Below are 57,671 nucleotides of genomic sequence, written 5' to 3' on the forward strand. Positions count from 1 at the left end.
CTCCTTTTTATTTTTAGGTAGTAATTTTCACTAAATCCTGAATTTCTCCCCAAGGTTTTTGCATCCTTGCCATGGTAAAGACATTTGCATCTTTGTCTATGGCAATGGCATTCACATAGGTAGGAATACTTCCATCTTCATAAAATGCCGGACCATGGTCTGTATAAGTTCCAGTTGGCAAGTGATAGGTTACCAAATGCAGATTCTCCAGATTTTTGGCCGCTCCTTTGGCTATCTTCTTGGTCTCATCATTTGAAGGCCTATCAGATAAAGGTCCACCTGTAAGGTAAAATAAAGTCTCTTTATCTGGCCCTAAATCAAAACCTAAATAGCCATAGCTAAATTGGTCATACATGCCACTTCGTTTGGATGGAAGGGATGATAGCCTTTCAATTAGCTCAATTTTTGCGTTTTTAGGATCAAATTTAAAAAGGTAATTGGAATTTCCATGGATGCCATAAGCAACATTCTCCTCAGCATGCCAGAATATCCTTCGCCAGTTATACCCCATATTCCCAGGTACTTTAGGATCATAGTCCCCGAAGAAATCCCTTCTCATATGAACATCTTCTAATTTAGCAGGCCCATCCTCGCTATTTGGGCTGTAAGAATAGATATTGCCATTAGAAGTCGTATAATAAACATTGCCATTTTCAGGGTTTACCAATAAAGACCTGCACAAAACCCTATAGTCTTCACCAACTACTCCTGCTTCACCTTTTTCAGATATAGGACCAAAGTCCTTTAATTCACTGGTATTCAAATCCAGGTGCAAAAAATTACCACTAGGCCAGGTGAGGGCATAAATTTGATTCCTTTCAGTATCCATGGTCATGGTCAGTACTCCCTCTCCATCAGGCACGATACCAAGATCGTCCATCACCTTATTTTTTATATCCCAGCTCAAAAAGTGACCCCCTAGATAATTTTCGACACCCTCCATAGGGTTGACAGGAAGCCTCTCCATGTCATCAATCATTTCATACACGCCAATATGCGTCCCGAAATACAATTTGCCTTCTTTTTCAAAAAAGGGAACATGGCTTTTTCCTTGTGGTATGGTATTGCTATCAATTTCACCACAAGCCTCGGAAAGATCTGCTAGCCATTCAATTTTATCGGTCTCCGGATCAAGACAATAAAGTTGACCAGCCTTGGTAAGCGACTCAGAAGACAAAACATAATAAATTTTCCCATCCGAAGCACTGCTTAATGCCTGGTAGGTATCATGGGCTATTTCAAAACCTGAATAATAAGGCTGGGCCAGCAGTCCTTTGTTTTAGTTTCCAATTTCAATTCTTAAGTTGGTTTAATTTATCCTTTATAGTTAAGTAATTCTTCTGCATTTTCATGGATTTTATAGATGGCATTGGCTATATCATCCATGTCGGATTGGGTACCCAAAAGCATGCTCTGTGAGAGCCAAATAGCCTCTTCATTGCATAATTTATCCGTTATAGGACATTGATTGTTGGCTACAAATTTATCGAAATCCAATTCGTCAGCCTGGTACATCCTCTTATAATTTTTGGAGGTAAAGGCATCTTTTAAGTACAATTTATCATTTAATGGAATATATCCACTTGAACACGGTATGCCTTCAGCCTTTAAGGCTTTTATGAAAACCTCCCTGGACAAGCCTTTAAAGCCCTCACTATGGAATCTAAATGGGAAAAGATGAAAAACTGCCCGAGTTACATTAGGGGTTAAAACATAAGTGCTAAGCCCTGGAATCCCTTCTAATTTCCCCTTGAGGTAAGTTGCATTGGTTTCTCGCAATTGCGTCTCCCCATCCAACCGTTCCAATTGACTCAAGCCTATTGCTGCCTGGTATTCGGTAAGTCGAATCTTTGTACCTGCCATAACAGCTCCCTGATTGACAGCGCCAACCAACGAACCATAGGCATAGCCATAATTATGGTAGGAATAGCACTTGTCCATAAAATCATCATCATCACTGACGATGGCTCCTCCCTCACCCATTGGTAGGTTTTTGGAGTTTTGAAAACTAAAACACCCTGCAAGTCCAAATGTCCCTACTTTCTTATGGTTTATCTCAGCCAACCAACCCTGACAAGCATCCTCAATTACCACAAGGTTATTTGCTTTGGCTATGGCCATAATGCTTTCCATATCTGCGGGTAATCCCAAAATATGAACCGGCAGGATGGCTCTGGTTCTACTGGTTATTTTCTTTTTATTTCTTCTGGATCAATCTGAAAGGTTTCCGGATCAGAGTCCACAAATACCGGCATGGCTCCCGTCTGTAAAATGGCTGCCACACTTGCAATAAAAGTATAAGAAGACACCAAAACTTCATCCCCTCCACCAATATCTGCTTGTACTAATGCTGCAATTAACGCATTGGTACCGTTAACGACAGTTAGACATCGTTTAGATCCAATGGTGTCTGCCCATTTATTTTCAAACTCTTTTACTACTCCTGACCTGGACCAAACTCCACTTCTCAAGACTTCCAATACCCTGGGTTCATCTGTATCCGGGTTCCACCTGGGCCATGAAGGCCAAGAGGAAGTCCTAACAGGCTTGCCTCCCATAAGTGCTGGTTTTACATCAGGTGATACGAAATTAAATCCCATCATTGCTCCTGTACCTATGATGGCATTGGTTTTGACAAAATCTCTTCTTGTATATTTCATGACTAGATAGCTTTATAAGTGGAAATTATACAAAATCATGGAGAAAACCTTACCGGAATTGGTAAAGGTTTTAAAAAGATGGTAAACTTAATGCCTAATATTGAGAAAATCAGTACACTGCAGCCTTCTTTACTTTTCAACAAAGATTTCGGTTAAGGGAATCAAAAAAAGCCTATTTAGAGATCGCTTGAAGCCTTGTCATAGCGGTACAATACAGGATTAACACGTAATTTTTTCTCACTTAAGGTGAAATACGCATTTCCTTCCGGTTCAAAGGCGATTGCTTCCCCTTGTGGCTCTGGCTCATAGGGAAGTAAAACAGCTTTTCGGGACAAGGTCTCCTCAAGTGATTCGCCTTCAATTCTTGCCCAATAGTAAATCACCCAATAATTTTTTATCAAGACCTGAGAGCCATCGGCGGATATATCACCACCTACAGATAGGGTTATAGGCAATTGCATTACTTTCTCCAAGGTAATATTACTTCCATCTGTCAATAAATCTCTTGAGGCTTTGTAAAGCGTATTCTTAGCTTCTCTTTTAGTTATCACAAAAAGATCGCCACTGATAGGGTCAACCAATAAAGTTTCTGCGTCTTTAGGTCCATCCGGGTAGTTAAGCTTAATAATCTCTGGTGTGGCTGTCATTGCAATGCCGAGACTATCTGGCTCAGGAATTCTATAAATAATCAACTCCTCAGCTTTACCGAAATTGTCACCGATATCTCCGATATACAAATAGGATTGATCTGCTATAGGCCCAGGGCCCATGGCCAAATCTTCCCAATCTCGATTCTTTACTCCCTCCAACCTAATGGAGCCCAAATAGGCTCCTAAGGTATCCAAAATATAAACCTCAGGTTCTCCACCACTATCATTGTGGACATAGATCCATGAAGGATTTTTTCTGGAAACAGCCATTCCACTTGTTTCTTCTATGAATTCTTCGCCAATTAACGCTACTTTTTTTGGCCCCGTAAATAGTGTGTATTCTATTTGGGAATTGATTTTCATATCATACTTTTTCTGAAGCTTTTCAGAAACCAAAAATGGTATGATAGATAGTATAAAAAACAGCTTTAAAAGCATTTCAATAAAAAAACTCATGCTGGCATTTTTTTAATCACATTATACAAAACAATTTTGTCATTTTCAATCTGTTCACATTAGGAGCGATTACTACAGATTGGGCGAGAACTGTAATAAACAGTAACCCAAGGCGCAATAAAAAGGTTCAGGTTCAAACCACTTAGATTCCTATTCCTTAAACGCTTAACATAAAAAAGGACAGTGATAATCACTGTCCTTTAATTAGCTATTCTACTTCAAAACTGACCTTAATCAGCTTTTTCCTTTTTATTTACTTTTATATCAAGCTCATCGCCTTCACCAGAATAATCTGCAAGGATAACATCCCCTTCAGACAATTCTCCTTTAAGGATTTCTTCCGCCAGCGCATCTTCAAGGTATTTCTGAATTGCTCTGTTCAAAGGTCTGGCTCCATATTGCTTGTCATACCCCTTTTCAGAAAGGAAATCTTTTGCTTTCTCAGAAAGTTCGATGGAATAACCCAAATCAGTAATTCTGGCAAACAACTTCTTTAAACTGATGTCTATGATTTTATGGATATGCTCTTTATTCAAAGAATTAAAGATAACCACATCATCCAATCTGTTCAAAAACTCAGGGCTAAATGCCTTCTTAAGGGCATTTTGAATAGTGGACTTCATTACTTCGTCCATATTCTCTTCCTTGGCCTTCGAAGCAAAACCTATTCCAGCACCGAAATCTTTAAGATCCCGCACACCTATATTAGATGTCATGATGATAATGGTATTTCTGAAATCCACTCTTCTACCAAGTCCATCGGTCAACACACCATCATCCAGCACCTGCAAGAGGATATTGAATACATCTGGGTGTGCTTTTTCGATTTCATCTAATAAAACAACAGAATAAGGCTTTCTTCTGACTTTTTCTGTCAATTGTCCACCCTCTTCATATCCTACATAGCCTGGAGGCGCTCCCACCAAACGAGAAACACTGAATTTCTCCATGTATTCAGACATGTCAATTCTTACCAGTGCATCGTCTTTGTCGAACAAGTAAGTAGCCAACATTTTGGCAAGCTCCGTTTTCCCAACACCTGTAGGCCCAAGGAATACAAAAGAGCCAATAGGCTTTTTAGGATCCTTCAATCCTACCCTGGTCCTTTGAATGGCCTTGGTAAGCTTTTTGATCGCCTCATCCTGACCAACCACTTTCCCTTTCAGTTCTTCACCCATATTAAGCAGCTTGGCTCCTTCATTCTGTGCGATTCTTCTTGCAGGAATGCCTGTCATCATTGCAATTACCTCAGCTACATTGTCTTCCTCAACAGCATAACGTTTGGTTTTGCTTTCTTCTTCCCACTTGGCTTTTGCATTTTCCAATTGTTCAAGAAGTTTTTTCTCCTTGTCTCTAAGCTGGGCAGCCTCTTCGTACTTTTGACTTTTGACCACCCTATTTTTCTCAACCTTGATTTTTTCTACCTCGTCTTCGAGTTCTAGAATATTTTCAGGAACGTGAATGTTCTTAATGTGCACCCTTGCTCCAGCTTCATCTAAAATATCGATGGCTTTGTCTGGAAGAAAACGATCAGAGATATACCTATCCGAAAGATTAACACAAGCATTAATGGCCTCTGGCGTATAAGTTACATTGTGATGGTCTTCGTATTTGTCTTTGATGTTCTCCAGAATTTGTATTGTTTCTTCAGTAGAGGTAGCATCCACCATTACCATCTGAAACCTTCTGGCCAAAGCACCATCTTTTTCAATATACTGTCTGTATTCGTCCAAAGTAGTGGCACCTATACATTGAATTTCTCCCCTTGCAAGCGCAGGCTTGAACATGTTAGATGCATCCAGGGAACCACTTGCTCCACCAGCTCCAACGATAGTATGTAACTCATCAATAAATAAGATGACACTTGGGGATTTTTCCAGCTCGTTCATCACGGCTTTCATTCGTTCCTCAAATTGACCTCTGTATTTAGTCCCAGCAACAAGAGAGGCAAGATCAAGTGTAACCACCCTTTTGTTGAACAATACCCGAGATACTTTCTTCTGGATAATCCTCAGGGCTAAGCCTTCAGCAATGGCCGTTTTACCGACACCTGGTTCTCCAATAAGGATAGGGTTATTTTTCTTTCTTCTGGAAAGAATTTGAGCTACCCTTTCTATTTCTTTTTCTCTACCTATGATGGGATCAAGTTTATCCTCTTCGGCCATACGGGTAAGGTCTCTACCAAAATTATCCAAAACTGGTGTTCGGGATTTTTCTGAAGTTCCTTTTGCGCTGCCAGAAGAGCTGCCTGATGCTCCAAATAATTTTGATCCTTCTTCGTCCGGATCATCCGCCTCAGTACCTGATCTTGGGGTTTGATCGGTTTGAAATTCTAACATTTCTTTAACCGTATCGTATGTTGCGTCAAACTTCTGAAGGATTTGCGTTGCTATATTGTCTTCGTCCCTTAATATTGACAGCAATAAATGCTCCGTCCCTATAAGTTGGCTTTTGAAAATTTTAGCTTCCAAATAGGTGATTTTGAGCACCTTCTCAGACTGCCTGGTCAAGGGTATATTGGCTAAATTTTTGACATTATGATTTGCTGTACCCTTAACAGCTCGCTCCACCGCATTTCTCAACTCGTCCAACGGAACACCCAACTTCTTTAGAATGGAAACAGCCACACCTTCACCCTCACGAATCATTCCTAACAAGAGGTGTTCTGTACCGATGTAATCATGACCCAAGCGCAAAGCTTCTTCGCGGCTAAGAGAGATCACCTCTTTTACTCTGTTTGAAAATTTTGCTTCCATTATATCTATCTCTTATGGTAATGTTTCAAATCTCAATTTAATACAAATGAATTTGTTTTTAAACACAACTTTTTCACTAATTGTTCAATTACTTTCGGGAAAGGTTCAAAACTTCGTTAGCTGCTGGCCCCTCACAAAACAACAAATCCACGATAGACAAGTTAGAAACAAAGTCTGGGCCAAAAATTTGCATGTACGGATGTGGTTTATAAACCATATCACTGCTCGTCAATGACTTAGGGTGAAAAAAGCCTCTAAAGTCATTGTCTTGGTCGCCTTCCTCTTTCTTCTCCTTGACTACCAAACTGACATTCCATCGTAAAAATTCAAGACAAAGTGTCAGTAAATCCAAATTTAAATCTATCAAAAACTGGGGCTTGCGCAAATAGATTTGCTCTAAGTCATCATAAAAATACTCAAAAAATGGGGATTTCCCATAAGCACTCTTTATTCCTCTAAGGTGAACATTCAACCATTTTTGATGGTAATCAATTTTCACCTCTTTTATTGCAAGCTTTTTCCTTAATCCATGCACTGGTACTATCAAGGTTTCCCTTTTATTTGCCAGTAGGACCTCAGCCTTATTTACATAGGATTGCCTGCTAAGTTTAGCGTCGGCATATACTTGGATTTTATCGGCACCATTTACTGCGGTGAAGTATGCCAACGGTGGCAAATACAGCAAATCGGTTGTCAATACCTTACTTTCCTTGGTCATCTTTCTCTGTTTTTCGAAAGTTAGTCCCAAGAAAGGCTACAGGCAAAGGAAACGAAGAAATTATCAAATTATTTCAGAAATCTCTCCTAGTCCTTCCCTTAAAACTTCAATTTGATCCCCTGAACAATCAATAACGGTTGAGGCAACATTATTACCATACCCGCCATCAATTACTACATCTACGAGGTCTTTGTATTTCTCATAAATAAGCTCAGGATCAGTACTGTACTCAATCACATCATCCTCGTCCCGGATAGAGGTGGTTAAAATTGGTTGCCCAAGCTCTTTTACAAGAAGCCTTGGAATACTGTGATCAGGCACTCTTATCCCTACTGTTTTTTTCTTACTATTAAGTAATTTAGGCACTTTATTATTGGCTGCCAAAATAAAGGTAAAAGGTCCGGGAAGTGCCTTTTTCATCAATTTAAAAACAGGGGTACTCAAAGACCTGGTATACTCAGAAATATTACTGAGGTCATAACATATAAACGAGAAATGTTCCTTCTGGGGTTTCACTCCTTTGATCAGGCCTATTCTTTCTATGGCCTTTTGGTTAAATATATCACAGCCCATTCCATACACAGTATCTGTTGGGTATATGATTACGCCCCCTTTGCGCAGGACATCTATTACCTGACTGATTTTTCTAGGGTCAGGGTTTTCAGGATACAACTTTATGAATACAGCCGCCATATTTACTTTATCAATTTAGCTTTGGACAGGCCAATATGCTGTTTATAATTACCGTTAAATTAAGGTAATTATAGTGCAAAATGAAAGCCAACTTTCATTTTTAAGCTTATTTTATTTTCCATTAAAAACAAGTGGCTGAATTATATAGTATATTTGTACCATTAAATAAACCTCAGATTAGGTCACTTTATGGCCTTTCAATGTCGGATAGTCAATAATCACAATGCTTACAGACAAAAAAAGAAATACATTTTGGTAGGGGTAGTAGCTTTCTCGGTGCTACTGACTTCCCTTAGCTTTTATTTTTACCAGGCCTTCTTCTCTCCCAATATATTGATCTACAGTGAAGAACCTGCCGTATTAAACATACCAAAAGGCAGCACTTTCTCTCAAGTTCGTGACAAATTGCTTGACCAAGACATTATCAACGAGGTAGTTACCTTCAGCTTCGTCGCCAAAGTCATGAATTATACCGATGGAGGCGTTAAACCGGGCCATTACATCATTCAACCCAACCTTACCAACAGGCAATTGGTCGTTCTATTGCGTTCAGGTAGACAAACACCCGTAAATATCACCTTTAACAATATCAGGCTAAAGGAAGAATTGGCGGAGAAAATCACCAACAACCTGGAAATGGATAAAGAATCCTTTCTTGCCTTAATCGAGGATGACAGCCTTATAGCGAAATATGGTTTTGACAGCCAAACCATCATGGCCATGTTTATTCCCAATACCTACGAAGTTTATTGGACACTCAGCCCACCTGAGTTGTTTGAGCGCATGTACAAAGAATATGAAAGGTATTGGACAGATGAAAGACTGGCCAAAGCAAAGGCCATACAGATGACCCCACTTGAAGTGGCAACCCTGGCATCCATCGTCCAATCTGAAACCAATAAAGCAGACGAACGACCCATAGTAGCCGGCGTTTATATCAATAGATTAGAGAGAGGTATTCCCTTGCAGGCCGATCCAACCTTGCTATTTGCTTTAAAAGACTTTACCATCAAAAGAGTACTCAACATACATAAAGAGGTGGAAAGCCCCTACAACACCTACAAATACGCAGGCTTGCCTCCGGGACCAATCACGCTACCAGAAATAAGTTCTCTAAACGCTGTATTGAATTATCAAACACACAACTATTTGTATTTCTGTGCCAAAGAGGATTTTTCAGGCTATCATTCCTTTGCCACCAATCTTAGGGCCCATATGGTCAATGCCCGACGTTATCAAAATGCATTAAACGCAGCAAAAATTTTCAAATAAATGTTTACAAAAGAACATCAGATCAGGGTAAGGTATGCGGAAACTGACCAAATGGGTTATGTTTATTATGGTAACTATGCTGCTTATTATGAAGTAGGGCGAGTGGAAGCACTTCGTAGTGTTGGCTATTCCTACCGGGAAATGGAAGAAAGTGGTGTAATGATGCCAGTGTTAGAAAACCACAGCAAGTTTCTTTTGCCAGGCAGGTACGATGAAAATTTGACCATTAAAACCAGCATAAAGGAAATGCCAGGTGTACGCATACGCTTTCATTATGAGATATTCAATGAGAGTCAGGTACTGATACACCAAGGCGAGACTTTGCTAACCTTTTTAAAAACAACATCACACAGACCCTGTAGGCCTCCTGCAAGGTTTATGGAGTTATTGCAACCCTATTTCCAAACGAAAGATTGAAAGCAAGACTCGACATACTTTTAAAGAGGTTAAGCAATAAGGCACTCCTTCTTAAGCCTATTCACTTTGGAAATCCTGAGCAAAACCTATATGATGTAGGGAAAATTTTCCTGCACCACCTTCAAAAAGATGATGTTTTTGAAAGGGCTAGTGCTATGGCATTCAGTTTTACTGTAGCCCTATTTCCAATGCTACTTTTTCTACTGAACATGATTCCCTTTATTCAGTTTTTTTTGCATGATGTAACTACTGCAAACATCCTTATTTTTGTTAGTGACGTTTTACCTGAAAGCATTTACAACGAAGCAGCTCCTACCATCATGGACATTATAAGCAAGCCAAGGCAGGGCATGCTTTCTCTGGGCTTTGTCTTTGCCTTGTACCTATCCACCAATGGGGTCATTTCTATGATGAATGCCTTTAATGCGGTCTACCGCACAAGAGAGAACAGGGGCTTTTTTCAAACGCGCCTGATTTCGGTAAGCATTGTGCTGGTATTGATCCTTAGTGTCTGCGGGGCTGTATTGATCATGATTCTAGGAAGCGAATTGCTTTATAAAATCTCAGAGTTTGAGTTTATCTCCAGCAATATCAGTTATTATCTTTTGGCATTTTTCAGGTTTTTTGTTTTGCTGATGCTCTTTACCATCACCAATGCCTATATCTTTAGATTTGCCCCTGCAGTAAGCAAGAAATGGAAGTTTTTCTCTACGGGATCTGTGGTGTCAGGTTTATTGATTACGTTGGGCTTTTTCATTTTCTCCTATTACCTAACCAATTTTGCCAGTTACAATAAATTGTATGGCTCCATAGGTACGATGTTGGCATTGATGCTATGGCTTTGGATCACTTCGATTATCGTTTTGGTAGGCTATGAAATCAATGTAAGCCTACAAAAAGCATTGAATAATAAGGCACATAAAAAATCAAGTCCTTCACTTTCAAAAATTTAGCCCTTCGAGTTGAAATTTTCACCCATTTGAATTTGCATTCATTAAAAATAGGGCTACATTTGCCTTCCGATTCACCTCAAAAGAGAGGTGGTCAACAATTAAAGATTAAAAGACTTGCAAAAATTCACTGAGTTAGCAAGTTTTATTTAAGCATCAGACCCAACTAGAGGAGTGGCAGAGTGGTCGAATGCGGCGGTCTTGAAAACCGTTGTACCGCGAGGTACCGGGGGTTCGAATCCCTCCTCCTCTGCACAAAATAGCCAGGCAAATTGCCTGGCTATTTTTTTTGAGTCGTCGGGAGCTACCCTACAAGCCGGCCCCTCGCTAAAACAGTCCACTGGACTGTTTTTTAACGCTCGGTCCTCTCCTCTTCTGCACAAAAATTAACTAGAAAATTTGCCAGAGCATTTTTTTTCGAGGCATCGGGTACGACCCTGCGATCTTGCCCCTCGCTAAATCAGACTAACAAAACTGATTCTTTACGCTCAGTCCTACTGGAGCATTTATTAATGATTGGTTCTCTCTTCCTCTGCATTTAAAATCCCCATCCATCTAGAATATTTACCTTTTGTTTTTAGATCAGTAGCGGTTTTGATTAGTTTTTAGGATCAATCTGAAAATTGTTGAAGTTTCTACTTCTTTATGAATTCCAACGATTTCAAAATCTACAAAAAACGCTCATTCCTAAACGAATTCACAAGAGCAAGAAAAGGATAATTTCAAACTGTCAATTTAAATTTCCGCCTCATTTTTCCCGAACAGTACGAGCTGTATGATTGGCACGAATTTTCATTTCCCTTATTGCTCCTTTAGGTATTTTTTCTAAACCATATTATTCTATATCCACCAGCTATTGATTACTTAATGGCTACGAATGATAGAAGATCAAATTCTAGCTGAGCCGATCTTTTACCCTATTCCTTTTTATGTGAATACAGCATCGAACTAAAGGATAAACCCCTAAGAAGAGGACTTAAAATAAATTTAATTGCTGTAATATTTTAGAGCAATTAAATCAAAATCCACCATAGGATCGGCTGAAGCCAAACTGTTTACAAGCTTGTAAAGATTTAATAGTACCATGCTTATGTCGGAACTTTCGGAAGAAATAAATATTAAGCAATGAAAAAACAAACTTATTATCATCTCGTCCTAGACCGTAGCGGAAGTATGGATTCTTGCTGGAAAGAAGCAAGACAAAGTTTTCATTCTCAATTGCAGGGGTTCAAAGAAAACAAATTGAATATGCCGATCAGGACTTATTCTTTTCGTATTGCGCCTTTAATCAGGCGTTGAAATTTTCTCCTGGCATAGTTCCGATTTCAGAAGCCGAGATAGACTGGAGAGAAATTTATCCTAACGGAATGACATCCCTGTACGATGCAATCGGAAGCAGCATCCAATATCTAAAATCAAAACTTAGAATAGCACTCGAAAATGACAAAACGGATGTGGTCATGCTAATCCTAACGGATGGCTTTGAAAACTCTTCAAAAATTTTCAACGCACATGAAGTCAAATATCTTATTGAAGAGTTGGAATTGAACGAAAAATGGACCTTCCTGTTTTTGGGAGCAGGACTAAACGTAGAAGAAGCAACGAAGGAATTGAATAGAAAAGGAAAGAACTCTTTCAGCTTTGAGAAAAATTCAATCGAGAACTCCATTGATTTTGTAAGTGAGGAGATTAATGACTTTTTGGCTCTGAAATCAAGAGGAGTAAAAAGAGTGCCTTTTTTAAAACTAATTCAATCAAAAAACCGCGCTAGCAGCTATGAGAAAATTCAGGTTTTACAAGGAAAATGATAATCGTTGGTATGCGGATTTGCCAGATTGGCCGGGTTCCTAGTCCGATTTAGAAATGGTCAATGGGGCTGACATCCTTTCGGATAAGCTTAGCAATCAAGGAGCTGAGGTGTTTTGCATCATTTCGGATACACGAGTGTAAGGCTTTGACATACTCAAATTTACCCAAGAATCAGAGGAATGGCAAAATGATACCTATTATCAATTCGATAGACTGTCGGGAGAAAATTTCAGTTTAAAGGTTTGGTTGTGCGATGTTACTCGATTTATATTTGGGTGTTTCCCAAGTCAACTCTATTTAAGTACTGCTACTTATCAATGATTGGTTGGATTAATCACCTGGAATTGATCTACGGTCAATTCCAGGTTTTATTTATTTTTAAATTCAGTATTATCTATTCATTTAACCCAGAAAAATGCACACAGTTTGGTTGGTCCGCTCTCAAGAATATGCGCTTGACAAATTCTGGGAGGTACTAGAATTGCTAAAAACTTTTAAAGGCCCTCTTCAATTTAAGACGCAAGAAAAACCTCTAGAAATTCCAGCGGACCGATTGGAAGAAATCCCCTTTTCCGCCATTGATTTAGAGACACAGGAATTTGAACCATTAACTTTATATTCTCTTAATCATTGGAACCAAGATTTAGAAAGCCTCATTTTCAAAAAAGCAACTTGGAATACTATTTTTGATCAGTGTCAAGAATACCGAACCGAACAGAGAATCCCGGAAAACGATTTTATCGTGTTACTGACAGAGCATAACAATGAATATAGCTGGTTTACAGCGGCAGATCCAAAAGGTCAGCGCAACCTATTTGTGCATACCGCTTTTTGGGATCAATATACTGGAACTGACCATCGTTACCCGGTAGCATATCATGTAGCAACTGCAATACTTCAGCTGATGACTTTTGCCAACTACAATGACTTAAATATGCACCTACATAAAACGTCAAGGGGCTGTATAAATGATTTTTGTGCAGATAAAAAGAAAATCTCTCTAAAACTACGGACAGCAGATATCTGCCCTTCTTGTATAGAATTATTAGATAAAAGAAAGGTAGATAGAGAAGTAATACGGCAAGTCCTAGCAATAATAGAAGGGATAAGGGAACAGATGCTTTTCAAAAGCAGATGGAAACTGGACCCCAAACCTTTGAAACTCCAAATCAAAGGAGAAAGCAAACAAATCATTTTTCCCGAACTGGGAAATTTGGAAGTGAAATTAACACCTTTGGAAAAAACGCTATACCTCTTATTTATAAACCATCCAGAAGGCATCCGACTAGTTGAGCTTAGTGATTTCAGACCGGAACTTAAAGGGATTTACTCGAGTCTCTATAATGGAAGCGAACCAGCTTCTATAGAGTCCAACACCGCATCTTTAAGCAATCCACTCAGCAATTCCGCAAGTGAAAAGCTCTCAAGAATTAAGTCCAAATTCAACCATACTTTAGGCACAGACCTGGCCAAGTTCTATTATCCGGTAGGTGAGAACACCCAAGTCAAAAAAATTGAATTGGAAAGAAATCTAATTGAATATATCAATTGATTGGTTTTTCAAAATCACTATATTATTTTTCTATTACCGTTAAAACCGAATATAGAATTTGAATGAAAATGAGTATTTTCGATTTTCCCAGCTTAATAGGTTATAATTGTAAAATTAGTTTGAAATTCAGATAGATTTTGTACTTTGTGCCGTTTTAAATATTGATTTGAACTTTTGTAGACTTTTTTATGGTAAATAATACAGCACAAGGGGGAGGGATCCTTTACGCCTTTCGTATTATCAGTCTTATTGTTGGATTGTTTCTCTCCTTTCCCAGCCTTTGTCAGTGGCAAAGAGTTTCGATTGGCACGGATAAAACTTTAACCCATATTTCTCCCGTAAATGGGGATACAATATACATAGCTGGTTTTGATGGGCTTTTTAAAACCTATGACTTTGGGAAGACCTGGCATTCGAAAACAATTGATGAACTGCCGGGCAGTTATTTTTATAAGACCCATTTTTTTAACTCAAAGGTCGGGTTGGGTGTAGGTCCAATTGTTATGGCAAATAGTGAAGCAATCGCAAAGACATATGATGGAGGTGACAACTGGAACTTGGTTCATGCCTTTAATGGTGGATCCTGGCCACGAGAATTTAATGATGTTGAGTTCCTTGATTCCAAAAATGGAATTGCATTCGGCACTAACGGGCGGGTTCTTTATACTGAAGATGCTGGAGAGACTTGGAATGTATTAATCTCTGATAGGTCCACTAATTACATAGGCGGTTCTTTTTATTCTGCAAAGGAGGGATATTTATTGTCGGGCCCCCACTTACAAGAGATCAATAATTTGGGACAACTTAATGGTGTTTTAACAAATAACAATTTGGATTTTGTGGCTGTAGAAGCGCTAAGTAAAAATGAAATTATTATTTCCTCGAGAACAAAAATCTATAGAACATATGATGGTGCCAGTACATGGTTTATATATGATTTGCCGTTCAGTAAAGTTACCACTATGTTTGTTAAGTCATCTGAAATTATTTATTTGGGTACAGAGAATGGCGTATATGTAACATATGACGGTGGATCAAAATGGGAATGGTTTAAAGAAACAAAAACACAACATGTGGAAAACATTTACCTGAGGAATGATGGAAAAGGTTTTATAGTTGGCAAAGATGGCATGATATTTCAAACCTCCAACTCCGGGGGGCCGTCTGTTCCACTAATTAACTTTTCCTATTCCGTAAAGGGAAGGTGTGGTTATTCTTATGTTCAATTTGAGAATGGAAGCCATGAATCCTATAATTACAAATGGTTTATTGACGATCAGCTGGTTTCTACAGAGTTTGAAGATGCCATCCGAATCACCGAAACGTTTAGAGGAGAAATATCCCTAATCGCATCAAACGGAGTAGCGTCTGACACCCTTACAAAATTTATCGAAGTATATGTAGAAACTGTTTCAGCGGATGCTGGGGAGGATGTTTTCGCTTGTTATGGTGAAGCTGTAACTTTAAATCCAAAAATCGGCCATTATAATTATTCTTGGCACCCTACAACAGGGCTGTCTAACCCCAAAATTGCCAACCCTATATCAACCCATCCTACTACTATTGAATATGTACTCACTGTCACCTCTGGATTTGGATGTTCTGAAAGCGATACAGTTACGATCTATCGGGAAGAACCAATACCAGAGGTAGTTTGGGAGAGGATGAACGTTAACACCAAATGGAAAATTATTGACATGCAGATGGTAAATGACACTCTAGGTTTTGCTAGAACGATAAACAGAGTATTGAAGAGTACTGATGGTGGTAAAAACTGGCATGAAATGGGCAGCCCATCAAGCCACGAAGATGTGGGGAAAATTCATTTTTTTTCAGCTGATACAGGCTTTGTAGCTTCAGAATATCTTTATAAAACAACAGATGGTGGGAAGAGCTATTCTAGAACTATAGGAGGTATTCGTGATATAGAATTCTTAAATTCAAAGATAGGTTATGCTGTTTCGTATTCGATTAACGATAAATCATCCATTTATAAGACATTAGACGGAGGTAATAGTTGGGAGAAACAGTATGAGAGAAAAGGGGTCATTAGAAGAATTGAATGTATTGATGAAAACAATTGCACCGCTGTTGGAGAAGGCGATCATTATAATTCAGAAATGTTCCTTAGAACTACCGACGGAAAAACCTGGGAAAAGCCCACCTTTATTTCTACTGGTAACGATTACTTTGGTATTTACGACATTGATTTCATAGATGACAAATTGGGATTTGCCAAAGGAGGAATTAGTAAAGTATGGAAAACAGTGGATGGGGGTGCATCTTGGGCAATTGATTATCACCTTCCAACTTCTAATATGATCGAATTTTTTGACAGGAATAGAGGCTTAAGTGGTACTGGTTTTGGCCAGATTTATCAAACTATCAATGGCGGAAAGTGCTGGCAATACATTGGCGATACGCCACCTATGAGTACTCGTGGTATTTATATATACAAAAACAATGCTTTTGCTTTTGGTAGTCCACCTTTTAATAGCAATGGCGATGGCTATAGCTACGCTGAAATTTATCGTGCAAAATTTTTAAAAACACAAGAAATTCGTTTTAACTCTATTGCGGAAATGGAATTTGGAGACCAAAATTTTCATATACAGGCACTAGCAAGTTCAAATCTTCCTGTGCAATTCACCAGTAGCAATAATTCAGTAGCCATAGTAAATGGAAATTCTATTTCAATTAAAGGAGCTGGCACTGCAGTAATAACAGCTTCCCAAGCTGGTGATGAAGAATATATGTCTGCTAAAAGTGTAAGTCAAAATTTAGTGGTAAAAAAGGCAGATCAAACCATTACTTTTGAGATTATTGTTGATAAAATGTACGGAGACAATCCATTTGATTTAATCTCTTCGGCTTCTTCCGGATTGAATGTGACCTACTCTGTGGTCAGCGGACATGCCACATTATCTGGTAATACACTTAGTTTAACAGAAAGCGGTAATGTGACAGTAAAAGCTATACAGGAAGGAAATATAAACTTTGAGTCAGCAGAAGCAACGCAAAGTTTTTGTGTTTTGCCTCCTACCCCTGATATCACAGCTTCCGGAATTACGCTGAGTTCTAGCAGTCCTGAATCGAATCAATGGTTCTTAAATGGCGAATTAATCCAAGGCGCGACTAATAGTACATTTGAAGCAGTAAGCTCAGGGGACTATACAGTTAAAGTCCAAGGGTCTTGTGGATCCTCTTTTTACTCAACTATCTACCAATATACCATTACTTCTTTTGAACTGGACCTATTAAAGGAAGTTATGCTTTATCCAAATCCTGCTACAGATCATATAACCCTAGATTTACCAGAGGGATTTGATCTTATATCTACAAGGGTCATAAACTCCTTAGGAGTGCCTATTAAACATTTTACCTTAGAAGAAAATGGCGTTTATATCAAAGTTGGAGAATTAGTGAAAGGAGTATATTTTCTAGAGTTAAAAACTTCTAATGTGATGCATGTCAAAAAGTTCATTGTTCAATGATGGTAGTGATTTTTTCGGTTGCCCCCCCCTCATTCATTACTATTATGGGATTCTCTCCGGCAAATTTAGCCAGTTTTTAGGTTATTTAACCGCATATTATTAGCTTTTAAAGCTAGCCTTTTATTTTACTTACAGGTTTTACAGTCTAATTAAGTACCACTTCTACGACTTTTGTGCCAGCAAAAAACTTACTATATTTTCACTTTTTCATTTTAATAAATATCTTTTTCGAACAAAACTGTCCGTCAACAGACAAACTTAAAAAACCAAATAAAAAGCCCAGAAGGGCTTTTTCCTTAGATTTGAACTTTCTGGTCTTCCCAGTTTTTGGTACATCTACCTTTTTGCTGATATAGGCCGTATGGGTTTTGCCATATTGGTCCGGCTCTTTCAGTGAAGCGACTTCAAATACTAGGTATTCTTTGCCGTCGTAGTCGACCATCTGGTCTTTGAGGATTTCCTCCAGTCTTTCTTTAGAGATGGATACCCTGATAATGTCTAGATCTTTAACTTGTGTTCCTTTTCCGATGTAAGTTTTTTCAAATTGAGATATGACTTTATCTGTTTAAAGTTTTAAAATTGATTATGCCTAAGAATTCGGGGTCTGCCAGGGACACCCAACCAAGCCAAGGGTTGAGCAAAAAAATTGGAAGGCTTCCTTTGGAAAACCCTATTTTTTAATCTGGCTAAGTGTACCCTTGGCTGGTGGACCGCTGCCCCCATCTTTGCATTTATCGTAATTCACAACTGTAAACAGGATAGCCCATGGCATTGGAAAACTACTATCAAAAGGAATAAAGAAATAGGTTCTTTACAGTAAAAGGGTTTAACCAGCAACAAAAACAGGAAAATTTAAAGGACCTAAGAGAACGGCACTAAAGGCCCTTACATTTGATCTCACCGGTTAAGGTAAAATAGGATTAACCAATCCAGTCAATATTGACAAGCTGACCGAAAAACTCAAAGTGGCCAGTTGCTTGATAATGCAGTTTTCTATTCGGTCTGCCGGGCCTTGTAAAGAAAAGCCATTCATTAAACGGGATGATTTAAGACCTTTGGTAGACGGGTCGTCGATATATTAATCATTAAAAAAAGTGTCAATTGAGAATCAGGATGGTATAATTCGGGTAAAGCCTAATTCATCATCCAAATTTAGATACATCCAAAGTGCTCCCTCTCGGATAAAATATTTAGGGATTCCTCTTTTTTTGACTTCTGAAATTTCCTGATCCACTAGATGGTTGAAATTTTCATCAAAAATTGAAATATATAGAATGCTGTGTTTAATTTCTGGGAGTAAATGCATTTCCCGTTCTTTTTCTCCATACTGAATGGACGCGGCCAGTCGCAAATAGTGGTTGTTTTTAGTGTCAAAAACAATTGGACCGTACACAACTTGGCTCAGATGGTTTCTGAGTGCATTTTTTCGATCTTCTATTGAGTTTACCAGATCTCCTTCTGTATTTGGAGTTACTTTTGATGGGAGAACAGGTGAATCGTAATAGATTGAAATCAGTGAGTCCTTTTCTGGGTACAAAACATAAAAATCATTAGCAAATTCGTGAGATACGATGACATGTTCCTTGATGCTGCTGAAGTGAACTTTTGGGTACCATTTGTTGTAAGTACTTAAATCACCCAAAGTATAAGTTTTAAAGTGTTCTTGAGGGTCTATGTTGTAGGATTTAATGGAATTGTTTGAGCTGTTGAGGTGTCGAAGGGATACTGAATTGTTATGATCATGTACGACAACGGCAAAGGCCTGATGATGGAAGTTGGGATTCACTACTTGGTAAAAGACCCGCTCTTCATTTAAAAGCCCTCCCTTTTCTTTAGTTACAGAATTCCAATCAAATCTATGCTGTAATTCCCCTTTGAGATTAAAGATCCCAGTACGTTCACCACCCAAAAAGAGCTGCTTCTCGGGCAATGCTTGAAAATCAGAAGTCCAAAAACCTGTGCCATTGGGGCCTTCCTGCTCGAATGGAATAGTTTTTTCGAGAGTTAAGTTATTGAGGTTAATTTGCTCGACATGATGAGTTTTATCGTCGAAATTATAAAGCATCCCGTCGAATTCAGAATAATCCGAAAAAAGCAATTCGCTTTGTAAAAACAAAATTTTATCCTTGGAGTCTATCTGTACTGTGTCAATAGTATAGGAGAGGTGTCTTTCATGGGAAGAATCTGGATTGCTTGTGCACGAAAAAAATAGCGCATTTCCTGTAAGGAAGACGGCGGATAGGATTTTGGAAACTTGTTTTTGTAACTGCATCCGCTAAAGTAATTAAAATTTTGAGTGAAATCAGGGAGCTTTAACTAAGATTAACGATTTACAAATTCGGAATCAGTAAGGGTACTAAAGCTTCCTGTTTCCAGACGCTTGATTACAAGGTCAATTTTATCCAACTCGAATTTGAATCCTTATTCAAAAAAATCATCGAATTGGTATGTGAAAAAGATTTAACTAGCTTCAGTTTTATGTGATTATAATTATTCTTCAATTGGCATATGGAATCTCATATGATTTATAAAAATCCCAGTATGTATCGTTTTTGTTATACTCGATTTCAATTGAAAAATCATAATAAGTATCCTACCCTATTGGTGGTGTTCGGAAGGCTGCTTTGCACATAATTGATTTTATGTAAAATTTAAAAAAATAGGAAACCACCAACCGTAGTTTGATAAATTCCTGTTATTAAAACCTATGAATAAAGACCAATAACAGCCCTTCATCCTCAAAAATTAGGTAAGTACCATCTGTAAATATCAAATGATTCAGTACTGGCATTTCCAAACTGTTTCCAGCTTCGGTCAACCTTTTGGTTAGCCTTTTATCAGCATCGGAAGGTCTAAGGTTTCCGGAAGGGTGATTGTGTACAAGGATGATTCCTGAGGCCAGTTGGTCGAGTTCTTTTTTGAAAATTAGTTTGGGATCGGCTAGGGTAGCGTTGGTACTTCTGGAGATGATTTTATAGAGTTTGAGTACTTGATTGTTTCGGTTTAACAATACAATGTAAAAGTGTTCCACCACTTCGTCATAAAGGAAAGGCTTCATACAATTGTAAACATCTTGAGAACAATTGATCTTGATTTTTTTATCTGGTTGTTCAAACATCCTTCTTCTACCCAATTCAAATGAAGTTACCATAGCTGTGGCCTTGGCATATCCGATTCCTTCTATTTTCAGCCATCTCTCCATGTCCCACTTGGCCAATTCCGATAGTTTATTATTTGCCAGGGCAAGAATCTCCCGAGCTTTGTCTATAAGAATATTCGCTATAGCAGCGATGATATGGTAGTCTGTCATGGCAGATTTCCCCTGGTTATAAAGCATCTCTGTGGGTTCTGACAATAAATTAAAACGTTTCATAATGTGCTTACCGATTTTAAATCTCCTGGTACTGGAGGGCTAAATGAAGGATAAGCCCATTCCATGGGGAGTTTTTCACTAAGCACAAGGAGGAACGGAATAAAAAAATCTCTGTCGGTCACCTCCTATTATGCCGTAGTTCCTTGGTATACCTCTGAAAATCATCTCGGATGCATGTGAAAAAATAGCCCATAGCTTTGGTGATTCATTGATTTGGCCAAATTGGTTAACGTCTAATTATGATCCTGTTTAACATTAATTGTGCGGTACGATAGAAAAGTGTCCTAAAAATAGTTAAATGTGTCCTAATCCCTGATTATATGCTTGACCACCTTTCACCAAAATGGTTAAACCAACGATAGAATTGTTTTGTACGAAAATTAGAAATGAGAATTTACGAAAGAATTTAAAAATAGTTGGAGGTTTCTTTCAACGAGGTACAACCTTAGAGTGTGCCGAAGGATTTTCAAAAAAAAATCGAAAAAGAGGTAAATAAAAGGCTTTACCCAAAAAAACCTTTGAGGTTTCATAAACCCCAAAGGTCGGCATTCGAAACCTTTGAGGTTTTCCATACCTCAAAGGTCTATTGTTCCCTACTTCTCAAATTGCTCCTGCATGTCTTTTTTCAACGTGATGATTAACACGCCGTTTTTTCCTTTTTCACCATATTTATCGGTCGCCCATTTGTTTTTTATGACCGACATGCCTGAAATGTCCTCTGAATTAATTTTCTCAATATCTTCAATCTCAACCATTCCATCTTTTGTTGAAAGTAACATTAATGGACTGTTTTCCGAATCTCCCGAAACACTCATTTTTACGTTCGGGTTTTTACCATCCACGATAGTCAATGGCCCAACAACTAATGGCTTGTTGGAAAAATCATATTTATCAATATCACTGACACCTTTCAGTTCCGAAAGCTCTTTTTGCTGGGTTTCGCTGAGTTCATTTTTAATGGCAACCAAAGTTGATAACTTTTTTTCTTCAATGAATTTTCCAGGTTTAATACTATATCCAATTGCCTGAAAACTGCCTCAGGGTTGGGTTTGGTTGCGCTCAGCATTTTCTCTAACTTGGCAGAAGCTTCATCCAGATCCAATTTGCCCGTAAAGAATTCTTTGGAACTTTGGCTGTGTATCTTTTTGATTTTTTCTAACTGTTGTTCAGAAAGGGAAATGGCAAAACTGTTTTGAAATACCAGGTTGGCAGAATACAGGTTTTCCTGAAATATATCCTGTGCATTGAGGACACCTGAGCACAGAATTATTCCAATTATAAATAGCTTTTTCATGTGTTTATAGTTTTATTTTTAGCGGTCACATGGAATCTCACATGGCTAATAATCATCCCAGTGTGTAACGAGTATTGTCATGATCGATTTCATATAGATTAATTTTTGTTAGAAATCAGTTAAAAGAGAAGAGGTCGGGGAATCCCAAGATTCCAATTCGGTAGTGGATTCAATTTTGAATTGGAGCTCGTTGTTTTGTCCTGCTTCCAGGGTAATAATGATTACGTCGTGATTTAAGGTTCGGATAGCTTTATCTCCACTGAAAAACCAAGCCAATAAAGCCAAAGAAGCCGCAATTCCTAAAGGAATCAACCTCCATGATTTAGATTCCCTAATTTTTGGAAATTGGGGAGCCACCATTGCGGAATCCTCAGCTTTCATTTCGCTGAAGAAATTTTGCAGCTCTTGGTCTTCGGAATTATTTATTGTTTTCATGCAACGTCTTCTTTAAGATAAGCTCTTTGAGGTTTCTTTTTCCTCTGTCATAATGTTTCCTGACTGAACCAATACTGGTTTCCATGATTTCAGCGGATTTTTCCAAAGTAAGGTTATGATAGAACACCAATAGTAAAACCTCCTTTTGTCTTTCCGGCAGCATTTCAATCAATTCTTTATGGGAGGCAGCAGTGACTTCATCTTCTGTTTCTGCTACATCAAATTCCGCTTCAAGTGGATAGGTGTTTTTACGTTCTTTTTCCATTCCTCAGCGGTAAACCTAATAACAGAAAACAGCCATGTTTTAATTTGAGACTTTTCTTTATAGATAGCTTTCCCCTCAAGAATTTTCAAATAAACCTGCTGCAACACATCCTTGGCCAAATCCTCATCAAATGAGCAGCACTGCCTTGACCAGTGGTAAGTTGCTTGGTGAAGTTCTTTAAGGAGATTTTCCAGTTGAGGTTTTTTCATTCTTAACCATTAGTGTCTAAAAGTTATTATTATATGACAGGGATACCAGATTATTTTAAAAGTTTTTCTATTCTCTATATATTATTTAAACAGTGATTCTGTTTTAGAAAAGAATAGCGGTTTAAAATTGGTGAATATGTTCCAAAAACCTCCGATCATAATGATGACCAACTTTCTTCTATGTGGTTAATCTTGTTATATATTATTCTGACAAGCCAGCTCCCATTTTGAGTGTATGAGCCTGATGCAAGGGTTCCTTGATTATACAGAAATAAAGGAGTATTTAGTAACCGTGGATCTACCATGTTCCGGCTCGAACCCTGTATATAGAGCCCTCTGATATATGGATCGCCATAAGGCTTAACACCCTGACACCGACAAAACGATATATCCACTGCGACAGGGTGAATTTTGATAAAGTTCTCAACTTTGTAAATACCATGAGGCAAAAAACGCTCCTATCATAAACGAAGGGATTGTGTGTAGTTTGTTATTGTTTCTTTTATTAAATTTAACTTTTCTTTATTCACTCCATATTGTACTTCATAGTCAAATTCTATTCCGCTAGTTATATCATTTTTTAATTTATCCAAATATTTATCGCCTTCAAAATTTATTGCCACTTCAAGGGAAGTAATTATATTCTCTTTCGTAAAGTCTGTGGAGTTCATATCCATCATTGCAATGAAATGTTCAAGAGTATCCCCAACTTCGAATGATCTTTCTTCATAATTTGATTCATTTAAATCAATCTTAAATGTTGGTACTTTTTGTCCAATTAGGTTTAATATACAATCTAAGACTAATTCGGATTCAGAGGATTTGGTTGTAATATAGGCGTTTTGTTCATCAGAAAAGGGTAATCCAAATTTGCAATTAATATTTTCAAAAACTGCCTTTGCTACCAAAGCATTTTTCTTAATCCCCTTACCATTAAATGATGATGAAAATACCTTTTTTCTCTCAACTATTCTTTCAACATCTGGACAGAATATTATACTAATTGATTTTAATCCATCTTCAATTTGATGAAGTTCAATTTCAATAGAGGTTCTATTTTCACTATCCCACCAGTCCAAAGGATTTGAGGCATATTCATAAACAGCATCATCAACGCAGTCTATTCCAAATTTTAATAATAATTCGTTCATATCCATTTTCAAATAATTATCCTAAGCGAGTGATTTTTATTCAAATTACACACAACAATGGGAATTATGCAACTCCCATTTCAGATCTCTCAGGGTAAGGTCATTCGTTTTCTATTCTTGTAGCCTCCATTTAGGATTATGTGTTCTGAGCAGTATTGGGCTTTTGTTTCTTTTGCAATTACCCACACATATCCGCATTATATGAAGTTTCTGTTCATAGGCTCGAAAATTTATCTCCAGCTTCTTTCAGATTCGCAGTCACAAACGAGGTGGGTTCTGATAATAGATTAAAACGTTTCATAATGTGCTTACAGAGGGAGCTGGAGGGCTAAATGAATGATGCGCGGGGGAGTTTTAACTAAGCACAAGGAGGAACGGAATATAAACTCTCTTTCTCTCCCCTCCTATTATGACATAGTTCCTAGGAACATCTCAGACAGTCAATTGGGATGCATGTGAAAAAATAGCCCATAAATTGGTGAGTCATTGATTGGCTACATCTCCTAAAGACAAATTTTCTGTTGTATTTTAAATTATACCGATTGTCAACGACCTTAATAGAAGTAATTAATTTATCTACACTATAAAAATAATTCCATTAATAGATTTAACAAACATAAAAATGTGGAATAATGTAATTAAATTGTAGTTAATGTAATATTTATTTTAACTAATATTTATTAAAACCGATCGGACGTTTTTTAAATTCGTGCCCCAGATTTTGCTCATTGTAGGGCTTCTAGGTATTGGTAGCTGGTGGTTGTTAAACCAGCGAGGGGGAATGAATATTATTACCATTAAATCTCCTGTGATGGTAAAACAAATCTTTCAATTTTCTGATGCCAACGCTCTATATTCCCTTCCAGATATCCTTGCGTTACCCAAAGCGGAATGGAAAGAAGTTTCTGCTATCAACTTTGACAAAAACAGCGGTTCCGGATGGGTTTATATCAAGGTAAAAAGTAACACAACCCAACCCTTACTTATGGAGTTACAGACTCCTTTTATTGATACTTTAAAAATATGGCTAATTGACAATGCCGGTAAGATACATGAGTTTCCGTCCACTGGATTCTCTCATTTGTCTAAAGCAAATTATAATCCGCTGAAACACCGCTATTTTCTGACTGAGCTTCCTATAAAGAATTATCAAACCTTTGATGTGATTATCCATGGAAATAATTCTGCAGGTTATCCTATGAAATACTTTGTGAAATTTTGGAATCAACCAGAATTTATCCATTATTCAAACGAATCCAATTGGAGGTGGGCGCTTTTTATTGGAATGATTTTAACAGTTATTTTTGTCTCCCTAGCTGCCTATTTTATCCAACAAAAGCGCATCTATTATTATTTTGCAGCCTATATTACTTGCTTTTCGTTATATGCTTTGCTAATAGATGGATGGGGAATATACCTTGCACCATCTTTGTACAAGTATTATAATCCCATACAAAACCCACATCTTCTTAATCTGGGCATTTGTTTTTTCTTATTGTTTAGTCGAAAATTTCTGGTCATTCCCAGCCTATCGCCGAAATGGTGGCTTCGGATCAGCCCCTGGTGGTTTTTCGCTGCCCTTGCCGGTTGTATTTTTCTAACCAATTACGGCTACATTAATTCCAATGACATTCTCTACAAAACTGGTTATTGGTTCGGAATACTCATGCTAATTTCCATTACCGTTCTTTGGGGTAGTTGTTTACGAGATTCATTTCAGCGCAAATTCCAACCTGTTTGGCTTTTACTAGCTTCACAAGCCTTTGTAATTATTTTTCTCGTGGCCAATATTATATTGGTCAACTTAAATGCGGTATACCTTACTGTTCCGGATATACTACTTTTAAGGATAGCACTTACAGCCCAAGTTCTGCTTATTTCGATTGGATGGATCTTTCGTCAAAAGGAAATAAGGGACACTCAGGATAAACAAACCTTGCTGTATTTAGAGCAGCAAAAAGCTTTTTGGGATGCCGAGCGTGAATTGCAAGAATTAAAAATTTCCTCGTTACGTATAAGCAACGAACTCCATGTACAACGCGAACATCTCGCTAGAGACCTGCATGATGGCATTGGTTCTCAACTTACCCATATCATTTCACGGTTAGACATCCTTTCCATATCAGACAATTCACAGCAGAAACAGCTTAAACAGTTAAGGGATTTTACCCGTGATATAAACCAAAACCTTCGGGAAACTATCTGGATTTTAAATAAGAAAGAAGTTACATGTTCCCAATTCGCATTGAGGCTTCATGGTTATCTACAGAACCTATGGGAGGGTCAGCAATATCCCCAATTGACATGGCACTGTTCAAATCCATCTGAAAATATCATCCTTTCACCAGAAGTAGCCGTGCACCTGATGCGACTAACTCAGGAAGCAATTGCGAATATAATTAAACATGCTCAAGCCGATGAAATAGTGGTTGAATTGAGAATTAATCCACCTCAACTAAACCTGGTGATTAAAGACAATGGCATCGGTTTCGATCCAGAGAAATCCTCATATGGATTCGGACTTGAAAATATGCGTAAGAGGGCTGCAGAAATGGGGGGTGGTATGGATTTAAAATCCGGAAATTCAGGAACGGAAATACAAGTTATCATACCTGTAACCACTTAATAATTACGCCATTTGACGTATTGACAGCTATTATCTTATACTTTATATTTGATAATATCAATTTATCTCTACCCTCTTCAAAAAAATGATAAAAATCGGACTCGTTGAAGACAATGCCCAACTTGGTCAGGATATCCGGGACAAGTTAGCATTGGGTGGAGAGGTAACCATAGTTTGGGAAGAGCGCGATGGATCTTCGGCATTAAAAGCCATGCAACTGGAGGCTTTACCTGATGTGGTATTAATGGATATCTCAATGCCCGGAATGGACGGTATTGAGGCCACAAGATTGGCAAAGGAAAAATATCCTAGCTTGAAAATTCTGATGCTGACGGTAATGGATGATGAAAAAAAGCTTTTTGAAGCTTTAAAAGCTGGAGCATCCGGTTATTTGCTCAAAGAAATAAGGCCACATCTATTAAAAAACGCTATCGATGAGGTGCTTGAGGGTAGTCTACCGCTTTCCCCTTCATTAGCAAGCATGGCATTGAATTATTTAAAAGGGAAACCGAAAGCCCAAGAAAGTTTATCTCCTGAAATGGGAAAATTAAGTAAAAGGGAGCAGGAGGTGTTGCAATGGCTTAAGAAAGGGATGTCGGTGCGGCAGATTGGAGAACAGTTATTTATTTCTGATAAGACAGTAAGGAAGCATTTGGAGCATATTTATGAGAAGTTGCAGGTGCATTCGGGGAAGGAGGCGATTGCGAAGGGATTTGAGAGATGAGTGGGGATATTATTTTAAAAAATGAAGGGTTCAATAACAGCGTGTCCGGACACTTCCGCGAGGAATAACTGTCGTTGGTTTAACCTAAAAAGGAAGTGATACTTAAATAGTTTGTTCTTATGTTTTTATCAGAAATACAAAAATAAAGATATTACATAAACTAGCAAAATTGGAAACTTATAATAAATAGATTGAATTAGGCACTTGATAAAGAGGTCTTTATTAACTAATCATCAAGGTATTAGTTGCAAATGCTTGTTCGAAAAAGCCATTAATATAGCCCTTTATTCTTTTTTCAAAAATAAAACATATTTTAATTTGAATAGACTAAGATAAAATTAGTGATAAGGTGCCAAATTCAATAAATAGAAAATACTATTTAACCATATAGAAAAAACATGGAAGAGTATAAAGTAATTGAAAATATTGCGAATGAAACATGCCATATAGTAAAGGAAGATGCAAAAATAAATGAAAATTACATTGTTGTATATGGACCAGATACATATAGCAATTGTAAAGATTGGTGTGACGATAACTGTTCATAATTATATTATTTATCTGAAGATTCGACTAATGAAAACTACTAAACTATTAATTACTACGTTCCTTTTATTATGTATCTTTAACAATACAGTTTTTGCTCAAGATAAAGCTATTCCTACTGTCACACTGAACCAGGAAACTAATACATTAGACTCTGAGCTTCCATTTGATAAAATATTCTTTTTAAAAATAGAAAAAAAAGTGAACAAACCTTGGTTGATTTCAAAATCCGAAAACGGAAAAATATGGCCAAACTAGTACTTTCAATTTACTAGAGTTGAAACGCATTAACAGCGTATATGACAGCTCAAGCATTGAATGGGTTGATTCCACATCCAAAACTATGACACTCCAATTAATAATAGATGAAAATAAAATAAAGGATGAAAATAAAAGCGAATATATATTAGAAAATGAAAAAGATGTTCGTGTACTTATCTTTCCTCTAGAACCCAACCAATATTATGGAATTGAATATACTCTGAGATCAAACAATGAAGTTATAGAAACAAATATCGATAAATTATTTAAAGGATTACAAGGTGGAAATCCATCAGACAGTATTGATTTTATTATATCTACATCCAAAAACGCAGATAAATTAACTGACAATCAAGAATCTGTGCGGTTTAATTATTTATTTACTCCACTTGATAGTATACTATCTATGAATGATAGTATTCAATCAAAGATTGAATCCAAAAGAGCCTTGATTAAGAAAGAAATAATAGAAGGCAAAATAATAAAAAAAATTAAAGAGTTTGTAAAAAATGGTGAAGCTGATTCAGCAATAGTTCTTTTAATGCACTACGATATTAAATTTAACAATAATAAGTTTGGATTTAAAAATTACTTTATTAAACTTCAATTATTAATGGAATCTATCAACACAGTTAATGTTGACATAAAACAATTTCTTTCTTGCTATTCCAAAATAATGAAATTTTTAATCAGCTGTGATTTTTGCGGTGAAAGTGATTTAAATAAAGATATATTTGATGAAAAGTTATCTACCCTTTTAATTCCTGGTTCAGTTTCAGAATGGAGTAATGATATAGGGAAAGGATTATTGCCAATTAATTATATATCAATAGACATAAAAGTCGACCCAAAAGAATTTAATAGCCGAAGAATAAACCTAGTTGAAACTATAAATTTCATTGAAAGAATTACAAGGTTTAATTGGTATCAAACTAACACCTGTAATGATTCAAAAGGACTATTAACTTCTCTTAATTCCAAAAGGGAACAGATAGAGAAATATTTGAAAAGCCGAGCCGCAATAGTAAAAAAATTAAATTATTACAAGATTGGCAAAATTTATCCTTTTGCAGATTACGTCGCCCTTCAAACTGGAGGATATTCCCATGAGGATTTAACTTCAATATCAAAAGGTAAATTTACTGTCCGTCCCGATTTAGGTGTAGGATTCGCATCAAACCTTTATTATGCCAATGACACTTCTGACCCTTATGCTACTTTGATCCCATTTATTGGATTCCGATTCAATTTAAGACCTATTGACCAAAGTTACTCTTATAAGAGAATAATTCATAAAAATATATTACATCGTTCTTCTATAAATATTTCATATTCTTTCATTTCAATTACTGATAATAAGACAAGATATGACCTTCATAATAAGCTAAATTTCCTAGTTGGGTATGGATTTAGGCTTAATAATGCAATCAATTTATCAACAGGTTCATTCTTTTTTCAAAGAGAGAATCCCGATCCATTTATTAGTAGTAAAAGCCTTGCAGCCATGCCATATATTGCGGTCACTGTTGACTTTGAAATTCTTGAAACTCTTAAATCACTAGTCGATGCTTTACAAAAATAGATCAAAATATTTAGCAGGTATAACTATTCTTCTAATCATACTTGGTTGTTACGAAGAAAGTGATTACTACTATTCATCACAGGAAATTGTGAATAAATTAAAAATTGAAATATCTGATAAATTCATTTTAGCAGATGGGAAAAAAACTTCTAAGTTTACTTATCGATTTCCTCTCAATTCAGATACAAATTTAACTGGACTTAGACTCATTACTTCCAGCGGATCATTCCAAGAATCTAAGAATGATACCCTAGATACTAATTTCACGAGATTAGATGATGCTGAAAACTACAGATATATTGAAGCAACATTAGTTGCCTCAACAACAGTAACTGATTGTATAGTACGTACTCAACTATTAAATTATGAAAGACAGGATACTGTCCATTTTACAAAAGCTGAACCAACTAAAATAAAATATTCTTCGAACAACTTTTATGCAAAAAATGATACAATAAATCAGTTTAATATAATTGCAAATGTTAGCAGTGGAACCGGTATTGCTTCAACGGGCACCCCTGTTTCTTTTTCCTTTGATCCAGATGTAGGATTTTTAAATCATTTTAGTATTCCTACGGACACACAGGGTAAAGCTGAAGCCATATTTGTATTTACAGACACTACTTATACAGGAGATTTGCAATTTACCGTGGAAACAAATAATACAGAAGGAGATAGTTTTACTGATATGGGTATTATAAAAATTATTGAATAAAACGTAACTTTTAAAATTCAAATGAATCAAAATATATTTTGATCTGGAAGGCTAAATATAAAATGTTTTCAAAATATAATCTACATATAATGATACTCATAATAGCAGTAAGGTATATTTAAGGATTTAATACAAAGGATGATAGTAAGGCCACTTTATCGATATAAATTTTTTTTAAGTGCCTAATTCAATAAATAAGAAAAACATGGCAAAATTACCAATAGAAGTCAAAAATGAAATGGCAAAAAGACACCACAGATTAGCTCATTATTTGTGGCATTCTCTTAGAGGGATTTGGGAAAGATTAGACCAAAATGCTCGAAACTACATTGTTTCAATTTATCCTGGTTGGGAAGTTCCTAGACCATCTAATGACAGATTAGGACGACCGATTAGAACTAATAACTCTGGAGAGGATTTTTTGTTCATGCATAGACAGATGATTGGACTTGCAAACTCAATATTGCAATCAGTTGGAAATCCTGAATATCCAAAAGTAGTAGGCTGGAAAACTCTTCCTCTACCTAACAATGCTGAATTTCCAATTATTCCAATGAAAGGAATGGAAGAATTTAAATCAGAAGATTTTTTTAATAACCGAATGAGACCATGGGAGATTCAATATACTAGCGAAAATTACCTTTCAAATGTAACACTTGGAGAAATGGGTGTCGACCTTGAAATTACAATCCATAATATGATGCATATGCGTTGGGCGACACCAATGCCAAACGATGTTGGATATAGACCAGATACTGCAATTGACCAGCCCGTAAATATAAAGTGGAATAATATAAAATATGACTATTTGGGAGATACCTACTCAAGTCACGTTCACGATACCTTTTGGAAGATTCATGGTTGGGTAGATGACAGAATAAATGATTGGAAAAGAGTAAACAATATCGATGAAATTAATTGGAATGGAAAATGGATTGGACCTATGCAGCATCATAGCCATCAAGAAATGGCAATCCTAAGCCAGCCTAAAATCTTAATTGATTTGGAAGGAATTACAGAGTCTGAATTAACAAATGATTTTGATAAAATGATAGAAGTATCTAAAGTATTATCAAAATTCGATAATATTGGTTTCATAAGTAAAGAAATTCCTCAAGAAAAAAAAATTGATGGAGTCGAGTAGGTAAAGGGTAATTCTACCCCTAAACCTCTACCATGTAGAGTCAAGTCAAATGCTATTAAGTTAAGTATTTCGGGCAACTAATTTGGTCTTCTTAAATTAATTTTTTAGTTTATTAAGTTCAGTAAATAGACTACAGAACAGATCCTTATATCATAAAAGAACGAAGTTTGGAAAGGCCACCATTTAACTTATAAATGGATTAATGAATTACCAACTAAAATTTAGTTTAACAGTTATTCATTCATAAAAATTGAAAAATATCAAATAAAAATTCATTTACCAAAAATTTAGGGAAATAATATGAGTAATTCAATACATCCATCGCTGTATAGCTTAATGGAGAAAGTATTATCAGACACTACACTAAACATCGAGGAAAAAATAAAATTAATCGATGAATTACGTAAAAACAATCCTGTTGCATCAGACAGGTGGGCTCCTCGAGTTGCAATTTGGATTCTTGGCCTAACAGTTTTAACAACTGTAATTTGTATTACCTATTTGGGTAGTGAAACAAGTGAAGGTCTAATAGCTATTGGCTCTGCAGCAGTTGGAGGACTTGGAGGATTAATATCACAACTACCGCGTCCTAATAATGATAATCAACTTTAGTTAATTTTTATAGAATTAGGAACTATAAAAGGCATTAAGAATTAGTGGATAAAAATTTTGCAATTTCCTATTATTACTAAAATAGATTAATTGAATAAGGCACTTAACAAATAAACTCTTTGTATGGATAAGGTGGCTTTGCCACCATCCTTTAATTACATCTGTATTTGGATTACCTTTTTAAAAATAAACCCCCTTTAAGTTATAAAAGGTGTTATTTGTCGTGGAGATAAAACAACTTTTCTAAAAATCGATAATTATCATCTATATAATTAGTAATATTTTAGGTAACTAGAACCTCACAGTCTCACTCAACGGCTCCGTAACCTCCCCTACTGGTCTTGCTACATACTGGTAGGTCTGGACTTCGTCATTGTCTCCGAAGACTCTGATCGTAGCACTTAAATCCTCAAATTCCTCATCTGGTATGTCCCCAGTGTGGACTACATTAAAATTAAACCCGAGAGTATGAACAGGCTCTTCTGATTCAACAACAAGCTCGGAAAAGGTGGCGGAGGTGGAAAGGTTAAAGGTATTGGCCTCATCGATAACTTGGGTCCACTCCAGAGTTTCAGGCTGAATGATGGATGCTCTGACAAAACCGCTTTGGCCTTGGTAGCGGGGGTGGACTCCGAAATTAATTAGGAACTGTTCAGCACTTCCTTCAAAGGCAATTTCAATTCTGGCTGTTTTTTCTACTAGAGGTGCCTTATTAAGCTCATTGCTGCAAGCGATTGCTAAAAAAATGCAGGTGTTAACCTAAAAACGCTTAATAAGCATCTATCAAATGTTCATAAAGATATTGATAAATTACCAATCTATCTTCAAACCCATTTTAGCTACCTTAAGCCGACCAGGGATTTTCAAGAAATTCATTAAAGTGGTCTTCTTTTTTTACGATTAATGCCATGTCTTTACCTTCTTCATTTAGCGGGCTGAAGGCATAATCGTAGCAGATGAAATAGACAAGGTTGGCCGGAGCAGGGGACCGATATACCCCTGACAAAAACCGGTAATTATAGCCCATGGCATCAAGTACTTCTTTACTTACAGTTGCCTTGCCAACAGGGCAAAGTGTTTTCAATATCCGTCGGTTTTTTCTGATAATGCTGTTTACCTCCTGGATCTGCTTGTCATCTGCACGTTTGGTCTGGTTGTTATAACTATTGCGACAATAGTCATTACAATACTTTTTGTCCAATCTTCCAGTAATTGGCTTGGCACAGTGCAAACAGTTTTTGGTTTCGGGTTTTTCTATTTCCATTTTGCTCAAAATCACTTGTCTGTAAATTTAATCATTATTATCCATTTATTTAAACGCTTATAAACGACTAAATCTAATTTTAAAATGATTTAGAGCAATAATAGTATATTTATTGCCATTTTATATTTTAGACTTTTCAGCTCTTATTTCGAGGTAGGCATACAGGTTTACACCTAAGTTTCAAATAAAATTAAGTAGAATTCGATTGGATTTTTCTCCGAAACACTTAATTTAACAATGCGTAACAAAAGAAACTTTTACTTTATTCTTAATACCACATGATGCCGATAATAGGAGTCTCCAGCCTTGAGGAAATTTGAACAAAATGAGCCCTAAAGGACAATAGACAATCTATTGCCTGATGGGAAAACTTCCCCGAAAAAAATCAGGGCAGGCTAAGAAAATTCAGGAAAAGCTATTGAAATACTGGGTTAAAATAAAATGACAGGATCAAATAAACGTTCGAAGGGTTGATTTTTATACAAGCTATAACTATAAATATTTCATAAATGCATTTATCAAAAATAATACTTTGGTGTTTTTTATTACTTTTTAGTCCAGTGCTTTTTGCTCAAGAGTCAATAGACGAGGTAAAAAGTATTAATGGTCTTGAACTTGGCGCTACACTTGAAAGCCTTCAAGATCAACTTCAATTAATAACTGGAAAAGAAACAGTCTATCAAAACAACACATTTCTGGCAGAAAGTCTTAAAAGAAATTTAAAAGCAGGAATACAGGAAGGAATTTATCAAGGTCATCCCTTGAGAATTATTAATGGCGTTGAAGCCCATGACATGAGGTTGATTTATTTATCCGGTCTGTTATATAAATGTAGATGGACATTTAACAAACGTGACCTACCCAATATGGAAAATGGGTTCAAAGACTTCATCAATTTCTTCAGTAAAAAATTCGGCCCTCCTACTGAAAAAATCTTTAATGATACATTCATCTGGGATGGAGATATCAATAGGCTCACCATAAGTTTTTTAGATGGAAGCATGCAAGTTGAATGGAGGGACAATCTTTCTGAGAAAAAAGCAATGCAACTCACTCAGAATTGATCAAATACAAGATCATTTAAAAAAAATAGAGCTGATATTTGACTTTCCGTTTTTCACAAAAGCTAAAAAAGGCCCATCCATTATACCCGAAGAAGCTAAGGACGAGCTACTTTGGGTGCTTTTATTTCTTTTACACAGATAACAATCCCCTATCCAAGGGTTTTGCATTGATTGGGGAATTCATTCCTGTTATTTTACCGACTGCTTTAAGTTGCGAAGGCTCGTCCGTAAGTTTTGGACTTTCTTGGCATAAGCTGGTGAAGAAACAACATTAACTGTTTCATTGGGCTCATTCTTCAAGTCATACACTACCTCGTAATCATGTTCTGGATAATAAATGTATTTGATGTCTTTTCGGACTACGGCCTGAGATTTCAGAAGTAAGGGGCTTCCCAAGAATTCATGCTCGTAGAAAAACTCCTTTCTATCTAATCTTTTTTTGTTGGACGAAACCATCTCCAACAGATCGATGCCCTGCATGCGCTTTGGCATTTCAAGATCAGCTAATTTCAAAATGGTGGGGCCTAGATCTATATTCAATGCGATTTTCTCCGTTGTCATCCCATTAGATTCGAAGTTTCTTGGGTCATATATAATCAGCGGTACCCTAATAGATGCTTCGAAGGGATACCATTTACCCATCAGCCCATGTTCACTTAAGGAAAAACCGTGGTCACTGGTATAGATGATAATCGTATTGTCATCTATACCTAGGTCTTTTAGTTTTTGCATGATTGTACCGACTGCATCGTCCAAGCCGGTTACCATGCGGTAATAATTCTTTGCGTTTTTTTGAAAAAGCGAATCGCTTGAAAAGAAACCTTGCCATCTAGACCTGGCGATATTTTTATCGGTTCGGAAAAAATCCGGAAAATCATTCCAGTACTCGGGAGCAGCAGTCTCCGGAAAAGGGATTTCGATGTTTTCATACAAAGGAAGGTATCGTTCCTGAACATCATAAGTTGCCGGTTTATCTTTGGTAGGATCTATCTCATGTGCGGCAGAAAAACCGAGAGACAGGAAAAAAGGAACCTCCGATTGGTACTTATCGAGGTAGTCTACTGCTTTCTGTACAATGTTATCTGTTTGGTGCTGGCCTGAAGCTGTTCGCCATGGGACTTTACTTTCCCAGTGATCAAAATGAGCCACTGGAGGGTTTTTCCCTATACCCCAATTGCCAATAAGACTGATCTTATACCCTCCTTTTTTGAGTACTAGTGGATAGGTTTCCAACAAAGCCTCTTCGGAAAAATCCGTGGCAAAATCCTCAATTCCATGGCGGGACATGTATTGGCCAGTAAAGAAGCTGGCTCTGCTCCCGGTACAAATAGCCGTCGTGACATAAGCATTTTCAAACCTTACCCCCTCTTGCGCCAATTGGTTTAGATGAGGCGTCTGCACAAAAGAATTCCCCGCCACTCCTAAGGCCTCTGAGCGGTGGCTATCAGAAATAATAAAGACTATATTGGGTTGTTTCTCCTGCCCAAATCCAGACAAAGAAATTACTAGAAATAATATGCAGGATATTATAAACTTTGTTTTACTCATTGTTTCGCATCTTAATAAATAACTTACAGTACTCCATTAGCATTGAATAGATGGGTAAAGCTATATAATTACATCTTGGAATGTAAATTACCATTTTATTTTAGCTTCTATTTTGTTTACAGCTATTTGAAATTTTCTACCATCCTTACACTTCACTTTTTCTTATTCTGAAAAGCCTTCCAACTAAAGTTCAAGAGGAACTTAGGCTGAAATATTAAGGATGGAGAAATTCCACCAAATAATCACTAGTTTATTTACTTTTCATCCCAAGATTAGCGCCCACTTACATCGACAGAAACGAGCCCATTGATATTGGAAAAGCCACTCTCCGACTTGATCCTAAGGTAATTCAGTCCCATATAAGTGGCCCTGTCCGAATTAAAAGTTGCCAATTGATCCTTCCCGATAAAAACCTGGAGTTGAGCATTGGATGCAGTAAGGTTCCATTCCATTCTTAGTATTACCTCTTCTGAAACCTTCTTTTTATCCAAATACTCAGACACCGCAAAATGGAACATCGAAGCAGAAAAAGCAACAGAATCAGAAGGTGCCGAAAAATGATCCGTCATGGCAAATTCTAAATCATACAATTCACTGGCAAGCAAAGGCCCAATTTGGAGGCTTCCTTTTTTGCTTGCTGGGAAGTTTATAATGGCATCTTGCAAAGACAACGATGAAAACACCAAAGTGTCTCCAAGCGATTTAGCTATTTCTTTCCCTAGGTCTGCTGATGGGCCTTCCTGCATCGCATCAAAAGAAAGGTACTTCACCTGACTTTTCTCATTCAGCCAATCTGCCTCCAAGGTATAAACAGCCTTGGATTCTCCCTGACCTGAAACCAACAATATTTTTCCGTCTTCAATTTCTATGGCAGATGAATAGGCTGAGCCTCTATCGCCCTTTTCAGGAACTTCCGCATTCTCTATGGCTACTTCTCTATTGCCTTTCCATGTCAAGCCATCATCAGCGCTTATGGCAGCATGAAGGACTTCTCTCCCTCCCATCGCATAAGAGTTGGGATTGTCCCAACGCTGACAACTGTTATAGAACATAATCAATCTCCCATCCTTTAACCGAAGAACTGAAGAAGGAGAATCGGAGGAGATAAAGGATGTAGGACTGGCTTCTTCCCAGCTCTCTCCCCCATCCTCAGAAAAAGATTGATACAATACCCCATGTGTAGTTCTAATTAACATCCATATTTTACCGTTACGCATTTCCACTAATTCCGGTTCAATCCCTCCGTACCTGGTGGTTTTTGTATTGTCTATTTCAATTTCTATGGGATTTTTTGAAATGTCCCAGGATTCACCACCATCATCAGAATACATGGAAACAATATTGTTCCAACCGTAATCCAACTTTTCAGTTTGCGGGGCCTTTTCTCTCTCAGGAACTGCCCTCGAAAAAGCCAAAAGCAACCTCCCACTCTCAAGTCTTATCAAACCCCGTATGGCACCTACATAGCCATCATATATCTTAAACGGTTCGCCCCATTCTCCATTTACTCTTCTATTCACCCAAAGATCCAAGTGTCTACCCCTGTATCCATTGTCCCCTTTACCAAAAACATGAAAAACGGAGACCAGCTCATTATTGCTACTATTAACCATTTGTAAGGCATAATAAGCTTTACCAGGCAAAGCAAATTCTTCTCTGGCTTCACTCCATCCTTTCGCTGTCCAACCCATGGACATAATCTTATCTGCATCCCCCGGACGGTTGACATAAAAAAGCCGGGGAGCTCCATCATCATTAAGCCATACAGCTTCATTGGCAGGTGAATTTCCAATCTTTTCAGGGGGCAAATGGTCTACATAATTAAAAGCCAGGAAACTTGTTCCTACGAAAAAAAATATAATTAGAAAGGTTTTATAAAAGATAGGCATAGGATGATTGAATTAGGCAGGTATTCTTAATTTGAATTTGCACCCAATTTCTCCTACAAAAAAGAAATGCACAATTAAATTGAAAAAAATGGAAAGGAATAATCAATTTTAATCTTCTTAGATTCCCCTAAAAAGGGCCAATTATTTAAGCGCATCTGGATAATGCCGTTTTTCCCTTTAAATACTAGATGGCTTTTTTCACCTCTCTTTTTCACTTAAATACTTCCAGTATCGTTTTGGCACATGACGAACATGTAACTTTATATTTTTCCTTGAAGGGATGTTCGTGCTTTCAAAATAGTCCTGCCATAAAGTTTGAAATTCCATTTCTTCGACCGCAAAATAATCTGAAGAAGTTTTGCTTGCATCAAAATCCTCGGGTAAGGACAGGTTGATAATTTCTACCTTTTCCAAATCGTAATAAAGGCCATAATCCCGTTTGAGGTCATAAATAACCCATTTTTGGTCTGCATATCTACTTTTGAAATGTTTGGAAATGAGAGGGAGCACATCAAAGTCCGGTTCAATTGTGGCGAAATACAAGCCGTCCTTTGTCAACCTAAACCTTACAAAAGCTTCCATTCGATGTTTTTCCCGCCCTACACTTTTGGCGATCTTACTCAGCCCTAAAACCTCTGGATTGGAAAAATCAGAATCAATTGGTACAGCACTATTCAATGCATACTGTATATACCTTAACAATAAATTCTCAACCCCTTTCTTTTCACTTAAAAACCCGTAATAAATCCGTAACCTTCCCGAACTTGACGTTTTCTTTCCTAAGCCTTTCCACACCCGGTCTGCTTTTTCAGGATCTGATATCACTTCATTGTGCCTACCAAACAAGGAAGCTTGCGCATCACTATCCCTTTGAATGGTGACCTGTTTCATTTTCAAATCATAGACCTGAAATACACAGGTCAAAAACCCATCAAAGCTACCATCGTAAACGAGTATGGAATCTTGAAGATTCAGCATTTATTCAAACAAATTCATTTGTGGACTTAGTGTTTTTTGATACTTACTTGTTGTGTTTTGAAGAATAAGTGATTTCAGTTGAGGACCTGTTAAATCCCTGCGTTCAAAATCTTGTGAGGCACATACAAGAAAATATTTGGCTCTGTTTATGGCTATACCTATGCGTTGTAAATGCTCCCAATTAAGCCTTTTAAAACGTCTTGCCTGAATTATTTTATAAACAGATTTCATCCCCACTCCCGGTATACGGGCCAGCATTCTTTGGTCAGCAGTATTCACATCCACTGGAAAGTATTCCAAATTTCTCAGTGCCCAACCCAATTTGGGATCCACATCTAAGTCAAGATTTTGGTGGGCCTCATTCAAGATCTCGTGCACTTCAAACCCATAAAAGCGCATCAACCAATCTGTCTGGTACAACCTGTTTTCCCTTAACATAGGTACTTCAGTACCAATTTGTGGCAAACGCGAATCGTAACTGATAGGTATATAGCCGGAATAATAGACCCGCTTTAGATCAAACTTTTTATAAAAATAATTGGAGGTCCACATGATTTGCTGATCGCTTTCTCCACTGGCTCCAATAATCATTTGTGTGCTTTGCCCTCCGGGTGCAAATAGAGGGGTGCTTTTTATAAGCTTCTTTTCAGATTTGTACTGAATGATTTCATTTTTAACTTTTATCATTGGCTTGATAAAGTCTTCACGATTCTTTTCCGGAGCCAATAATTTCAGTCCTTCCCTGGTGGGTATCTCTATATTTACACTCAACCTATCGGCATAAAGACCTGCCTCCTTCATTAATTCATCAGAAGCTCCGGGAATGGACTTAAGGTGAATGTAGCCATTGAATTTCTCTTCTGTTCTCAACTTTTTTGCCACAGCAACCAACCGTTCCATGGTATAATCTGCGCTTTTGAAAATCCCTGAACTCAAAAACAATCCTTCAATATAATTCCGACGGTAAAAATTAATGGTCAAGTCTACTACTTCCTGAACCTGAAATGCAGCCCTTTTGATGTCGTTGCTTTTTCTTGTTACGCAATAGGCACAGTCAAAAATGCAATGGTTGGTCAGTAAAATTTTCAACAAAGATACACAGCGACCATCTTCGGTATAAGAATGGCAAATGCCCATCCCTGTTGCATCACCAAGCCCCTTACTGGCATTGCTTCGCTTGCTGCCACTGGATGAACAGGACACATCATACTTTGCAGCATCTGCTAGTATTTTTAATTTTTCTTGTGTGCGTATAAAAGCCATATTTGGTACTATAAGTAGGGTGAAATGCTTCCAAGATTTCAAAGGGATTACCCGACTATAAGAACAATTTAGCCTTGCAAACCTCCACATCGCTAACAAAAGAAATCAAGAGAATTCCTTTCAAGGCCATTTGATATGCCAGACCAAACTGTCTGAACGGTTGTTAATTCTTAAACAAAATCATTAACCAATTGTTCAATCAAAAGCCATATAGAAACGTCGAAAGTCTGGAGAATGTTACATCAAGACTTGAAAGAGTGCATAATGTAACCAACTTAATTTCATTTGCTGAGAAATTCAGCGAAGCATATTTGCCTTACAAAAAAATTGCAAAATCCCTAATTATAATCGATAGCGCTGAATAGTCATCCCTTTCGCCAAAATCCTGGAACCCCTCAAGAGTTTAGCAGGTATCATTTTCCTTAGCTTTTCTTTAAAGGTACTATTAATGAGGGAAAGTTTGTAATTAGAAAGGGTAATTAACGATTGATTTCGCCCGGTAAAAAATTTAGCACAGCCGCCGGTTTTGTAGCCCTTAATTTCACACTTTTAAATCACCACTTACTTCAGTTCAGTAACATAGACATTGTTCATGGCTTTTGTTTTTTCTGAGAGCCCCTTAACAGCCTGGTCTTGATTAATATGCTTGGCAAACCAGTTGTGGTGTATATCGCATTTGTCCTCTGGAACTCCTCTGATCACTACGGCCCTTTCAGGAGCATAAAAGGTGTTATTATATATTTCCATTGTAGTCCCTGCTATATCAGTATTGTCTTTCCTATCCCTGCCACCGTGCATATCAAAACAATGACTTAATGAAATCCCCATTTCAATATTATGCCTTGCAGTGTAACCGCATCCAGATATCCCGGTTCCTGCAATGGAATGTCGGTTTTCGTTAAATAAATTATATTCGATAAGTGAATATGCTGAAACGTGGCTTACGCCATAACCAAGCCCATTGTATTGGCAGCGATGAATGAAGTTATGATGAATATGGTGACCTGTTCCTTTTTTAAGATAAATACCACTCCCGGAAAAGGCAGAAATCTCACAGTTATCCACTTTTAATCCAGGGTACTCCGTCACTATCCCTCTCGAAACCGGGAATTTGTAATAATATTCCCGGCCCAACCCATCAGGTCCAAAAGACCGCTTGTGATGTTCAAGGTGCCGGTCAGGATTTGGTCCCTGAACTCTTAGACCCGTTATTCGTACTCCTGGGCCATTTGCACGGATCATTAAACGGGTCTCCAAAGCATTGCTTTGCAACATCCCTCCTTGAGATCCTTGATAACCGCGATTCCCTGCCAAGGTTACTCCCTCTGGTATTTCTAAAACGAGCGCTTCAATAAAAACCCTGGTGGTAAGGTCTATAGTGATTTCATTGGGAATAAAGACAACTTCCCCCGACTTCGCCTTCGCAAGAGCAGCCAATAACTCGTCCAGGTTCATCACCTCATAATCTCCTTTTAAAATTGGAAAAGCATACCCTTCCTCTCCACCAATAGGCCCTAAATCATTCGGCTTAGCGCCATATATCTCATTTTTAATCGCTAACCAACTTGGCGTTTCCGGATCTTTATGACCTATAGAATCCGTCAAGAAAGGATTGGGATCCCCTTCTTTCGAAGGGAATCCCAAAGTCCATGCAACCAGACTACTTTTAGCGGCAGTAGAAAAAAACTGCCTCCTGGAATGTTTGCTATTTTTATTTTCATTCATAATGTCTTTTTCAATGCAAAATCCTAAACCGGTTTCAATCCAGGTTCCATAAATCTAATAAAAACCGATTAATTTAGGCTAGAGGAATGACCGAATTTATCCCTCTGGTAGGAAATTTTGTATCGCTTGGATGGCTAAATTGAAAACTAATGGCACCAATAGGAATCAGCCATTGGGAATGAAAAATAAAACAACATACAATTATGACCAAGTAAACCCTTTCAAAATGCTACAGGGATTAGCCTTCTATTTTGGCCAGGTATTTATCAAGCGATTCCCGAATCATTCCTGAAGGTCTTCCAGCAGAAGGATCAATTATTTTTCCGGCTTCATCTAAAAGAATAAATCTCGGAATAGAATTTACCATGAAATGCAAGGTAAGATCGGACTTCCATGCATTTTCAGCAAACCACTGATAGCCATCCATCTTTTTGGCTTTTACCATCTTTTCCCAAGGCTCCCTGGTTTCATCAATTGAGACCGTCAAAAATGCCACCCGTTTATCTGCATATTCTAATTTCAACTCATCCCAATGTGGATGTTCATCAATACAAGGCCCACACCATGTAGCCCAAATATCAATATAAACAAGGCTCCCTTTCAAATCACTCAATTTCACGTCCTGCCCTTCCATATTGGTGAAGGTAAAATCAGGAGCATCTTTTCCAGGACCTAGAGGTTCCCATTTATCTTTTAATTTTTTAACTTCTCAGCATACTTAGGAGACTCATTTTCTTTCATGAACTTCTCATAAGCTTCTTTCACATAGACAGGTCCACGATATTCCATATTTGACTTTATCGATGTATAAACAAAATGGTCATTGACACTTTTATCTTTCAATAATGAATCTATTGCAAGGGTTCTGGCTTTATCTTCCGATGTCAATGTCTTATCACTTTTCAGAATTTCACTGGTTAGATTAGAGATCCGCGTATCGATAAGTTGGGTATAGCACCCCACATTTAGAAGCTGTTTTTGGTCTAAGGGAATGGTTGCCAATTTCGCATTTACCTCTTCCATTGGGAAATCTATTGAATCCTTTGCCATTCCGGTAAAACTAGCTTGATAAACTGGGTATAGGACATCGTACAAGAGAGGTGAATAAGTAAAATAGGCCTCTTCTTTAATAACGAACATAGGGTCAATATTGTCTTGTTTTTTAAATTCTTCAAATTTGACTTTTGAAAGTGTAAAAAGACTCTCTTTTAATTTAAAATACCCTTCTTTTGATTTTTCCATTAGCTCGACCGGATACTTTAATCCAATTTCAGTCTCAGTTTGTCTTTTTCTAACGAGATACCTGGTTTCTTTTTCATGATCTCCTTGTACCTCAAATGTACTTGAGGTGTTTTTGGCGTCTGCGGTGATAAAAATACTGTCCCCTTGGCTTAGGTAAAGTTCAAATCGAGTTCGCCCTGAAAACAAACTATAAACTAACCCCTCGTCCCCTTCGAATTTAAGTTTAAAATTACCTTCACCGTCTATTTTACCATTTGCAATTTCTCCGTCATGAAAAAGAGTAACCTCTTCTGACTCCAGATTAATGATTTTTCCAGAAACGATAACTGTTGGGTCCTGAGGTGCTTGTTTTTGGGAACAACCATACATTAAAATCAATACAATCAGGACAAAATTAATTGGGTTTCTCATTCTTAGTTTTTTTTGGGAAAGCACATTATACAGTATTGATATTTAATCTTCTGTATACTTAATTTAAAAGTACAACAGGTTTTTGAAAACTAAAAGTTAAAAAATCATAACACTTACATTGAAAGCTTTTAACCAACGCAGTTGAGAAAATTTAGGTCTGTAAACAATTGTTACCATTGTTTTAGCATCAGATTATAAAAGCAATAACAACCAATATAATAGTAGTTTTATTTTTGTAGATTGTATTTAAATCATTCTCTCTAATAGAGGAAAGTGAATTACCTAAAAATTCAATTTTACAAAATAAGCCATGACAGAATTATAAAAGCTTTCGACAGTCACAATGAATTTGAAAGAAGCTCCTATTTCACAGTCTGTTATAACCAAATAGCCTCAAAACTTCTTTTTGATACACCACTTGAAGAACAAAAAGCGAATATGGAGGCAGTTCTTGAAACAATTGATCTCAATTCACAGAAGATGGAAGTGGTTTGTAAAAACTGGAATACAGAAAACACTAAAAACGCTGACTTTTCTAAAGATTTCCCCAACCAATATCTTTTAAAAAGTGGATCAAAAAGCCTGGTAATTTGGCTGACATTGGACAATGAATATCTTTCCGCTGATTTCCTATATGACAGCTCAGATTTGGAACTTGAGCATTGGGTGATTTCAACCAACCATAAACTACGTACAAAATTTGGTCTTAATCGAACACCGGTATTCAAAGTACTATCGAAAAATGGAGGCGCTTTTTTTACTGAAGATGTAAGAACAGAAAGTTTCGAAGCTGATTTAAAGAAAATGTATAACGATGATTTTCTAGAAATAAATGAATTAGTTGAGGAATCACTAAATACTGACAAAGCAGGATTGATCTTGTTTCATGGCGTACCCGGAACAGGCAAGACCTCCTATATAAAGCACCTCATAAATACGTTTGATGAAAAAGATTTCATATTTATCCAGAATGAATTTATTAATGAATTACTCCACCCCGATTTTATATCCTTTTTACTCAAGCATAGAAATGTAGTTCTAATAATTGAAGACGCTGAGAAAGTATTAATGAACAGGGTGCAAAAAAATGAAAGCTCTGTGGTTTCTACCATACTGCAACTTACAGACGGTCTCTTCAGCGACTATTTGAACATAAAAATAATTTGTACTTTTAATACAAGCATCGATAAAATTGATACCGCGCTTTTAAGAAAAGGAAGAATGATTGCTTACTACGAGTTTCAACCCTTGGTTGCACAAAAAGCAAATGAACTCCTTAAGTCTTTGAATTTTGAATCGACTAACCAGGAATTGACCTTGGCTGATATTTATAACTACCGAAATAAAAATTTCAATCAGGTTGAAAAAGGAAAAATAGGCTTTTTTAAATAAACAGGATGAGACCGCTATTTCATCGGTTCATCTCCCCAACTGTCCGGAGGACAGGGCCCAAATAAAGGGCTAGAAATCGGATTCCTTTTCATTCGCCAACTACTGTTAGTTTATCTTTGAAAAATGTGAACTAAAAACCAATAATTCAATCCAAGCAGAGCATAAAATCTCGACCTATTCCATCTGTGGTCTCCCGAAATCTATAAAATTTACATCAACCATTATCACCCAAACCTCACTGCTTCCCCTTCAGTAAAAACCGCTCTTGGTTGCGAATGAATTCTTCGGGCTTATTGTGGTTGGCCTTCTTTTCATTGTATTTTGGTAATCCTTCCCATACTGGTCCTTCCTTTTTGATCTCTTCCAGCAGTACAAGCAATTCATTTTTCATGGCCTCCAACTTTTCCGGTTCGGTAGCTGCCAGGTCCTTCTGTTGGCCAACATCGTTTACCACATTGTACAACTCAAAAAATTCGGGCTGAATGGTTTTTATAAAAGTCATGTCCACATCCGTAACCCCGTGAGTTCTGGGGACGGGATCATTGGCTCTGGCCAGCAACATATAGTCCCCTTTCCGCATGGCTAACTCCGGGGAACTCCTGTAAAAATACCACAGCATGGGCTTTTCCCTTAGTATTGTTCCTCCTTCCAATAATGGAAGAAGGTTTATCCCATCATATTTCCTGTCCTCAGGAAGGGCCACACCACACAATTCACTAATGGTTGGCAGTAGGTCCTGAAACCAAATTGGCGTCTCAATTTCCCTATTCCCAGGAAAAGCACCGGGGTAAGAGAAAATGCCTGGAACCTTAATACCCCCATCATATACTTCACCTTTCAATCCGCGTAGTTCCCCTTGGGAACTCATTCGATAAGGCCCGTTATCAGAGGCGAAGAAAACCATTGTGTTTTTATCCAATCCTCTTGATTTTAAAGCCTGCAAGATTCGGCCAGCGGCCAAATCCATGTTTTCAATATTGGCAAAATATTCAGCGGTCTTCTTATCGTAGCCTGGATAATTGGCGATCAAATTATCCGGTGAAGCAACTTTCGCATGAGGCTCATGAAAAGCCACATAAAGGAAGAATGGTTGCTCTTTTTTATATTTTTGCTCAAACCACAGCTCCACTTCATCGGCTATCAGTTGACAGGAATACCCCTCCACCTTTCCTAATGATGAGCCGTTTCTAATAAAGTTGACAGGATTGAGATGAGAAGGTTGGGCATTGTTTTCTGTGCCAAGTGTATAATCAAATCCCTGCTGATGTGGCTGGGGCTGGTTTAGGCCCGGGTCTTGAGGAAGAACACTCAAATGCCATTTTCCAAAATGAGCGGTCTGATAGCCCACAGGTTTTAGTAGCTCGGCAATCGTTATTTCATTGTCAGGAAGATGCATGACTGAACCTGGAGGCCTATAGCTGTACATGCCCGCACGAGCAGGAATTCTACCCGTCAAAATACCAACCCTTGAAGGGGAACAATTAGGTGCACCGGCATAGCAATTGGTAAATTTCACCCCTTCAGATGCCAAAGCATCCAGATTTGGTGTGTTTGCCACACCACCGTAACCATGCAGATCTGCATAGCCCATATCATCGGCAAGAATGATTACAACATTTGGACGTAATGAAATTTCCTGAGGTTTTATAGTCTCCCCAATTCCCCTGCTTTGACAAAGTACAACATTGGTCAAAGCAAAAAAGAGAAAAGGTAAGCAGAATAGGGGTTTTGGTGTTAATATAACTTTTGACATTTTATTGCTTTGAGTTTATTCACTTGTTACTTGGGACTTGAAAGGCAGATTAGCTAATGAATAGCCCATGTTCGGTAATTTATACAAATAGCTCTTTTCTCAATGTCGACAGGATAAATTTGCCGTTTTTTCTTAAAAACAACTGCACCCTTGCTTATTCAACTAATATTCGGTGAAAAATCTCGTAAAATCAACAGGAACTTTAAACAATTACCTACCAACCATGAACTACTAACACAATTCTCAGCCCTTCCATATAATAACTTCTGACAAGTCTTAATTATTCGCTTATTTCAAGTTTATAAATGGGTATGTCTGGAAGAAAATCTTTAATATTATTCTTTTCATGTTTTTTTCTACTGTTTGGTCTTTATGCCCAACAGCCTAGAGACATTACTGCCTATCGTTTAGTAAACGGTGAACATATTAACCTCGATGGAAGGATAGACGAATCTTTTTGGGCTAAAGTCCACGCGGCAACGGCATTCCGCCAACAGGAACCACTGGAAGGACAGCTTGCCACTGAGCAAACCTCCGTACAAATCGCATTTGATGAAAAAAACCTGTACATAGGTGCAAGGTTTTATGATAGCCAGCCGGATGAAATCAAAGCCTTCCAGAAAAGACGGGACGCCTCTCTGGACACCGACGATAAGTTTGCATTTATTCTGGACACCTACAATGACCAACGCTCCGCCTTTTATTTTGAAATCAATCCCCATGGCCTTATGGGAGATGGGATTTTAAGAACAGGTCAGGGTGCTGAAGTCAATAGGGACTGGAATGGGATTTGGAGAGTCTGGGTAACACGGGATGACAAAGGATGGTCTGCCGAAATCCGCATACCTTTTATGACCTTAAACTTTGATCCCAAAAACGAAACTTGGGGCATAAATTTCCTTAGAACCATCCGAAGGAAAAATGAAATCACCCTCTGGGAAGGTTTCAAAAGAAATCAGGGAATCGAAAGACCCCAGGATGCAGGAAAACTCAGGGGCTTGTCCAATATCAATCAAGGAATTGGATTAGAAGCCATCCCCTATGCCATCACCACACAGTCAAGACTAAGGGATGACCCTGAGGGCTCGATGGAGAAACAAACCACCTTCAATGCAGGTGGCGAATTAAATTATAACATCACCCCTAATTTAAAAGCTGGCATCACTGTCAATACTGATTTTGCAGAAGCAGAAGTGGATGACCGACAAGTTAACCTCACCCGGTTTCCAATAGTATTGCCTGAAAGAAGGGATTTTTTCCTACAAGGAGCCAATGTTTTTGTATTTGCTCCCTCAAGTAACCCTACCCCTTATTTCAGTCGAAAAATAGGTCTACAGGATGGTCGTGCCATACCAATAAAACATGGCGCCAGACTTATTGGCCGCATAAAAAACACAGACATAGGCTTTCTACAAGCACGTACCGGGGAATCCGGAGGACTTCCGGGAGAAAATTTCACGGTGGGCAGGGTATTGCAAAACATCTCCGCTGAAAGTACCATTGGCGCCATTTATACCCGTAGAGACACTGATGGAGACAGCCTTCCAGTGAGAGAAACATTTGGCGCAGACATTAATTTAAGTACCTCCAAGTTTTTTGGAGATAAAAACTTTCAATTTGAAGCTTTCTTTGTAGGTCACAGCCCTTCCTTTTTTAGTGATAGCAGCAGTATTATGGATCGATCTGTCCGTGGCTTCCGATTCAACTTCCCCAACCAACCCTGGGATGCCCATATTTCTTACCGGGAATTCGGTGTCAATTACGACCCTGCTGTAGGTTTTGTCCCACGAGTTGGATTCAGAAGGCTCCAACCCACAATCACTTACAATCCACTAATAGAAAGAAGCTCCATTCTAAGAGAACTGAGCTGGCAATATGATTTTGAGTACTTAATGATGATGAACTGGAAACCAGCGACAGTAAATCACGAAGTCAGGGTGCTTGGATTAAGGTTTGAAACAGGGGATTTCATCAATTTTTCTTTCCTCCACAATTATGAATTCCTGGATTTTACCTTCGATATTTTGCGGGATGGTGCCTTTTTAATTCCGGAAGGCACTTACCAAAACAGAGGACACTCAATAGAAGCTTCTTCCGCTCCGTTTAGAAAATTTGGCGGCACGGCTACCTTCACCAATATCGGGTTTTGGACAGGCAGGCAAGTAAGCTTAGAGACAGATGTGTTTGTAAGGCCTTTTGTAGGACTAAATATGACCGCAAGTTATATTCATAGCAGTGTGCACCTGGAACAGGGAGATTTCAAAACCCATTTATTAAGGCTAAACAGCAGCTATGACTTTTCCCAATGGGTATCGATGAATTTCAATATTCAATATGACAACCTTACTGAAAGATTGGGAACAAACAGCCGCTTTATCTGGGTGATAGATCCTGGCAACACTTTTTTTATCGTGCACAACCACAACTGGCAACGTTTTACAGACCGGTTCAATGTCATGGAAATTCAATCCACTGTTAAACTGGCTTATACTTTGAGGTTTTAAAGCTATAAATCTACTTTTTTGATCAAAATAACACACCAAATATTCAATAATTTTAGTGATCGTTTTTCCATTTTTTTATTCTATGTAATCCTCATTATTTCACTCTGATTCCAGGTTTTGAAAAAACAACTTCTAAAAGCAATGCATGTCCTATCGGTAATCGCAAACCTGTTTCACCTATGGTATTTCGTACTTATTGGTCTTTAAAACCATTTTTATTAGGTTTTACTCCTCCACACTATTTATAAATTAAAACTTATAATTACATCTACACCTATCAAATATTTAGGAATAATACTTAACATGGGTTAATAAAAACTTAAAAAGAAATTATCATGTATTATTATAATATAAATTTAAAACTTTATATTATTGTCCCAATTGTGATAATATCAATTAACAATTAATTTAAAAACCCAATTTATGAAATTAAATATGCTGTATCATCAATGGCTGGTAAAGAAGCTTTTGTTTGGAACGGTGGTCATTTTATCGCTCTCCAGCTTTACTCCCCTCATCGGGGATTCCCCAACAGACCACATTTACACTAAAGGCAATCATCTCAATCAGCCTCACAATAACCTGGAAAAAACTTTGATTCAGCCCTCTGAAACAATGATGGACGTATCCGTTTCTGGTACTGTCCTGGATCAAGCAGGGGATCCAATCCCTGGAGTAACAATCTCTGTTGCTGGTGCTGGAATAGGGACGGCAACTGATCTTGATGGTAAATACACCATTTCCGTTCCCGAAGGGTCTACTTTGGTCTTTTCATTTATTGGTTTTGAATCCCAAAGGATACTAGTTGGGGACCAAAGCATCATAAATGTAACCTTGAATGAAGACATTTCTTCACTCGATGAGGTAGTGGTCGTGGGATACAGTGCCAGACGTCAGTCTGAACTGTCCTCTTCAGTCGCTATAGTTGGTGAGAAGGATTTAAAAAATGGGGTTATCTCCAATAACCTGGGAACCATGCTTCAGGGAAAAGTTGCTGGATTAACAGTTTCCAATACAGAAGGCAGGCCCGGAAGTGCTACCAATATAGTAATTAGAGGGGTAGGATCAATAGGTGCAGGCTACGGCCCTTTATACGTAGTAGATGGGGTTATTGGTGGCTCTGCTAACCCAATGGACATTGCTTCAATTACAGTTTTGAAAGACGCAGCCGCTACAGGACTTTATGGTTCCCGTGCCGCCAATGGGGTAATCATCATTACCACCAAAAAGGAAAAAGTGGCGAAACCAAAGTTAGTTACAGTGGATCGGCAGGGATTAGTCAATTCAGGAATGGCAATTTAGAAATGATGAATTCTGCTGAACTTTACGACAGGCAAGAACAAGGATTTAGAAACTTTTATGATGCGCAAGTATCAGCAGGTGTTCCGGTTTATACAAACCAGACCTTTGACCAATACCTTGGAAATGTGTTGCCTTCTTCCCTTTTGGCTTCAGATACTGACTGGCAGTCCTTGCTTACCAGAACAGGTCATGTAAATCAGCATCAGCTTTCTGTATCAGGAGGAAGTGAAAAAACAACGTTCTATATAAGTGGTAACTATTACAATGAACTTGGAACGGTGCTTGGAACGGAATACCAGAACATGGATTTGAGAGCGAACCTGAAACATCAGATTTCTGATAGGGTTACCTTACAAACCAGAATAAATGCAGGTGCAAATAGGGCCCCAAATGAACCTTTAGAAGGCCAGGAAGGAACAATGACCCAATTGTACAATAATTTACCATGGGATCCCGCATTTGAAGCTGATGGAACAACTCCCTATAATCCATTGGAAGCAGGGAATACCTGGATTGGAAATGCCAAATCAAATTATTTCTACAACAAGGATCACCAAAGTGATATCACCAAAAACATGCGATTTGGAATTGATCTTCAGCTTGACGTAGATATCACAGACTGGATGAGATTTTCCACCACAAACAGGGTTGGATTAGCAGGAACCGATTGGACACAACTTCTGGACAAGGATCACCAGTTGGCCAGCTTTGAGAATGGCAGAGTAAGCCAGACCTATACCTATGACCAATCTTTCCTTACCTCAAATCTTCTGAACCTGGAACACCGAATCGGTGACCACAGTTTTGCGGGAATATTGGGCCAGGAATACAATTATCTCACCTCTTCTTTTACCGGAGCCGTTGGAATGGATTTAGCGGGTGATTTAAGTGCCCTAAGTGCTGCTGGGAGCCCAAAGTCTGTCGCTGGAAACAGTACCGAAACAGGTTTTTCATCCTATTTTGGACAAGTAGACTATAATTATCAAGGCAAGTATTTTTTGGTCAGCTCTGTTAGAAGAGATGCCTCTTCCAGATTTGGAGCCAATAACCGATGGGCTACTTTTTATTCTGTTGGAGCATCATGGAATGTCAACAGGGAAAACTTTTTGAAAGATGCTACATGGATTGATTTATTAAAAATCAGGACAAGTTATGGTACTACAGGAAATGCCAATATCGCTCCATACCTGTCCCTTGGAACTTACAGCTTCACCTCTAACAGTACCTACAACGGGCTTTCAGGAGCGCGACCTGCACGTAGGGAAAATCCAGATTTAACCTGGGAAATGGCTTATACCACCAATTTAGGGCTGGAATTCTCCATGTTTAACCGCATTAATATTGAGGTCGACTATTACAATAGGGTAAATAAGAATTTGTTGCAAAATGTACCCCTATCTGCATCCAGCGGTTTTGCAAGCCAGCAAAGAAATGTAGGTTCTGTTAGAAACCGAGGGCTTGATGTCAGTATCACCACCGTCAATCTGGACGGAGCCATAAGGTGGGAAACCAATTTCAATGTAAACATTAATAAAAATAAGGTTTTGGCATTGAATCAGGGAGAAGACATTGCCAGTGGGCAGATGAGGATTCGGGAAGGTTTACCTATGAGGTATTTCTATATGAAAGAATGGGCTGGAGCTGACCCACAGACAGGCGATCCACTTTGGGTAAGGTGGGAAGATGCTGAAGGCAACCTAATTCATGGCGCGGATAAAACTGAGCCCGCTACTATCAGCACAACCAATACGTACAATGCGGCAAGCAACCTGTTCGTAAGTTCAGCCTACCCGGATTTTACGGGTGGTATTAGAAATGACCTTTTCTATAAGAATTTTTCTTTAAGTGTTTTGGCCAATTATGCTGTTGGACAAAGTATTTACTTTTCCCACAGAGAGCGGATAGATTCTGATAATAACAGTACCAATCAAAATCAGATGAAGCTTCAAGGGGATTGGGTACGTTGGGAAAACCCTGGTGATATCGCCACCCACCCACGATTGCTGAGTGGTGGAAGTGCCTCGAATGGGACGTCCTCCAGGTACTTGGAAGATGCTAGCTATTTCCGCATCCAGAATGTGAGATTGGATTATGCCTTTCCCGAGAAAGTTTACAAATTTTCGGGTTTGAGAATTTATCTCAGTATGGACAATTTGGCCGTTTTCACCAAATTCAGTGGTGGAGATCCAGATGTAAATATGGAAAACCCAGTTATCGCCCAATCAGCTAATAGCGCCAGGTTTTCTCCTACCAGAAAAATCCTTCTAGGTGTAAGTTTTGATCTTTAAGAATTTTAATCGCCATAAAATGAAAAAAATCTATAAATATTATATTAGTTACCGTTTTCATGGGATATATGACGGGTTGCGATGATCTTGAGTATTATCCTACCGATCAATTGTCTGACGAACAGGTTTCGAATTCGCCTGAATTACTTTCCAACATTACCGTTGGCACCTATAGCCGCCTAAGAGAAATGCGGTATGTGAGAAACAGGCAGGCCGCACAAGAGTTCCCAGGCGATGATGCCGTTTGGGTGAAGAACAGTGGAGACAACAGAATGCTGACTTACAGTTACCAGCACATTGTAAATTCTTCAGTTTCTACCCAATTCTGGCAGGAAGCCTACTATGGCATCTTTTCAGCCAACAAAGTAATTGAAGCCATTGATGACAACGCCGATGAGGAAAACCTTCAGCTTAAAGGAGAAAACTTATTCTTAAGGGCATTTATGCATTTTGATCTTGTGCGAATGTTTGGCAGACCCTATTCTCAAAGTCCTGAAACCAACCTGGGTGTAATGATCAGGGACAATACAGATGTATCTGCATTGCCTCCCAGAAGTACCGTGAAAGAAACCTTTGAATTCATTGAAAGCGACCTTTTAAAGGCAGCTAGCTTGATGAGCATAAGCAAGCCCTCTATTTTTGGCTCCAAAGAAGTGGCCTGGGGTATGCTTGCGCGTTTATATTTATACATGGAGCAGCATGACAAAGCCATTGAATATGCTGACAAGGTGATCAACTCGGGAAGGTACAACCTGCTTGAAACCTCTCAATTAGGAAGTTATTTCACTTTGCTTCCTGAAAACAATCCCGAGACACTCTTTGCCATCAAGCTTTTGGAAACAGAAAATATGGGAAAGGGATCCATTGGATCATTGTACCACTCCCAGGGAGGATGGGGGGAGATATTTGCCTCTAAAACCTATAGAGATTTAATTTATCAAAACCCCAACGATGAAAGGGTCAAATTCATTGATCCGGATTATATCTATGATGATCAAGGGAACAGGATACCTGACCCTACGGAAGACGTTGGTTTCCTCCTCCGAAAAAGAGATGGTTTGTCGCAATACTTTATAAACAAATACACTTTGGAGGGAGGCGTTCAAATGCTTTCTTCTCCGATAGTGATGCGTTTGGCAGAAATGTACCTGATCAAAGCAGAGGCTTATGCAAAAACGCCAGGTATGGAAGCCGAGGCCATTGAGATGGTCAATATCATTAGAGAACGGGCTGGCTTATCTGGAGAGCAACTGTTTTCCACCAGTGACCTAAAGGGGTATGCTACTGTCTTGGATGTGGTACTGGATGAAAGACGTTTAGAATTGGCCTGGGAAGGTCATCGTGCTATTGATGTATATAGAAATAACAGATCAATGGACAGGAGCTCCGTCCAACCTTTTGGATGGTCAGGGCCCATGTTGGTACTGCCGACCTCCAATAGCATTGTTCATTTAATTCCAGAAACAGAATTGGCGTTAAATACTAACCTCGTCCAAAACCCCACGGAATGAGCAATAGACTGATGAAACATGGCCTCTTAAATCTGATTTTGGTTGGCTTGATTCTGGGAGCAATTGGCTTTGTCGGATGCAGTTCCAAAACGGAAAACCAAAGAAAAGACCTAATATTCTTCTTTTGATGTCAGATAACCATTCTTGGAACCATTTGGGATGTTATGGCGACCCTGTAGTAAAAACACCTACTATAGATAGCTTGGCCATGCAGGGAATTAGGTTTACAAACGCTTATTGTGCAGCACCTTCCTGCACACCTGCAAGAGCATCCATGCTTACTGGAATGGATATATGGAAATTAGAAGAGGGGGCAAATCTTTGGGGAACCATCTCTTCTAAATTCCAGGTATTTACAGACATGCTTGAGGAATCAGGGTATTTGGTAGGCTTTCAAGGGAAGGGATGGGGACCAGGAAATTATGAAGCCGGTGGTTGGGAGCGTAATCCCGCAGGTGATCAGTATGAAACTTTCCAGGCATTTTTAAGTCAACGTGAAAAGGGACAGCCTTTTACCTATTGGTTCAGCTCCCGAAATCCACATCGGCCCTATTCTGACAATGCGACTAAAGTGGACATTGACATGGATGCTATTAAAGTCCCCTCCTATTTACCAGACAATGATTCGGTTAGAATGGACATGGCTGATTACTATGCTGAAATCCAAAGCTTTGACAGTGAAGTCGGGGCCTTCCTTAAGTTATTGGAAGAATCCGGTGAAATGGAGAACACCCTAATCATTGTTTGCAGCGACAACGGATGGCAAATGCCCCGTGGCTTGGCCAATCTTTATACCTTTGGAACAAAGATACCTCTGATTGTTTCCATGCCTGACAGGTTTAAAGGAGGTCGGGTGATAGCTGATTTTGTAGGCCTTAGCGATTTGGCACCTACCTTTCTTGAATTGGCGGATATTGCAGTCCCCAATGAAATGACAACCAAAAGTTTGGTAAATATTCTGGAATCAAAAGGTGATGGAACAATAGAACCGGACCGCGACTTCATGGTGACGGCAAGGGAAAGACATGCCTTTGTTCGGGCAGGTGGTGCTGGCTATGGAGGACGATCTATCGTTACCAAAGATTATCTTTATATCCGGAATTACGAGCCAGAACAATGGCCGGCAGGCGATCCTCCTTTGTATGGGGATGTCGATGCCCATATGCTCCATTATCCTTCTCCAACCAAAGAGTACATGCTTCGGTATCGGGAAAAAGAAGGGGTAAAAGAACTCTTCAATCTGGCCTTTGATAAAAGACCTGTAGAGGAGTTATTTGACCTTCGAGCGGATCCATACCAATTGAACAATGTAGCGGAGCAAGCTGAATATCATAATACAAAAGAAATGCTTTCCAAAAAACTCGATGCCTACCTTACTGAAACAGGTGACCCAAGAGTGATTGGAGGTGAAATGAAATGGATAGGGGCTCAATACTTCGCTGAGAGAGATAAGCGACCTACTCCGAGTAAAAATTCTCAGGAAGTTTTCGGGCTTAAAAAGGAATACAATTATGAGAACTGAAGGCAGGCATATACGGGACCAAAATTGACCACAAAAGGGTTATTAAAATGATGAAAAAAATAGGCTTCCTATTGATTATTATTGTTGGGGGACACATTCTTAGTGTAAGAGCAGTTTCTACAAAACCCAATATATTATGGATTGTTGCCAATGACTTGAGTACAGACCTGGGATGCTACGGCAATACTCAGGTCCATACTCCTCACCTGGACCAATTGGCTAAAGAAGGGATTATTTATGAAAATTTTTTTACTGTAGGAGATGTTTGTTCCCCTAGTCGTTCTGCGCTTATTACAGGAATGTATTCAGTAAGTATAAATTCTCACAACCAATTTACCAAATTCAAGAAACCATTGCCTACACCAGTAGTTCCATTTACAAATTATTTAAAAAAAGCAGGCTATTATGTGACCAACAGCAAGGGAATTCAATTGGAAAATACCGGGTTTTATACTGGATACAACTTTTCCTATGATGCTGAAGAGTTGTTTGATGGAACTGATTGGAGAAACAGAGCACCGGAGCAACCTTTCTTTGCACAAGTTCACCTCACTTATGCCCATCGGCCCTTTAAAGCGGATCCGGAGCATCCTGTGGATCCTAACAAAGTGGCTTTGCCACCCTATTATCCTGATCATCCCCTTGCCAGAAAAGACTGGGCACTTTATTTAGAAACAGTCCAACTATTGGACAAACAAGTTGGAGAAATTCTCGAAAGGTTAAAAAAAGATGGGCTTGCCGAAAATACGGTTGTATTCTTTTTTGCAGACCATGGAAGGCCACATGTCCGTGGGAAACAGTTTCTGTATGATGGAGGTATCCATTCTCCTTTAATTATTAAGTGGCCAGGACAACTAACAGCCGGAGAAAAGAGTGATCGCATGATCAGCAATATTGATTTAGCTGCCACTGTAATGAACCTGGCAAAGCTCGACATACCTGATTACATGCAGGGTCAGGATTTCTTGGATGAAAAGACCGAAAAGAGGAAGTACATCTTTGCCATGCGAGATCGCTGTGATGGTACCCTCGACCGTATCCGTGCGGTAAGATCCAAAGATTTTAAATACATAAGGAATTTTCACCCTGAGAGACCCTATACACAGTTCAATGGCTATAAAAAATGGGAGTACCCGGTTTTGACCCTGATGCAGGTGATGTACAAAAATGGAGAGCTTACCCCTGAACAAGCGCATTTTATGGGCACTTACCGTCCTGAAGAAGAGTTGTACGACCTTCGTGTTGACCCTTTTGAAATGAAAAATCTGGCGGACCAACAAGAATACCAGAAAACCTTATTGGATTTTAGAGGGGAATTGGACAGGTGGTTATTGGCAGTGGATATTGGGGAATATCCTGAAGATTCAGTCGAAATTCTAGAAGCAAAAAAAATTATGCAAGAGGAGTTCATCACCAATATGAAGAAAAAAGGCCTTGCTCCTACTGTTTCTGATGAGGAATTTTTAGAATATTGGAAAAATGAGTTTTTAAAAAACCCTTAAATTCTTCTGCTAATCTCTATTAAATCACTAATGGAACAAAGACAAGTCTTGGTAAGGATAAAAGAATTAAACAAAAATTAATGATAAAATTGGTGATACATCTTAGGTCCTATTGGTTCAGAGTGAACCTGCATTATTTACTCTTAGTA

45 protein-coding genes, 1 tRNA gene and 2 pseudogenes (1 of these 48 running past the window's edge) are annotated in these 57,671 nt (G+C 38.2%); 24 read left to right on the plus strand and 24 right to left on the minus strand.

Translation table 11 applies throughout. The features are described 5' to 3' along the window. Positions 1-13 precede the first annotated feature (13 nt). Positions 14-1,177 carry a hypothetical protein gene (locus ADICYQ_RS00015; protein ID WP_020891343.1) on the minus strand — a complete coding sequence of 388 codons (1,164 nt, stop codon included), beginning with the start codon at positions 1,175-1,177 and terminating at the stop codon, positions 14-16. A 137-nt stretch (positions 1,178-1,314) separates the two neighbouring features. Beyond that, positions 1,315-2,660, minus strand: a pseudogene (locus tag ADICYQ_RS29930) (DegT/DnrJ/EryC1/StrS family aminotransferase). A gap of 18 nt (positions 2,661-2,678) precedes the next feature. Here ADICYQ_RS29930 and ADICYQ_RS27280 point away from each other — a divergent pair. Continuing rightward, positions 2,679-2,816, plus strand: a complete 138-nt coding sequence (locus ADICYQ_RS27280; RefSeq protein WP_020891346.1) for a hypothetical protein — start codon at positions 2,679-2,681, stop codon at positions 2,814-2,816. A 20-nt stretch (positions 2,817-2,836) separates the two neighbouring features. Here ADICYQ_RS27280 and ADICYQ_RS00025 read toward each other — a convergent pair whose 3' ends face one another. The 4 genes from ADICYQ_RS00025 to ADICYQ_RS00040 all read right to left on the minus strand — a co-directional run bounded on the left by ADICYQ_RS00025 (position 2,837) and on the right by ADICYQ_RS00040 (position 7,933). After that, positions 2,837-3,766 (minus strand): hypothetical protein, encoded by a 930-nt coding sequence (locus ADICYQ_RS00025; protein ID WP_020891347.1) that lies wholly within the window; start codon positions 3,764-3,766, stop codon positions 2,837-2,839. Positions 3,767-3,996: 230 nt separating this feature from the next. Continuing rightward, positions 3,997-6,522 carry an ATP-dependent Clp protease ATP-binding subunit gene (locus tag ADICYQ_RS00030; protein ID WP_020891348.1) on the minus strand — a complete coding sequence of 842 codons (2,526 nt, stop codon included), beginning with the start codon at positions 6,520-6,522 and terminating at the stop codon, positions 3,997-3,999. Between the two features lie 88 nt (positions 6,523-6,610). After that, positions 6,611-7,240, minus strand: coding sequence for a WbqC family protein (locus ADICYQ_RS00035; RefSeq protein WP_020891349.1), 630 nt, complete (start codon positions 7,238-7,240; stop codon positions 6,611-6,613). A gap of 63 nt (positions 7,241-7,303) precedes the next feature. Next, complete coding sequence (locus ADICYQ_RS00040; RefSeq protein ID WP_020891350.1) at positions 7,304-7,933, minus strand: L-threonylcarbamoyladenylate synthase; 630 nt, start codon at positions 7,931-7,933, stop codon at positions 7,304-7,306. A 189-nt stretch (positions 7,934-8,122) separates the two neighbouring features. Between ADICYQ_RS00040 and mltG the strand changes: the two genes are divergently transcribed. From mltG to ADICYQ_RS00075, 8 genes and pseudogenes are all read left to right on the plus strand, one after another. Next, complete coding sequence (gene mltG / locus ADICYQ_RS00045; protein ID WP_020891351.1) at positions 8,123-9,205, plus strand: endolytic transglycosylase MltG; 1,083 nt, start codon at positions 8,123-8,125, stop codon at positions 9,203-9,205. Continuing rightward, positions 9,206-9,622: an acyl-CoA thioesterase gene (locus ADICYQ_RS00050; RefSeq protein ID WP_020891352.1), complete on the plus strand. Its 417-nt coding sequence runs from the start codon at positions 9,206-9,208 to the stop codon at positions 9,620-9,622. After that, positions 9,619-10,575: a YihY/virulence factor BrkB family protein gene (locus ADICYQ_RS00055; RefSeq protein WP_020891353.1), complete on the plus strand. Its 957-nt coding sequence runs from the start codon at positions 9,619-9,621 to the stop codon at positions 10,573-10,575. Before ADICYQ_RS00050 ends, ADICYQ_RS00055 begins: the two co-directional genes overlap by 4 nt. A 165-nt stretch (positions 10,576-10,740) precedes the next feature. Further along, a tRNA-Ser gene (locus ADICYQ_RS00060) sits at positions 10,741-10,825 on the plus strand. A gap of 1,042 nt (positions 10,826-11,867) precedes the next feature. Beyond that, entirely contained in the window at positions 11,868-12,380 is a 513-nt protein-coding gene (locus ADICYQ_RS00065; RefSeq protein ID WP_152520439.1) for a hypothetical protein, read from the plus strand. After that, a pseudogene (locus tag ADICYQ_RS29935) lies at positions 12,349-12,702 on the plus strand (DUF6717 family protein). The gene ADICYQ_RS00065 and the pseudogene ADICYQ_RS29935 overlap by 32 nt, the downstream one beginning before the upstream one ends. 94 nt (positions 12,703-12,796) lie before the next feature. Further along, positions 12,797-13,933: a hypothetical protein gene (locus tag ADICYQ_RS25555; protein ID WP_020891356.1), complete on the plus strand. Its 1,137-nt coding sequence runs from the start codon at positions 12,797-12,799 to the stop codon at positions 13,931-13,933. Positions 13,934-14,121: 188 nt separating this feature from the next. Next, entirely contained in the window at positions 14,122-17,427 is a 3,306-nt protein-coding gene (locus tag ADICYQ_RS00075; RefSeq protein WP_020891357.1) for a YCF48-related protein, read from the plus strand. A gap of 199 nt (positions 17,428-17,626) precedes the next feature. Here the strand turns inward: ADICYQ_RS00075 and ADICYQ_RS27940 are convergent, their stop codons facing one another. The 9 genes from ADICYQ_RS27940 to ADICYQ_RS00115 all read right to left on the minus strand — a co-directional run bounded on the left by ADICYQ_RS27940 (position 17,627) and on the right by ADICYQ_RS00115 (position 24,160). Next, positions 17,627-17,869 (minus strand): hypothetical protein, encoded by a 243-nt coding sequence (locus ADICYQ_RS27940; protein WP_020891358.1) that lies wholly within the window; start codon positions 17,867-17,869, stop codon positions 17,627-17,629. 666 nt (positions 17,870-18,535) lie between these two features. Next, a complete protein-coding gene (locus tag ADICYQ_RS00085) occupies positions 18,536-19,699 on the minus strand; it encodes a DUF4221 family protein (RefSeq protein ID WP_020891360.1) in 1,164 nt (387 codons plus the stop codon). Between the two features lie 426 nt (positions 19,700-20,125). Further along, positions 20,126-20,800 carry a JAB domain-containing protein gene (locus ADICYQ_RS00090; protein WP_040413632.1) on the minus strand — a complete coding sequence of 225 codons (675 nt, stop codon included), beginning with the start codon at positions 20,798-20,800 and terminating at the stop codon, positions 20,126-20,128. Between the two features lie 593 nt (positions 20,801-21,393). Further along, on the minus strand, positions 21,394-21,768 hold the full coding sequence (locus ADICYQ_RS27945; protein WP_235114178.1) for a hypothetical protein: 375 nt from the start codon (positions 21,766-21,768) through the stop codon (positions 21,394-21,396). Continuing rightward, positions 21,711-22,094, minus strand: a complete 384-nt coding sequence (locus ADICYQ_RS27950; protein ID WP_020891364.1) for a hypothetical protein — start codon at positions 22,092-22,094, stop codon at positions 21,711-21,713. The genes ADICYQ_RS27945 and ADICYQ_RS27950 overlap by 58 nt, the downstream gene beginning before the upstream one ends. Positions 22,095-22,202: 108 nt before the next feature. Then, positions 22,203-22,529, minus strand: a complete 327-nt coding sequence (locus ADICYQ_RS00105; RefSeq protein WP_020891365.1) for a hypothetical protein — start codon at positions 22,527-22,529, stop codon at positions 22,203-22,205. After that, entirely contained in the window at positions 22,513-22,794 is a 282-nt protein-coding gene (locus ADICYQ_RS27955) for an RNA polymerase sigma factor (protein WP_020891366.1), read from the minus strand. Before ADICYQ_RS27955 ends, ADICYQ_RS00105 begins: the two co-directional genes overlap by 17 nt. Next, positions 22,743-23,003, minus strand: a complete 261-nt coding sequence (locus ADICYQ_RS27960; protein WP_235114191.1) for an RNA polymerase sigma factor — start codon at positions 23,001-23,003, stop codon at positions 22,743-22,745. The genes ADICYQ_RS27955 and ADICYQ_RS27960 overlap by 52 nt, the downstream gene beginning before the upstream one ends. Before the next feature lie 461 nt (positions 23,004-23,464). Further along, entirely contained in the window at positions 23,465-24,160 is a 696-nt protein-coding gene (locus tag ADICYQ_RS00115; protein WP_020891367.1) for a hypothetical protein, read from the minus strand. A gap of 775 nt (positions 24,161-24,935) precedes the next feature. Between ADICYQ_RS00115 and ADICYQ_RS25560 the strand changes: the two genes are divergently transcribed. The 6 genes from ADICYQ_RS25560 (at position 24,936) to ADICYQ_RS00150 (ending at position 32,364) form a co-directional block, all read left to right on the plus strand. After that, positions 24,936-26,780 carry a sensor histidine kinase gene (locus ADICYQ_RS25560; RefSeq protein WP_146947961.1) on the plus strand — a complete coding sequence of 615 codons (1,845 nt, stop codon included), beginning with the start codon at positions 24,936-24,938 and terminating at the stop codon, positions 26,778-26,780. 85 nt (positions 26,781-26,865) lie between these two features. After that, positions 26,866-27,504, plus strand: coding sequence for a response regulator (locus ADICYQ_RS00125; RefSeq protein ID WP_020891369.1), 639 nt, complete (start codon positions 26,866-26,868; stop codon positions 27,502-27,504). Between the two features lie 889 nt (positions 27,505-28,393). Then, a complete protein-coding gene (locus tag ADICYQ_RS00135) occupies positions 28,394-29,893 on the plus strand; it encodes a hypothetical protein (RefSeq protein ID WP_020891371.1) in 1,500 nt (499 codons plus the stop codon). Beyond that, a complete protein-coding gene (locus tag ADICYQ_RS00140) occupies positions 29,877-30,608 on the plus strand; it encodes a hypothetical protein (RefSeq protein WP_020891372.1) in 732 nt (243 codons plus the stop codon). The genes ADICYQ_RS00135 and ADICYQ_RS00140 overlap by 17 nt, the downstream gene beginning before the upstream one ends. Positions 30,609-30,813: 205 nt before the next feature. Then, on the plus strand, positions 30,814-31,752 hold the full coding sequence (locus ADICYQ_RS00145) for a hypothetical protein (protein WP_051160062.1): 939 nt from the start codon (positions 30,814-30,816) through the stop codon (positions 31,750-31,752). A gap of 336 nt (positions 31,753-32,088) precedes the next feature. Beyond that, complete coding sequence (locus ADICYQ_RS00150; RefSeq protein WP_020891374.1) at positions 32,089-32,364, plus strand: hypothetical protein; 276 nt, start codon at positions 32,089-32,091, stop codon at positions 32,362-32,364. Positions 32,365-33,208: 844 nt separating this feature from the next. On the opposite strand, the gene ADICYQ_RS00155 is transcribed toward ADICYQ_RS00150, so the two are convergent. Then, positions 33,209-33,628 (minus strand): hypothetical protein, encoded by a 420-nt coding sequence (locus ADICYQ_RS00155; protein WP_020891375.1) that lies wholly within the window; start codon positions 33,626-33,628, stop codon positions 33,209-33,211. A 509-nt stretch (positions 33,629-34,137) separates the two neighbouring features. Between ADICYQ_RS00155 and ADICYQ_RS00160 the strand changes: the two genes are divergently transcribed. Beyond that, complete coding sequence (locus ADICYQ_RS00160) at positions 34,138-34,692, plus strand: hypothetical protein (RefSeq protein WP_020891376.1); 555 nt, start codon at positions 34,138-34,140, stop codon at positions 34,690-34,692. Positions 34,693-34,881: 189 nt separating this feature from the next. Here the strand turns inward: ADICYQ_RS00160 and ADICYQ_RS00165 are convergent, their stop codons facing one another. From ADICYQ_RS00165 to ADICYQ_RS00190, 7 genes are all read right to left on the minus strand, one after another. Further along, positions 34,882-36,240, minus strand: coding sequence for a sulfatase family protein (locus ADICYQ_RS00165; RefSeq protein WP_020891377.1), 1,359 nt, complete (start codon positions 36,238-36,240; stop codon positions 34,882-34,884). 272 nt (positions 36,241-36,512) lie between these two features. Then, positions 36,513-38,129, minus strand: coding sequence for a sialidase family protein (locus ADICYQ_RS00170; protein ID WP_020891378.1), 1,617 nt, complete (start codon positions 38,127-38,129; stop codon positions 36,513-36,515). A 198-nt stretch (positions 38,130-38,327) separates the two neighbouring features. Then, positions 38,328-39,107, minus strand: coding sequence for a TIGR03915 family putative DNA repair protein (locus tag ADICYQ_RS00175; RefSeq protein WP_020891379.1), 780 nt, complete (start codon positions 39,105-39,107; stop codon positions 38,328-38,330). Then, entirely contained in the window at positions 39,108-40,370 is a 1,263-nt protein-coding gene (locus tag ADICYQ_RS00180; protein WP_020891380.1) for a putative DNA modification/repair radical SAM protein, read from the minus strand. A 561-nt stretch (positions 40,371-40,931) separates the two neighbouring features. Continuing rightward, positions 40,932-42,095 carry a right-handed parallel beta-helix repeat-containing protein gene (locus ADICYQ_RS00185; RefSeq protein WP_020891381.1) on the minus strand — a complete coding sequence of 388 codons (1,164 nt, stop codon included), beginning with the start codon at positions 42,093-42,095 and terminating at the stop codon, positions 40,932-40,934. 238 nt (positions 42,096-42,333) lie between these two features. Further along, positions 42,334-42,729 carry a TlpA family protein disulfide reductase gene (locus ADICYQ_RS26965; protein ID WP_020891382.1) on the minus strand — a complete coding sequence of 132 codons (396 nt, stop codon included), beginning with the start codon at positions 42,727-42,729 and terminating at the stop codon, positions 42,334-42,336. Between the two features lie 59 nt (positions 42,730-42,788). Then, positions 42,789-43,748: a hypothetical protein gene (locus tag ADICYQ_RS00190; protein ID WP_020891383.1), complete on the minus strand. Its 960-nt coding sequence runs from the start codon at positions 43,746-43,748 to the stop codon at positions 42,789-42,791. A 273-nt stretch (positions 43,749-44,021) separates the two neighbouring features. Here ADICYQ_RS00190 and ADICYQ_RS00195 point away from each other — a divergent pair, with 273 nt between their 5' ends. Further along, on the plus strand, positions 44,022-45,140 hold the full coding sequence (locus ADICYQ_RS00195; RefSeq protein ID WP_020891384.1) for an AAA family ATPase: 1,119 nt from the start codon (positions 44,022-44,024) through the stop codon (positions 45,138-45,140). A gap of 235 nt (positions 45,141-45,375) precedes the next feature. Here the strand turns inward: ADICYQ_RS00195 and ADICYQ_RS00200 are convergent, their stop codons facing one another. Next, the gene (locus ADICYQ_RS00200) at positions 45,376-46,893 is read right to left on the minus strand and encodes a sulfatase-like hydrolase/transferase (RefSeq protein WP_020891385.1); all 1,518 of its coding nucleotides are present in this window, start codon (positions 46,891-46,893) and stop codon (positions 45,376-45,378) included. Positions 46,894-47,204: 311 nt separating this feature from the next. Between ADICYQ_RS00200 and ADICYQ_RS00205 the strand changes: the two genes are divergently transcribed. The 7 genes from ADICYQ_RS00205 to ADICYQ_RS00235 form a co-directional block, all read left to right on the plus strand. Further along, on the plus strand, positions 47,205-49,397 hold the full coding sequence (locus tag ADICYQ_RS00205; RefSeq protein ID WP_235114194.1) for a carbohydrate binding family 9 domain-containing protein: 2,193 nt from the start codon (positions 47,205-47,207) through the stop codon (positions 49,395-49,397). A 423-nt stretch (positions 49,398-49,820) separates the two neighbouring features. Further along, positions 49,821-50,699, plus strand: a complete 879-nt coding sequence (locus tag ADICYQ_RS00210) for a carboxypeptidase-like regulatory domain-containing protein (protein ID WP_020891387.1) — start codon at positions 49,821-49,823, stop codon at positions 50,697-50,699. Then, a complete protein-coding gene (locus tag ADICYQ_RS00215) occupies positions 50,672-52,987 on the plus strand; it encodes a SusC/RagA family TonB-linked outer membrane protein (RefSeq protein ID WP_235114205.1) in 2,316 nt (771 codons plus the stop codon). Before ADICYQ_RS00210 ends, ADICYQ_RS00215 begins: the two co-directional genes overlap by 28 nt. A 59-nt stretch (positions 52,988-53,046) precedes the next feature. Continuing rightward, positions 53,047-54,498, plus strand: a complete 1,452-nt coding sequence (locus tag ADICYQ_RS00220) for a RagB/SusD family nutrient uptake outer membrane protein (protein WP_020891389.1) — start codon at positions 53,047-53,049, stop codon at positions 54,496-54,498. Between the two features lie 127 nt (positions 54,499-54,625). Beyond that, a complete protein-coding gene (locus ADICYQ_RS00225) occupies positions 54,626-56,020 on the plus strand; it encodes a sulfatase family protein (RefSeq protein WP_200861861.1) in 1,395 nt (464 codons plus the stop codon). A 47-nt stretch (positions 56,021-56,067) separates the two neighbouring features. Beyond that, positions 56,068-57,522 (plus strand): sulfatase family protein, encoded by a 1,455-nt coding sequence (locus ADICYQ_RS00230; RefSeq protein WP_051160063.1) that lies wholly within the window; start codon positions 56,068-56,070, stop codon positions 57,520-57,522. Positions 57,523-57,602: 80 nt separating this feature from the next. After that, positions 57,603-57,671, plus strand: partial view of a CehA/McbA family metallohydrolase gene (locus ADICYQ_RS00235; protein WP_146947943.1) — the 5' portion only. 2,049 nt of this gene lie beyond the right edge of the window; 69 of the gene's 2,118 nt are visible here — the first part of the coding sequence; its start codon is at positions 57,603-57,605; the stop codon falls past the right edge of the window.

The organism is Cyclobacterium qasimii M12-11B, from assembly GCF_000427295.1.
Lineage (GTDB): Bacteria > Bacteroidota > Bacteroidia > Cytophagales > Cyclobacteriaceae > Cyclobacterium > Cyclobacterium qasimii.

Coding starts and splice junctions, on each gene's coding strand:
- ADICYQ_RS00025 (WP_020891347.1), bottom strand. CDS start 3,766: ATGAGTTTTTTTATTGAAATGCTTTTAAAGCTGTTTTTTATACTATCT.
- ADICYQ_RS00030 (WP_020891348.1), bottom strand. CDS start 6,522: ATGGAAGCAAAATTTTCAAACAGAGTAAAAGAGGTGATCTCTCTTAGC.
- ADICYQ_RS00035 (WP_020891349.1), bottom strand. CDS start 7,240: ATGACCAAGGAAAGTAAGGTATTGACAACCGATTTGCTGTATTTGCCA.
- ADICYQ_RS00040 (WP_020891350.1), bottom strand. CDS start 7,933: ATGGCGGCTGTATTCATAAAGTTGTATCCTGAAAACCCTGACCCTAGA.
- mltG (WP_020891351.1), top strand. CDS start 8,123: ATGGCCTTTCAATGTCGGATAGTCAATAATCACAATGCTTACAGACAA.
- ADICYQ_RS00050 (WP_020891352.1), top strand. CDS start 9,206: ATGTTTACAAAAGAACATCAGATCAGGGTAAGGTATGCGGAAACTGAC.
- ADICYQ_RS25555 (WP_020891356.1), top strand. CDS start 12,797: ATGCACACAGTTTGGTTGGTCCGCTCTCAAGAATATGCGCTTGACAAA.
- ADICYQ_RS00075 (WP_020891357.1), top strand. CDS start 14,122: ATGGTAAATAATACAGCACAAGGGGGAGGGATCCTTTACGCCTTTCGT.
- ADICYQ_RS27940 (WP_020891358.1), bottom strand. CDS start 17,869: ATGGTCGACTACGACGGCAAAGAATACCTAGTATTTGAAGTCGCTTCA.
- ADICYQ_RS00085 (WP_020891360.1), bottom strand. CDS start 19,699: ATGCAGTTACAAAAACAAGTTTCCAAAATCCTATCCGCCGTCTTCCTT.
- ADICYQ_RS00090 (WP_040413632.1), bottom strand. CDS start 20,800: ATGAAACGTTTTAATTTATTGTCAGAACCCACAGAGATGCTTTATAAC.
- ADICYQ_RS27950 (WP_020891364.1), bottom strand. CDS start 22,094: ATGAAAAAGCTATTTATAATTGGAATAATTCTGTGCTCAGGTGTCCTC.
- ADICYQ_RS00105 (WP_020891365.1), bottom strand. CDS start 22,529: ATGAAAACAATAAATAATTCCGAAGACCAAGAGCTGCAAAATTTCTTC.
- ADICYQ_RS27955 (WP_020891366.1), bottom strand. CDS start 22,794: ATGGAAAAAGAACGTAAAAACACCTATCCACTTGAAGCGGAATTTGAT.
- ADICYQ_RS27960 (WP_235114191.1), bottom strand. CDS start 23,003: ATGAAAAAACCTCAACTGGAAAATCTCCTTAAAGAACTTCACCAAGCA.
- ADICYQ_RS00115 (WP_020891367.1), bottom strand. CDS start 24,160: ATGGATATGAACGAATTATTATTAAAATTTGGAATAGACTGCGTTGAT.
- ADICYQ_RS25560 (WP_146947961.1), top strand. CDS start 24,936: ATGAATATTATTACCATTAAATCTCCTGTGATGGTAAAACAAATCTTT.
- ADICYQ_RS00125 (WP_020891369.1), top strand. CDS start 26,866: ATGATAAAAATCGGACTCGTTGAAGACAATGCCCAACTTGGTCAGGAT.
- ADICYQ_RS00135 (WP_020891371.1), top strand. CDS start 28,394: ATGACACTCCAATTAATAATAGATGAAAATAAAATAAAGGATGAAAAT.
- ADICYQ_RS00140 (WP_020891372.1), top strand. CDS start 29,877: ATGCTTTACAAAAATAGATCAAAATATTTAGCAGGTATAACTATTCTT.
- ADICYQ_RS00145 (WP_051160062.1), top strand. CDS start 30,814: ATGGCAAAATTACCAATAGAAGTCAAAAATGAAATGGCAAAAAGACAC.
- ADICYQ_RS00150 (WP_020891374.1), top strand. CDS start 32,089: ATGGAGAAAGTATTATCAGACACTACACTAAACATCGAGGAAAAAATA.
- ADICYQ_RS00155 (WP_020891375.1), bottom strand. CDS start 33,628: ATGGAAATAGAAAAACCCGAAACCAAAAACTGTTTGCACTGTGCCAAG.
- ADICYQ_RS00160 (WP_020891376.1), top strand. CDS start 34,138: ATGCATTTATCAAAAATAATACTTTGGTGTTTTTTATTACTTTTTAGT.
- ADICYQ_RS00165 (WP_020891377.1), bottom strand. CDS start 36,240: ATGAGTAAAACAAAGTTTATAATATCCTGCATATTATTTCTAGTAATT.
- ADICYQ_RS00170 (WP_020891378.1), bottom strand. CDS start 38,129: ATGCCTATCTTTTATAAAACCTTTCTAATTATATTTTTTTTCGTAGGA.
- ADICYQ_RS00175 (WP_020891379.1), bottom strand. CDS start 39,107: ATGCTGAATCTTCAAGATTCCATACTCGTTTACGATGGTAGCTTTGAT.
- ADICYQ_RS00180 (WP_020891380.1), bottom strand. CDS start 40,370: ATGGCTTTTATACGCACACAAGAAAAATTAAAAATACTAGCAGATGCT.
- ADICYQ_RS00185 (WP_020891381.1), bottom strand. CDS start 42,095: ATGAATGAAAATAAAAATAGCAAACATTCCAGGAGGCAGTTTTTTTCT.
- ADICYQ_RS26965 (WP_020891382.1), bottom strand. CDS start 42,729: ATGGAAGGGCAGGACGTGAAATTGAGTGATTTGAAAGGGAGCCTTGTT.
- ADICYQ_RS00190 (WP_020891383.1), bottom strand. CDS start 43,748: ATGAGAAACCCAATTAATTTTGTCCTGATTGTATTGATTTTAATGTAT.
- ADICYQ_RS00200 (WP_020891385.1), bottom strand. CDS start 46,893: ATGTCAAAAGTTATATTAACACCAAAACCCCTATTCTGCTTACCTTTT.
- ADICYQ_RS00205 (WP_235114194.1), top strand. CDS start 47,205: ATGTCTGGAAGAAAATCTTTAATATTATTCTTTTCATGTTTTTTTCTA.
- ADICYQ_RS00210 (WP_020891387.1), top strand. CDS start 49,821: ATGAAATTAAATATGCTGTATCATCAATGGCTGGTAAAGAAGCTTTTG.
- ADICYQ_RS00220 (WP_020891389.1), top strand. CDS start 53,047: ATGGGATATATGACGGGTTGCGATGATCTTGAGTATTATCCTACCGAT.
- ADICYQ_RS00225 (WP_200861861.1), top strand. CDS start 54,626: ATGTCAGATAACCATTCTTGGAACCATTTGGGATGTTATGGCGACCCT.
- ADICYQ_RS00230 (WP_051160063.1), top strand. CDS start 56,068: ATGATGAAAAAAATAGGCTTCCTATTGATTATTATTGTTGGGGGACAC.